The following is a 43870-nucleotide window of genomic DNA, read 5'->3' on the forward strand; positions in this document are numbered from 1 at the left end:
TCCCGCTGGTCGCCGCCGGCGCGGCCCAGCGCGCGCGCGCGGTCGGCCGCCACCCGCTGGCCCGCCGGGCGGTCGCCGACTGACGGCGCCGCCCGGCCCGCCCGCTCAGAGGCGGAGCCCGATCGTCAGCGGCATCATCCCGCCGAAGCCGTTCAGCCGCGGCTGGTCGGTCAGCAGGTAGCGGAACTCGGTGAACAGCCGCACCGGGCCGGCGTCGAACTCGAGCCCCCCGCCGGCGTTCAGCCCGACGTCCACGTCGTTCCGGAAGCGCGACGCCGGCTGCGACCCGCCGCCCGGGGTGAACACCACCTCCGGCCCCGGCGTCCGGGTGCTGAACACCCCGAGCCCGCTGATCAGGTACGGCCGCACCGGCGACGAGCGCAGGAAGCTGTAGGTCCCGCTCACCGCGACGCCGATCAGTCGCGAGCGCCCGGCGACGACCAGGTCGCTCCCCGAGCGGGCCGTCCGGCTCTCCGTCCACGCCACCAGGACCTCGGGGCGGACGCCGAGCCCGGAGCGCGACCGGAAGTCGACCCCGCCCTGGACGAGGAAGCGGTCGCCGTCGCCGCCGAACTCCCGGACGTCCATCCCGCCGCCGAGCGACACGCGGGGACGGTAGTAGTCGCGGTAGTCGTCGCGCATCCGGTCGCGGCGGCGCGCCTCGGCCTCGCGCAGGGCGCGCTCGCGGGCCTGCCGCTGCCGGAGCTCCGCCTGCCGCCGCGCCTCCTCGCGCCGCTGCTCGGCGAGGCGGCGCTGCCGCTCGCGCGTCTCCTCGGCGCGGATGCGGGCCCGCTCGCGCGCCCGGTCCTCCTCGCGCCATCGGTCGCGCGACTGGGCCCCGACGGCGGGGGCGGCGAGCAGGGTGGCAGCCAGCAGCAGCGAGAGGCGGGGCGACGGCACGGACATCGGGCGCTCCGGGACGGGAGTGGCGGGAGGGGACGCTCTCCCATCTGACAGCGCGCCCCCGCCGCGGGGTTTGCCCGATTACTGTTCTCCCCTTCTCCAGCCCACCCCGCCATGGCCGAGCCCACCCACCGCGACTTCCTCGCGATCCCGGACCTCTCGCGCGCGGAGCTCGACGGCGCGCTGGCCCTCGCCGAGCGCATGAAGGCCGGCGACTACGTGGCGAAGCCGCTGAAGGGGAAGACTGTGGCGATGATCTTCATGAAGTCGTCCACGCGCACCCGGGTGTCGTTCGAGGTCGGGACGTACCAGCTGGGCGGGCACGCGCTCTTCCTGTCGCCGCGCGACGTGCAGCTCGGGCGCGGGGAGCCCATCGCCGACACCGCGCGCGTGCTCGCCCGCTACGTCGACGGGATCATGATCCGCACCTACGGCCACCGCGAGGTCGAGGAGCTGGCCCGCCACGCCGACGTGCCGGTGATCAACGGCCTCACCGACCTGCTGCACCCCTGCCAGGTGATGGCCGACGTCATGACGATGCGCCAGCACCTCGGCGGCTACGCGGGCAAGCGCGTGGCGTGGATCGGCGACGGGAACAACATGGCCAACTCGTGGATGAACGCCGCCGCGACGTTCGGGTTCTCGCTCGCGCTGGCCTGCCCCGAGGGGTACGACCCCGACGCCGCGATCCTCGCCCGCGCGCGGGCGGCGGCCGACGTCACGCTCGTGCGCGACCCGGCCGAGGCGGCCGAGGGCGCGCACGTGGTGACCACCGACGTGTGGGCGTCGATGGGGCAGGAGGAGGAGCAGGCCGACCGCGCGCGCGCCTTCGCGCGCTACACGGTGAGCGCCGACCTGATGGCGCGCGCGTCGTCGGACGCGATCTTCCTGCACTGCCTCCCCGCGCACCGCGGCGAGGAAGTGGACGCGGCGGTCATCGACGGCCCGCGGAGCGTGGTGTGGGACGAGGCGGAGAACCGCCTGCACGTGCAGAAGGCGATCATGGCGGCGCTGATCGGCGGCGAGCCGCTGGCCTGAGCGGTGGACGTCCCGGTCGTGGGCGCGCCCGCGCCCGACTTCACCCTCCCGACCGACGCGGGGAAGCCGCTCGCGCTGGCGTCGCTTCGCGGCAAGCCGGTGGTGCTCTACTTCTACCCGAAGGACGACACCGAGACGTGCACCAAGGAGGCGTGCGCGTTCCGCGACGCCTTCCCGCGCTTCCGCCGGCTGAAGGCCGCGGTGCTCGGCGTCAGCCCCGACACCGTGAAGTCGCACGCGCGCTTCCGGAAGAAGTACGCGCTCCCGTTCCCGCTCCTCGCCGACGTCGAGCACGCGGTCGCCGAGGCGTACGGCGTGTGGCGCGAGAAGCAGCTGTTCGGGCACCGCTACATGGGCGTCGAGCGCACGACGTTCGTGATCGACGCCGAGGGGCGGGTCGCACACGTGTTCGAGAAGGTGCGCACCGCCGGGCACGCCGAGGCCGTGGCGAAGGTCGTCGCCGGGCTCGGCTGAGCTCGCGCGCGGGGCCGGGGTGGGCACGGACCCTGCCTCGAGGGGCGCCGGGGCGCCGGGCACGCCGGCGCGCCCGCGAACCGCGAGCGCGAGGGGAGGTGGGGACATGGCCGACAAGTCGCAGGAGAAGAACCTCGACAACGAGGTGCCGCTCGAGAAGAAGCTCGACGACCTCTACAAGCTGATCGACGGCATCGAGGTCGCCCTCTTCACGACGCGGCGGGCCGACGGCCAGCTGGTGACCCGCCCGATGCAGGTGCAGCGGCGCACGGCCGGCACCGACATGTGGTTCGTGACGAACGTGGAGTCGCACAAGCTCGAGGAGCTGGCGACGGACCCGCACGTCAACTGCGGCTTCTACAAGGACCGCACGCGCGAGTGGGTGTCGGTCAGCGGCACCGCGCGCGTGACCCAGGACCGCCGCATCATCCACGAGCTGTACCAGCCGGACTGGCGCGCGTGGTTCGGCGACGAGGGCGGGGAGCGCGACGGCGGACCCGACGACCCGCGCCTCGCGCTGGTCCTCGTCGAGGCGGACTCGGTGATCTACTCCAAGCAGGACCGTCCGACGCCGCTCGTGCTGTTCGAGGTGGCGAAGGCGATGGTCACCGGCAACCCGCCGAAGGTCGCGGACCAGCGCACGCTCGGTGATGCGGAGCTGAAGAAGGCGGGCACGCTCGACACGCCCCGCCCCAGCAACGCCTGATCGCCCGCAGCACCGCGCCGCCCGGTGGACCTCGCGTCTACCGGGCGGCCTGCCGTTCCGGCATATTCCCCGACTCCGTCACCCACCACCCGGAGTCGTTCGCCATGGCCGAAACGGTCGCCGAGCAGGCCCTCAAGCGCACCCCGCTCCACGAGCAGCACCGCGCGCTCGGCGCCAAGCTGGTGCCCTTCGCCGGCTACGAGATGCCGGTCCAGTACCCGGCCGGGATCACCGCGGAGCACAGGGCGGTGCGCGAGGGGTGCGGCGTGTTCGACGTCAGCCACATGGGCGAGTTCGTCGTCCGCGGCCCCGACATGGTGGCGTTCGTCAACCACGTCACGACGAACGACGTCGCGAAGCTCGCGATCGGGCAGGTGCACTACTCGACGATCCTGAACGAGCGCGGTACGATCGAGGACGACTGCCTGGTCTACCGGATGGCCGACCGGATCATGCTCGTCGTGAACGCGTCGAACCGCGAGAAGGACCTCGCGCACGTGCTGCGCTACGCGGGCGGCTTCGACGTCACGGTCGAGGACCGCTCCGACGACTTCGCGCTGCTCGCGGTACAGGGGCCGAAGGCGGAGGCGGTGCTGCAGCCGCTGACGGAGACCGACCTGTCGGCGATCGGCTACTACTGGTTCGCCGAAGGGAGTGTCGCGGGCGTGTCGGGGATCGTCTCGCGCACCGGCTATACCGGCGAGGACGGCTTCGAGCTGTACGTCCCGGCGGCCGACGCGCCGCGCCTGTGGGACGCGCTGCTCGCGACCGGGCAGGTGACGCCGTGCGGGCTCGGGGCGCGCGACACGCTGCGCCTCGAGATGGGGATGGCGCTCTACGGCAACGACATCGACGACACGGTCACGCCGTACGAGGGGAACCTGGCGTGGCTGGTGAAGCTCGCGAAGGGCGACTTCGTCGGGAAGCCGGCGCTGGAGGCGCAGAAGGCCGCCGGGATCCCGCGCCGGCTCGTGGGCTTCACCGTCGCCGAGCGCGCGATTCCGCGCCACGGCTACCCGGTGCTGGTCGACGGCGCGCCGAGCGGCGTGGTGTGCAGCGGCACGATGAGCCCGATGCTCGGCGTCGCGATCGGCACCTGCTACGTGCCGGCATCGCACGCCGCGCCCGGGAGCGCGATCGAGATCGACGTGCGCGGCAAGCGCGTGCCGGCGACGGTCGTGAAGCCGCCGTTCTACAAGGACGCGTCGCACAAGTGAGCCGGCCGGCGCCCGCGGTGCGGATCGCCATCCTGACCGTCTCCGACACCCGCACGCCGGCCGACGACCGCTCGGGAGACGCGATCGCCGAGTGGGCGGCGGCGCGCGGCGACGCGGTGGCGGCGCGCGCGCTGGTGCCCGACGAGACGGTCGCGATCGCGGGGCAGGTGGCCGCCTGGTGCGACGCCGACGCGGCGGACGTCGTGCTCACGACCGGCGGCACCGGGCTGGCGCCGCGCGACGTGACGCCCGAGGCGACGCGCGCGGTGCTGGAGCGCGAGACGAAGGGGATCCCCGAGCGGCTGCGCGCCGCGTCGGCGGCGGCGTTCCCGCGCGCCGCGCTGTCGCGCGGGCTGGCGGGGACGCGCGGGCGCACGCTGGTGGTGAACCTCCCGGGCTCCCCCGGCGGGGTGCGCGACGCGTTGGCCGCGCTGGCGCCGATCGTCGGGCACGCGGTGGACGTGCTGCGCGGCCGGCCGGCGGACCACGGCCGGCCGGCGGGGGCGTCGTGAGCGAGCGCGGGGCGGGGCGGGGGAACGCGGCGCGCGACCGCGCGGACGCGGAGGCGCGGATGCGCGTGCTGCTGACGCTCACCGACCTCGAGCCCGCGGTGCGCCTCAACGCGCTGCTGGAGGCGCAGGGGCTCGAGACGACGCTCGTCTCGCCGGTCGACGACGTGCGCGCGACGCTGCGCCGCGCGCAGCCCGACGTGGTCGTGCTCACCGGCGCGCTGCTCGACGCGCAGCAGCTGGCGCTCGTGCGCCTCCTGCGGTGGGACGGGGTGCCGACGGTCGGGCTGACAGACGTGTCGGACCCGCAGACGACGGCGCGCCTGCGCGAGGCCGGCTACGCCGCGCTCTACCCGAAGCCGATCGTCCCCGAGGAGGTCGCGGCCGGGATCCGCCGCACGCTGGAGCGCCGCCGGCTCTCGCAGGTCACGGGGCTGGTGGGGGAGAGCGAGGCGATCCGCGAGGTGCTGGTGCAGATCGAGCAGATCGCGCCGGTCACCAGCACGGTGCTGATCGAGGGGGAGAGCGGGACGGGGAAGGAGCTGGTCGCGCGCGCGATCCACCGGCTCAGCCCGCGCCGCGGCAAGCCGTTCATCGCGGTGAACGTCGGCGCCCTCCCCGAGACGCTGCTGGAGTCCGAGCTGTTCGGCCACGAGAAGGGCGCCTTCACCGGCGCCGCCGAGCGGCGGCTCGGGCGCTTCGAGCTGGCGGACACGGGGACGATCTTCCTCGACGAGATCGGCGAGATCCCGCCGCACACGCAGGTCAAGCTCCTGCGCGTGCTGGAGGAGCGCGAGGTGACGCGCCTCGGCGGCACGGCGCCGATCGAGGTCGACGTGCGCGTCGTGGCGGCGACGAACCGCCCGCTGCGCGAGCACGTGATCGAGGGGACGTTCCGCTCGGACCTGTACTACCGGCTGAACGTGCTGCGGATCTACCTCCCGCCGCTGCGCGAGCGCCCCGACGACATCCCGCTGCTCGTGCGCCGCTTCGTCGCGGAGTTCTCGGCGCGGCACGAGCGGCCGTTCCACGGGCTGTCGGCGGAGGCGATGCAGCTGCTCGTCGGATACCCATGGCCGGGAAACGTGCGCGAGCTGCGCAACCTGATCGAGAGCATGGTGGTGCTCGCGCCCGGCCGCGAGATCCGCCCCGAGGACCTGCCGGCGCACCTGCGCGACGTCGGCGCCGCGCGGCTGCTGCCGGTCCCCGTCGGCGCGGTGCTGCGCGAGGGGCAGCGGGCCGAGGGGCGCGAGCTGGAGTTCATCGTGCGCAGCCTCGTCGAGCTGAAGCTGCAGGTCGAGGAGCTGCGACGTCGCCTGGACGACGAGCGCGCGGCGCGGGTGGCGGCGCGCGAATCGGCCGACGGGGTGGCGGCGCTGCTCGCCGCCGGCGCGGCGGGCGGGATCGCGGCGCCGGCCGCGCCGGCGCTCGAGCCGCGCGAGGCGGCGCCGCCGCCGAACGTGGTGACGATCAGCCCGGGGATGACGATGGCCGCGATCGAGCGCGCGGCGATCGAGGCGGCGCTGCGCGAGACGGGGGGGAACCGCCGGCGGGCGGCGGAGCTGCTCGGCATCGGCGAGCGCACCCTGTACCGCAAGCTGCACGAGTACGACGGGGGCGCGGCGCCCGCGGACGTCGGGGAGTTCCCCGAGGACTGAGCGCCGCGCAAGACGTCCGTCTGGGGCCTCGCGGACGACGTTGTGACGAAAGCGTGCCCTCGTCGGTCATACTCGGTCGCGCGGGGCCGGCGGAGTGCGAGCGATCGCGTTTCGATCGTCGCCAGACCGTCACGCTGCTGGCCCAAAGTCTTGCGCCGTCGGGTGATCCGGCTCACTCTTCACGCCGCCACCCACCCGGCGTGGCGCGCACCGCCTCCCCCCGCTCGACGCCCGCCCTCCCGACGGCTCCCCGCCGTCGCCCCGCCGTTCCCGCCGTCCTGCCGCCGCGAGGGGCCCCGCCGCCCCCTCCCGTGCCCCCCCGCGCGCCGTCGTCGCCGTGACCCAGCCCTCGCCCGTGTTCGTGCCCCGCGCCGAAGGCGCCGTGGCCACCGCGCCCAGCGCGCGCCTCCCGATGGCCGACGCCGAGGAGCTGCTCGCGAGCCTGCCGGGCGTCATCTCGGTGCGCATCCTCGAGTCGGACGGCGGCGGGATCGGCGACGTGCACGTGCTGACGGCGGCCGACGTGTCGCCGAAGCAGACGGTGCGCAACGTGGAGAGCGCGCTGCTCGCGCAGTTCGGCTGGCGCATCGACCACCGCAAGATCTCGGTCGCGACGACGAGCGACGCCGGGCGCGCCCGCGCCGGGCGCCCGTCCGCCGGGCCGGCGCTGGTGCCGCCGACGCCGCGCGCGATCGAGTCGGTGCGGCGCGTCTACTTCGAGGACGTCGAGGTGCGGCGCTCGTCGCGCGCGCTGTGGTGCCGGGTGATGTTGCGCAAGGGCGCCGAGATCGTCAGTGCCGAGGCGGAGGCGCCGCCCGCGGAGCGGGCGCGCGTCGAGGAGCTCGTGGCGCGGGCGGCCGTGTCGGCGCTGACGCGCGCCGAGGGCGACGCGCTGGATCTGGCGCTGGAGGGCGCGGAGCTGGTGACCGCGTTCGGGCGCGAGTTCGTGTTCGTGGGCGTGGCGGCGCGCCAGGGGCGCGGGGCCACGCTGCTGACCGGCAGCTGCGAGGTGCGCGACGGGCTGGAGGCCGCGGCGGTGCTGGCCGTGCTCGACGCCACCAACCGCTGGATCGCGCGCGGCCGCTGAGTCGTTCCTGCCGACGATTGAGACCGACCTTCTCGCGCGCTTCGCGGCGCGCTTCCGCAGTCCGAACTTCTACTTATTCCCCGTCCCCGGTAGAGCGAAGCTGAGCGGGTGAGGCAGACGGCCTCTCGAGCGGAGCCAACCAAAGTTCAAGCATGTCTGGGCGTCAGGACGAGTCCTGCATGACATTGCTACTAAGGGAGGTGAGTTCGGATGACGATCATTGCCGATCTCGTCGCCGCGATGTTCAGCGGCACTTTGATCTGGTGGTAAGTCGTGCCAGCCCGGGGCGGGGGGCTCTTCTCCATGGAACGGAAGCTGACTGCATTCATCGGGGCGACCATGGCCCTGGCCGTCTGTGCGACGGTCGCAGTCGTCCTGTTGGGAGGGAGCATCAATTCGAAGGGGGTTCAGGCCGTCGTCTGCTTCACGGTCTTTGCCTTCGTCGCGCAGGTGCAGGCGTTCAAGTTGCCGCACAGCGCTGCAGGTTCGATCTCGTTCCTTCCGTTTCTTTCGTCCGCGCTCATCGCCCCGAACTGGGTAACGGTGAGCGCGGCGTTCTGCTCGATGGTGGTTTCGGAAGCCATCCGACGGCCGGCGCTTGAGAAGGCGCTGTTCAACATCGCGCAACTCGTTCTTTCGATCGCTTGCGCGATCATCGCGTTCCGGCTCCTCGGTGCTGATGGCCTCGAGCCGTCCAAGATTCTGCCCGGAGTTCCGTATCTGTCCCTGGTGACGACGTTCTTCGTCGTCAATACGGGGGCGGTGAGCGGTGTGATCGCGCTAAGTCGGGGACAGCGCTTCACGAGTGTGTGGCGCGAACACGCGTTCCGTACGCTGTTGTTCGATGTGATCGCTGTCTTTGTTGTGTACTCCTTCGTCTGGGTCTACCTGCGGGTTGATCTTCCTGGGCTCGTTCTCCTTGCAGTGTTCGTACTCGGGACCCGGCAGCTTTACAGCACCACGCTTGAGTTGGCGCAAGCGAATCAAGACCTTCTACAAGTCATGGTCGCCGCCATCGAAATGCGCGACCCCTACACCTCCGGCCACTCCCAGCGCGTCGCCGAGTACTCCCGCATCATCGCCCGCTCCATCGGCCTCTCCGCCCGCGAGGTCGAGCGCGTCGGCGTCGCGGCCCTCCTGCACGACGTCGGCAAGATCGACCAGCGCTTCGCCGACATCCTCCAGAAGCCCGGCCGCCTCACCGACGAGGAGCGCCTCGTCATCGAGGAGCACCCGGTGCGCAGCGCGGAGCTGGTCGCGATGGTCAGCGGCCTCCAGGACCTGGTCGCGCCGGTCCGCCACCACCACGAGCGCTGGGACGGCGGCGGCTACCCCGACGGGATCGCGGGCGAGAACATCCCGCTCACCGCGCGCATCATCGTCTTCGCGGACACGATCGACGCGATGACGTCCGACCGGCCCTACCGGCCGGCCCTCGGGCCCGAGGACGTGCGCCGCGAGCTGGTGAAGCACCGCGGCAAGCAGTTCGACCCGTACATCTGCGACCGCCTGCTGGCGAGCGACCTCTACGTGCAGATCTTCAAGCGCGAGGCCCCGCAGGTCGAGACGCCCGCGACCGCGGCGCCGGCGACGGTCGCGGCGACGCCGGCCCCCGCGCCCGTCATCGCCGCGTAGCGCTCAGCGGCGCGCGCCGTCGCGCTCGCGCAGGTCGAGCAGCCTCTCGACCGTGACGCCGTCCGCCTCGGCCTGGAAGTTCAGCACGATGCGGTGCCGCAGCACCGGGAGCGCGACCGCGCGCACGTCGTCGAGGTCCGGCATCGCGCGCCCGTCCATCGCCGCGCGCGCCTTGGCGGCCAGCACCAGCGCCTGCGACGCGCGCGGGCCGGCGCCCCAGCCGACGTACTTCTTCACCTGCGCCGACGCCTCCCCCTCGTCCGGGCGCGTGCCGCGCACGAGGTTCACGGCGAACTGCACGATGGTCGGCGGCGCGGGGAGCCGGCGCACGAGGCGCTGCATCGCCCCCAGCCGCTCCGCGGTCAGCACCGGCTCGACGCGCGACGTGTCGATCCCGGTCGTCGCCGCCACGATCCGCTCCTCCTCCTCGCGGCTCGGGTAGCCGACCTTCAGCTCCAGCATGAAGCGGTCGAGCTGCGCCTCGGGGAGCGGGTACGTCCCCTCCTGCTCGATCGGGTTCTGCGTGGCGAGCACGAAGAACGGCTCGGGGAGGCGGTGCGTCGTGCCGGCCGCCGTGACCGCGTGCTCCTGCATCGCCTGCAGCAGCGCGGCCTGCGTCTTCGGCGGGGCGCGGTTGATCTCGTCGGCCAGCACCATGTTGCCGAAGATCGGCCCGTTCACGAAGCGGAACACGCGCCGCCCCGTGGCGTGGTCCTCCTCCAGGATCTCCGTCCCCGTGATGTCGCTCGGCATCAGGTCCGGGGTGAACTGCACGCGCGAGAACTGGAGGTCGAGCGCCTGCGCCACCGTCTGCACGAGCAGCGTCTTCGCGAGCCCCGGGACGCCGACCAGCAGCGCGTGCCCCCCGGCCAGCAGCGCCGTCAGCAGGTGGTCGACCACCTCGTGCTGGCCGACCACGCGCCGCGCGATCTGCGTCGAGAGCGCGCGGCGCGCGCCGGCGAGCTCGCGCAGCAGCGCGACGTCGTCGCCGGCGGGGGCCTGCGGGAGCGGGGGGGAGGCGGAGGACATCGGCGTCGGGGTGGGGGTCCGCGCCGAAGTTAACCAGCGTGCACGGCCGGGGCAGGCGCCGCCCGCGCGCGCCCCGTTCACGCGATGCAAGAACGGCCCGCCGGGGGAGGCGGGCCGTCGAGCGGGCGGCCGGAGGGCGCGTCCGCTCAGTGCGCGGCGACCCGCGCGGGAGCGGCGGCGGCGGGGAGGGTGAAGGCGAGACGCCGCTCGATCGGGTGGCTGTCGCTGCGGAGCTGCGCGACCACCGTGTAGCGCCCGGGCGCCGGCGGGGTCCACCGGCCCTCGTAGACCACGCTGTCGCCGGCCCCCAGCAGGCGGGCCTGCATCCCCTGCGTGAACATCCGTCCGGCGCCCCACCGCCAGACCTCGCGACCGGCCGAGTCCCGGACCGTGAACTCGCGCGTCCGGCCGTCCGGAAAGGTCAGCTCGACGCGGTGCCTCGACGGGTTGGCCACCGCGAGCGCGAACCGCACCCCGCCGACCGCCTCGACCGCCAGCTCCGCGCCGAGCGTGGTGTCGCGGCGCGCCTTGGCCGCGGTGTCGCGCGTGGTCGCGAGCAGGACGGGCGCCGTCGTGTCCACCGGCGCCTCGGCGCGCGGCGTCGCGCCCGTGACGACGCCGACGGTGGCGAGCGCCTCGGCGCGGGTCCGGGAGTGCGGGCCGCACGCCGCGAGGGGGGCGACGGCCAGGCAGAGCAGGGCGTGACGACGATCCATGACGGGCGGCGCGGCGGGGGCGGGAGGCGCCGGAAGGGTGGTCGCGGAGGGGGGCGACCGGGGGGACCTTGCGCGCGGCAACCTACCGAGGTACGGACGAGCCGTCAACCGATTGGTCACGGCGTAAGTGCGGCCCGCGGCGTGACTTGCGACACGCCGCTCCATTCGGGTTTCCTTCGGCTCCGCGGCGCCGGCTCGCTTGCGAAAAATTTCACAAGGGCTAGATTCCCGGCCGCGATGCACCCGCAGGACGTCTCCCCGCCCGACCCCGATCGTGCGGGGGATGCCGCTCCCGCGACCCCGCCGACGCTGCGCGCCGACGGGTGGTCGCGAGGGTCGTCGGATGGGCTCGGCGGGCTGGCTTTCGCCGGACTCGGCTTCCAGTTCGCCGTCGCGCTCGTGGGGTCCTACTACCTCGGGCAGTGGCTCGACCGACGCTTCGGGACGGCGCCGGTCTTTTTGTTGGCCTGCATGCTCCTCGGCGCGGGCGGCTCCTTCTACGTGATGTACACCCAGCTCATGCGCGCACAGCGCCGCGCCGACGACGCGCGGCGGCGGGACGGCCGGTGACCACGGCGCGCGCGATGGGGCTGTTCACGGCGATCACCGTCGCGGTGATCCTCGTGGGCGGGTGGGTGCTGACGCTGGTGTACCCGGGCGCCGACGCCCGGCGCGCCGTGGTCGCCAGCGCGGGCGTCGCGTTCGTGGTGCAGCTGGTCGCCTTCGCCGTCGCGCGGCGCGCGGCGGTGCGCAAGAACCCGGTCGCGGGGTGGGGGCTCGGCGCCCTCCTGCGGATGGGGGTGTTCGCGGTCTACGCGCTGGTGGTCGTGCGGGCCCTCGGGCTCGCGTCGGTGCCGGCGATGATCAGTCTGGCGGTCTTCTTCTTCGTCTCCACGCTCGTCGAACCCCTGCTGCTGAACGTATGAGACTGTTCGGCTCTCTCGCGCTCGCTGCGACGCTGGCCCTCGTGGGCGCGCCGGCGCACGCGCAGGACGCCCACGGCGCCGTCCCCGCGGCGCCGGCCGCCCAGCCGTCGGTGACCGACACCTCCTCGGCGGCCACGGCGAGCGCCGCGGCGGCCGCCGTCGGCACCGCGGAGCAGCGCGGCGAGGCGCAGACCACGGTCGCCGAGGTGGCGGCGCAGGGGCACGCGGCGACGCCGGCGCAGGCCGTCGACATCATCACGCCGCACATCACCGACGCGCCGCACTTCGAGTACCCGTGCCTCAGCGGCGACTACGCGATCCTGACCTGCGAGGGGCACCTGCCCACCGGGTGGATCGTGCCGGTCGGGTCGTACCAGCTCGACCTGTCGCCGACGAAGCACGTGCTGATGATGCTGCTCGCGTCGGCGCTCGCGTGCCTGGTGCTGATCGGCGCGGCCCGCGCGCACAAGCGCCACTCGCACGCCGCCGGGCACCCGAAGGGGTTCGCGGCCGGGATCGAGGCGCTGGTGCTCTACATCCGCGACGAGGTCGCGCTGAAGAACCTCGGGCACCACGGCGAGAAGTACGTGCCGTTCATCCTGACGCTCTTCTTCTTCATCCTCTTCGCGAACCTGCTCGGGCTGATCCCGTACGGCTCGACGGCCACCGGCAACATCTCGGTGACGGCGGCGCTGGCGGTGCTGACGTTCGTCGTCGTCGAGATCGCGGGGATGCGCGCGCAGGGCGCGGGCTACCTGAACACGATCTTCTACTGGAACAAGGACCTGCCGATCTTCATGCGGGTCCCGATGTTCCTGATCATGACGCCGATCGAGATCGTCGGGAAGATCGCCAAGCCGTTCGCGCTCGCCATCCGTCTGTTCGCCAACATGACCGCCGGCCACATCGTCGTGCTGGCGCTCATCGGGCTGATCTTCCTGTTCCGCGGCCCGGCCTCGACGGCGCCCTTCCTCGCCGCCTCGGCGATCATGGTGCTCGAGCTGTTCGTCGCGTTCCTGCAGGCCTTCATCTTCGCGCTGCTCTCGTCGGTCTTCATCGGCCAGATCCGCGAAGCGCACCACTGAGGCGCGCTCCGCGCGCCTCAGTGGTGCATCCGATTGGAAGTCGCGACGCCTGACCGGCGTCGCTCCCGCTCCATCCGCACGACCGAGTTCGTCCCAGTTCCACCGCGCGCGGGTTCGCTCCAGCCCGCGGCGGCACGTACCCGATCGAGTGATCGGGAAGGCCCGCTGGACCTCCGGGTCCGACGGCGGGCGACGCCGGCGCAGCGACACCGCGCGGCGCGGGGCCACGGCACGTCCCATCCATCTCTCCAGACAATGTCGCTCCTTCCCCTGATCCAGGCGGCCGCCGAGACGGCCGCCGACAGCCGCGGTCTCATCTCCATCGGCGCCGGCATCGGCGGCGGCCTCGCCGTCCTCGGCGCGGGCCTCGGCATCGGCAACATCGGCGGCCGCGCCGTCGAGGGCATGGCCCGCCAGCCGGAGGCGGCCGGCCGCATCCAGACCGCCGCGCTGATCCTCGCCGCCCTCATCGAGGGCGTGGCGCTCTTCGGCGCCGTGATCGCGTTCCAGCTCCAGGGCAAGGTCTGAGTCCGTCCGCGCGTGCGGGGCGCCCCAGCGGCGCCCCGCCGCGCTCCCCCTCCCGAGTGACCCTTCGATGCGCACGCTCCTTCGTCCGCTCTCGCGTCCGCTGTCCCTCGTCCTGCTGAGCGCCGCCGCGCGCCCCGCCCTCGCGCAGGAGGCGGAGCACGGCGCCGCGTCCGGCGGCGGCGGGCTGCTCGACCCGCACGCGGGGCTGATGGTCTGGACGCTGCTGATCTTCGCCGTCCTGCTCTTCATCCTCACGAAGTTCGCGTTCAAGCCCCTCACCGCCGCCGTCGAGGCGCGCGAGAAGGCGCTCGAGGACGCGATCGCGGGCGCCCAGCGCGACCGCGAGGAGGCCGCCCGGCTGCTCGCCGAGCAGCGCGCGCAGCTCGAGGGCTCGCGCGGCGAGGCGCAGAAGCTGATCGCCGACGCCCGCGGGGCCGCCGAGAAGATGCGCGCCGACCTGCTCGAGCAGACGCGCCAGCAGCAGGCCGAGCTCCTCGACCGCGCCCGCCGCGACATCGACGCGGAGCGCGAGCGCGCCGTGGCCGACCTGCGCCGCGAGGCGGTGGACCTCGCCCTCGCCGGCGCGTCCAAGGTCATCGAGCGCAACCTCGACGACGCGTCCAACCGCCGCCTGGTCGAGCAGTTCCTGACCACGATCCCGGCGAACGGGGCGCGCCGCTGATGCGCGACGCGACGATCGCCCGCAACTACGCCGACGTGCTGCTGTCGCTCGCCCGCAAGGGCGAGGACCCGCACGGGTGGGGGCGGATGGCGCGCGAGCTCGCCGACGCGGTCGAGCGCGACGTGAAGCTGCGCCGCTTCCTCGAGTCGCCGCGGCTGTCGGCGGAGCGGAAGAGCGAGGTGCTGGCGAAGGCGTTCCAGGACCGCTTCCCGCGCGTGCTGGTGCGCTTCCTCCAGACGCTGGTCGCGAAGGGGCGGCAGATGCTACTGCCGCAGATCGTGACCGAGTACTTCAACCTGCTCGACGAGGCGGAGGGGCGCGTGCACGCGCGCGTCACCGTCGCGCGCGCGCCGAGCGCGGACGAGGAGGCGGCGATCGCGGCGCAGCTCTCGCGCTCCCTCGGCAAGCAGGTGGTGCCGCACGTCGCCGTGAACCCGGCGATCCTCGGCGGCGTCGTCGTGAAGGTCGGCGACACGGTGATGGACGGGTCGGTCCGCCGGCGCCTGTCGCTCCTCCGCACCCGCATGGCCGCGCGCTGACGCGCGCCGACGCGCGTCGCACGCGGCCGTCCAGGCGCCGGGCCCCGTCGGGGCCCGGCGCCTTCGCGTTGCAGGGCGTCGCCGCCGGTGCCGATATTCCCCCCGGAGCGGCGCCGCGACGGCGCCCCCTCCCACTCCAGCCGCACCATGAGCGGACCCTTCGACGTCAGGCGCGTCCCCAAGCCGTGGGGACACGAGATCATCTGGGCGCACACCGACCGCTACGTCGGGAAGATCCTCCACATCAAGGCCGGGCAGCAGCTCTCGGTGCAGTACCACGAGCGCAAGGACGAGACGGTGTACCTGCTCTCGGGGGAGCTGCGCTACTGGGTCGCGCTGGGCGACGCGCCGCTGGAGGACATGCGGCTGCGGGCCGGGGACGCGTTCCGCATCACCCCCGGCACCGTCCACTACATGGAGGCGGTGACCGACTGCGACGTGCTCGAGGCGAGCACGCCGGAGCTGGACGACGTGGTGCGGCTGAAGGACCGCTACGGCCGCGAGGGGACGAGCGCGCCCTGAGCGGGGGCGGGGCGGGGGCGGCGGGGTCACGGATCTTGCACCCGCGCGGGCGCCGGGCGAGTATCCCGCTCGACGCCCCACCCCCACCGACCCCGCCATGAAAGTCATCATCCCGCTGGCCGGCAAGGGCACCCGCCTGCGCCCGCACACGCACGTCACGCCGAAGCCCATGCTGCGCATCGCCGGCAAGCCGGTGATGGACTACGTCATGGACGACGTGAAGCGGCTCGGGGACGTGGAGCAGGTCATCTACGTGACGGGGCACCTGAAGGAGAAGGTCGAGGCGCACGCGCGCGACGACATCGGGCTCCCGGCGGTGTTCGTCGAGCAGGCGGTGCAGGACGGCACGGCGGGCGCCGTCAACCTCGCGCGCCCGTACGTGGACCAGCCGGTCTTCATCATCTTCGTCGACACGATCTTCGACGCCGACCTGTCGGTGGTGAAGGACTCCGACGCCGACGGGATCATCTGGGTCAAGGAGGTCGAGGACTACCAGCGCTTCGGCGTGGTGGTGACCGACGCCGACGGCAACATGACCCGCATCGTCGAGAAGCCGAGCGAGCCGATCTCGAAGCGCGCGAACATCGGCCTGTACTACATCAGGAACTGGCAGCTGCTGTACGAGGCGATCGACCACGTCCTGACGCGCCCGAAGAACAAGGGCGAGTACTACCTCACCGACGCGTTCCAGTACATGATCGACCGCGGCGCGAAGATCCGCGTGATCGACGTCGAGGGGTGGTACGACGCGGGGCAGATCGAGACGCTGCTCGACACCAACCGCGCGATGCTCGACAAGGGGCGCGCCCGGCGTCCGGCGTCGCTCGACGCGTCGGCGACGATCGTCGAGCCGGTCTACATCGAGGAGGGCGTGACGATCCGCGACTCGACGGTCGGCCCGAACGTCTCGATCTCGGCGGGGAGCACGATCGAGGGCTCGACGCTCCGCGACACGATCGTCGGCGCGCAGTCGCGCGTCGTCGACTCGCGGCTGACCGCCTCGCTGATCGGCGACGCGGTGAAGGTGCAGGGGCTGACCGGCTCCGCCACGCTCGGCGACCACTCGGAGGTCCGCGTCGGCGCGTGAGCCGGCGGCACGTCCCAGGGCGGCGCTCCCCACGGAGCGCTGCCCTGTTTTATTGCCGTTCATTCACGCGACGCATGGTGCTTCTGCACCATGACGGAGTCGTCACGTTCGGCTAGGATGCGCGCCCGGAACACGACGCCCGCGCTCGGCGGGCCGGATCCGCGTACCCGTACCGCACGCTCGATGACGACCAGCCGTCGCCGCACCCGCCGCACCCGCGCCTCGCTCGCCACCGCCGCGCTCCTCGCCGCGGTCGCCGCGCCGGCGGGGGCGCAGACCGTCTACTACGGCCAGAACGACCTCGGGACCGCGAACGCCGCGGTCACCACCGCACGCTCCGACTTCCTGGCCGCGCTCACCGGCGTCGGCACCGAGACCTTCGAGGGGATCCCCACCGGGACGGGCGCCCCGCTGGCGCTGACCTTCCCCGGCGCCGGCACGGCCACCGTGACCGGCACGGGGCGCGTCGCGACCGGCAACTCGTCGGGCGCCGCGCCGGTGTCGGGCTCGCGGTACTACCTGGTGACGACGGGGAGCGGGAGCGAGTTCACGATCACCTTCACCGACCCGATCGCGGCGTTCGGCTTCTACGGGCGCGACCTCGGCGACAGCGGCTCGAACCTGCTGCTGCGCCTCACGCGCGTGTCGGGAAGCATCATCGACGTGCAGGTGCCCTACGACTACCGCACCGACCCGCTGGCGAGCGGCAACCTGCTGTTCTTCGGGCTGATCGACGCCGCGAACCCGTTCACCTCCGTGCAGTTCCGCAGCACGGGCTCGGGCGACGTGTTCGGGTTCGACGACATGACCATCGGCACGGCGGGCCAGGTGACGAGCACGGTGCCGGAGCCCTCGACGTACGCGCTGCTGGGGACCGGGCTGGCGGTGCTGGGCGCCGTCGGACGCCGTCGCCGTCGTCCGGCCATGTGATCTCTGTCACACTCTGCGTGGTGCAGCGGCGGGGCGGGCTCCGATCGGAGTCCGCCCCGCCGGCGTTTCCGGCGCGACATGGATGAGGCTGTTGCGGTCGAATATTGCATTCCTGTCATGGTGTGGTACCCTGGATGCGCCGCATGCCGTCCACCCATCCCACGGAGGAATCTCGATGCCGTCCAGGAGAAGCTGGTCCGCGCTCGCATTGCTGCTGGTCGCCCTGGCTCCCGCGCAGGCCCGCGCGCAGTGCCCCGCCGGGTCGTTCTGCTACTTCGGCACCGACGTCGGGGGCACCGACGCGACCCGGGCGCCGAACGTCAACTCCGCGGCGACGCGCGCGAACTTCCTCTCGGCGCTCACCGGCGTCGGCACGGAGAGCTTCGACGGGCTGGCGGACGGCGCGACCAACCCGTCGCTGAGCTTCGCCGGCGCGGGCACCGCGACCCTCGGCGGCGCGGGCGCGGTCGAGACGTTCGCGGGCGCCGGCGCGAACGGCGCGGGGCGCTACCCGACCAGCGGCACGCGGTTCTACGAGGCGACCAGCTCGAACGCCGGCACCACGTTCACGATCAGCTTCTCCGATCCCGTCGCCGCGTTCGGCTTCTACGGGATCGACGTCGGCGACCAGGGCTCGCAGCTCGCGCTCCGCTTCACGCTCGTCGGCGGCACGACCCTCGACTGGGTGCTGCCGTACACGCCGTCGGTCGGCCGCAACTCGGCGCGCGACGGGAGCCTGCTGTACGCGGGCTTCATCAACACGACGAGCTTCACCAGCGTCCAGTTCCGCGGCACCGACGCCGACGACGTCTTCGCGTTCGACGACATGACCATCGGCTCGGCGCAGCAGGTGACGAACCCGCCGGGGAGCACGGTGCCCGAGCCGTCGACCTACGTGCTGCTGGCGTCGGGGCTGGGCATCCTGGGGCTCGTCGGCCGGCGCCGCGCGCTCAGCGCGCGCTCGTGAGCTCGGCCGCGTAGGCCACGATGCCGAGGGCGCGGCCGAGTCCGACCGCGCCCTCGGCGTTCTCGAACCACTCGCCGGGGGTGTGCGCCTCCCCCCCGCGCCCGCCGGCGCCGATCGCGATCGCGGGGACGCCGAGTCCGAGGGGGACGTTCGCGTCGGTGGACGCCGACCCGAGCTCGGGCGCGCGCCCGACGAGGCGCGTCATCGCCAGCGCGCCGGCCACGAGCGGGGCGTCGGCCGCCAGCTCGCCGCCGGGACGGTCGCCGATGACCTCGACCCGCATGGTCAGCGGAGGCGTCCCCTCGGCGCGCGTCGCGTTCTCCTCCAGCGCCGCGGCGTGCACCGCGCGGCGGATCGACTGCTCGTAGCGGTCGAGCATGCGCGTGAAGGTCGAGCGCAGGTCGACCTCGAGCCAGCCGTCGGCGGGGATCGCGTTGACGCAGATGCCGCCGCCGATGCGCCCCACCGACACGGTGACGCGCGGCGCGTCGTCGAGGGGGAGCGCGGCGATCGCGGCGGCGGCGCGCGCCGCGGCGTGCACCGCGTTCGGCACGCCGAACGCCGCCCAGCTGTGCCCCCCGGGGCCGGCGAACGTCGCGCGGAAGCGCCGCGAGCCCACCGCGCGGTGCACGATGCGCTCGTCGCCCGCGCCGTCGAGCGCCACGGCGGCGCGCACCGCGGGCGCGTCGGCGAAGTAGCGCTTCGCGCCGCGCAGGTCGCCGAGCCCCTCCTCGCCGGTCGTCGCCACGAACTCGATCGCGTGGCGCGTGCGCACGTGGTCGCCGTCGAGCACCTCGGCCAGCGCGAGCATCGCCGCGAGCCCGCGTCCGTTGTCGCCGATCCCCGGGCCGACGAGGCGCCGCCCGTCGTGCCGCACGCGCAGCGGCGTGTCGCGCGGGAAGACAGTGTCGAGGTGCGCGCACACCGCCACGCGCGGCGCGCGGTCGTCGCGGGACTCGCCGTCGCGCCGGCCGATCACGTTCCCCGCGGCGTCGACGCGCACGTCGCGGAGGCCGAGGGCCGCGAAGCGGCGCGCGACCCAGGCGCCACGCTCCCCCTCCTCGCCGGTGGGGGAGGGGATCTCCGCCAGCGTCACCTGGTCGCGCACGGTCTCGGCGTCGCGGGCGACGAGGCGCGCCCGGGCGCGCGCGAGCGCGTCGTGGGTGCGGCGGGCCGCGGCGGCGGTGTCGACGGACATGGGAGGGAATTGGGGGCGCGGGGGCGGACACGCAAGGCCCGCGCGCGGCCGCGGCTACATTGCGCGGTGCCCATGACGCCAGCGTCCCCAGCGTCCTCCCCGCCGGCCGCGCCCGCGCCGCGCCCGTGGCTCGGCCGCACCGTCGTCACGCTCGCGCTGGTGAGCCTGCTGACCGACGCGTCGAGCGAGATGATCGCGCCGCTGCTGCCGATCTTCCTCACCGCCTCGCTGGGCGCGTCGGCCGCCGTGGTCGGCGCGATCGAGGGGGCCGCCGAGACGACGGCGGCGCTGCTGAAGCTGGCGAGCGGGTGGTGGTCCGACCGGCTGCCGCGCCGCAAGCCGTTGGTGCTCGCGGGCTACCTGCTGGCGTCGGCGGCGCGCCCGCTGGTGGCCGTCGCGGCGTCGCCGGCGCACGTGCTCGCGGTGCGGCTGACCGACCGCGTGGGGAAGGGGATCGTGCGCGCGCCGCGCGTCGCGCTGCTCGCCGGCGCCGCCCCCGCCGCCGCCCGCGGGCGCGCCTTCGGCTTCCACCGCGCCGCCGACCACCTAGGCGCGGTCATCGGGCCGCTGCTGGCGTGGCTGCTGCTGTCGGCCGCGGCGCTGCCGCTGCGCACCGTGTTCTGGCTGGCCGCGGTGCCGGGCGCGCTGGCGGTGCTCGTGCTGGCGGTCGGCGTGCGGGAGGAGCCGCGTACGCCGGAGCCGGCGGCGCCCGCGTCGGTCGTGGCCGACGCGCCCGCGGGCATGGCCGCGCCGCGCTCGCGCGCGCTGCGCGCGCTGCTCGTGGCGGTGTTCGTGTTCACGCTCGGCAACGCCACCGACGCCTTTCTCGTGCTGCGCGCGACGCAGCTCGGCGTGCCGGTCGCGCTGGTGCCCGCGCTGTGGGCGGCGCTGCACGCGGTGAAGTCGCTCGCCAGCACGCCGGGCGGCGCGCTGTCGGACCGGCTCGGGCGCCGGCCGACGATCGTCGCGGGGTGGGGCGTGTACGCGCTCGTCTACGCGGGCTTCGCGTTCGCGCGCGCGCCGTGGCACGTGTGGGCGCTCATGCTCGCCTACGGCGCGTTCTTCGGGCTCACCGAGGGGGCGGAGAAGGCGCTCGTCGCCGACCTGTCGTCGCACGAGGCGCGCGGCGCGGCGTTCGGGTGGTACCACCTCGTCGTCGGCGTGGCCGCGCTGCCGGCGTCACTCCTGTTCGGCGCGCTGTGGGACGCGCGCGGCGCGCCGACGGCGTTCCTCGCGGGGGCGGGGCTGGCCGCCGCGGCGGCGGCGATCCTGCTGGCCGGGACGCCGCCCGCTCAGCAGCAGCGCGAGCCGGGCTTCTCGTAGCGCGCCTTCAGCCGCTCCTGCTCGAACTCGCGGCGCGTGGGGACGGCGCACTCCGGGTGCCGCTCGCGCAGCTGCCGCACGTACCGGTCGTAGTCCGGCACGCCCAGCACGGCGTACAGGACGCGGCGGACGGCGTCGAGTCGGTCGGCGATGGCTTGCACGAGGGAAGATTCTCTGCCGCGCGCGGCCGCGCGCAAGGCGTCGCCGGGCGCCGGCCGCGGCTCAGACGCGCCGCTCGTCGTCCGGCCCACGGCGCGAGGCGAACGGGGAGCCGCGGGGGACGCCCCGGCCGCGTCCCGCGGGGGTCGGGCGCCCGTCGGGCGGGCCCGCGTCGGCGCCGCAGTCGATGGCGCGGCGCGGCTCGTCGGCGAGGGACGGGTCGGCCGGCGGCGGCTCCTGCTGGCGGCGTTGGCGGGGGTCGTCGAGATGCGGCACGGAAGGCGGGGCGGGGGGCGGGAGCGACGGTCGGACGACGGGGGCTCCACGCCCGGCGGCCGCCATCCCAGTGCACTCCGCGTGCTCGCCCCGTTCACTACGGCCCCTATCTGGCACCACGGCCGCGCCCAGTTTCGCCGCGGGGGGGAGCGTCGTCCACCCCCGCGTACGGCGCGCCGCCGTCGGCCCGCCGACTCACCCTCCGCCCCGTCCCGTGACCTCCGTCCGCCGCTGGTTCGGCGGCGGCGCCGAGCGCCCCGCGCCGAGCCGCCCCGCCCCGCCCGACGTCCCGGCCACGCCGTCCGCGCCGCCCACCGACGACCACGCGGTGGGGCGCATGCTCGACGCCGTCGGCGCGCTGGTCCACCTGGTCGGGAAGTACGCGCTCGACACCGACACGCGCGACGCGTCGGGGGTGCGCCGACAGGCCGACCGCTGGCGGCGCCACCTGACGACGGGGCTCGCCCTGCCGACGGACGACGACGGCGACGCCGAGACCGCGACCGTGCGCGGCGGCGGGCTGGGGGAGCGGGACTGGGAGGGGGCGGTCCGCTTCGCGAGCACCGAGCGCCGCGTGGAGCACGCGTACGCGACGAAGACGCTGGAGGAGCTGCGCGCCACCGTGTGGGCGCTCGTCCACGGGCTGCATGACGCCGTCGGCGCCGAGGCGGCCGCGCACGACCGCTCGCGCGAGGTGGTGGGGCGGCTGCACGCGGCGGTGGCCGAGTCGTCGCCCGAGCAGATGCGCCAGGCCGCGCAGGCCGCGGTCGGCGAGCTGGGGGCGCTGCTGGCGGCGCGGGCGCCCGAGCGCGAGGGGCGCATCGCGGAGCTGGGGCGCGAGGTGGCGGCGCTGGGCGCGGCGCTGGAGGAGGCGCGGCGCGAGGGGATGACCGACGCCCTGACCGGGCTGGGCAACCGCCGCGCCTTCGACGAGTCGCTGGCGCACGCGGTCGCGCTGCACGGGCTGTGGGGGCAGCGGACCTGCCTCCTCCTGCTCGACCTCGACCACCTCAAGGCGCTGAACGACCGCGAGGGGCACGCCGCGGGCGACGCGGCGCTCCAGCGCGTGGCGGGGCAGCTGTCGCGCACCTTCCTCGGCCGCACCGACGTGGTGGCGCGCATCGGCGGCGACGAGTTCGCGGTGCTGCTGCGCGAGACGTCGGTGCAGGACGGCGTGCGGATGGGCGAGCGGCTGGTGGCCGCCCTGGCCGGTGCGACCTCGGTCTCGGTCGGCGTCGCGGCGCTGCGCGCGGGGGAGACCGCGGCGCGGTGGACGGAGCGCGCCGACGCGGCGCTCTACGCGGCGAAGCGCGACGGGCGCGGGCGGGTCTCGACCGGCGGCTGAGCGGGGCGCGGGGCGGCGTCGCGGCCGGACTCAAGTCGCGGCGGTGAGGGGCCGATCATCAGAGAGAGCGCAAGGTGACGGTGCCGTCATGCGGCAGCGCCTGCGCGGCCCGCCACGGGCCGATCGACCTCCCCGGCACGCTCCCCCCGCCCGTGCGAGCCACCCCCCTGCAGTTCGAGGCGGTTCCCGCCCCCGTCGTGCCGCCCGCCGGCCCGCGGGAGGAGGACGTCCTGCTGCTGGCCCGCCACCGCCAGTCGGTGACGATGCGCTGGCTGCTGGCGTCGCTCGGGATCGTGCTCGGGTGCGCCGACGCGCTGTTCGACGTGACGCCCGCGCCGTCGGCGCTGGTGATCGGCGTGCCGCTGGCCGTCGCGGCGCTCAACGCGTGCGCGTCGGCGTGGCAGCACCTGGGGCGCCTCACGCCCACGCAGGCCCGGCTGCTGCTGCTGATCGACCCGGCGGCGCTGACGCTGATGGCCGCCGCGGGCGGGCCGGTGGGGTTCGCGACGCTGCCCTTCTACGTGATGGTCGTCGGCGGCCACGCGCTCGGATTCCCGGAGCTCGCGCGCGTGCAGCTGCTGGTCGTGGTGGTGCTGCACCCGGTGGCGCGGCTGCTGAGCGCGCGGCTGCTGGGCTTCCCGCTGTCGCCGGGCGCGCTGCTGATCGAGGGCGGGTGCCTGGCCGGGGTGGGGTGGCTGGCCACCGTCGCCCCCGCGATCACCACCGCGCGGCTGCGGCGCGCGAGGGCGGCGCTGGCGGCGCTGCAGCGCGGCGACTTCACCGCGCGGCTCCCGGAGCGGGCGAGCGACGACCTCGGGCTCCTGGCGGCGAGCTTCAACCGCACGGCGCACGCGCTCGGCGAGAGCGTCGCGCAGCTGGAGACGGCGATCGCGCAGCACGACGCCGAGGTGGCCGAGCACGAGCGGGCGAAGACGGCGCTGCGCGAGAGCGAGGCGCGGCTCTGGATCGCGCAGAGCGAGGCGCAGGGGACGGCGGCACGCATGCGCGCGGTGGCCAACGCCGCCGCCGGCGTGCTGGCCGCCGACTCGCTGGCCGCGCTGCACGACGTCATGCGCGCGGCGTCACGGCAGGTGATCGCGTTCGACGCGTTCGCGCTCGCGCTGCATGACGGGACCGGGGAGTGGGCCCCGGTCGGCGCGTCGGACCCCGAGCTGCTGACCGAGAGCCTGCAGCGGCTGGTGCTGGAGCGCCGCGCGGCGCTGCGCATGGTGGCGCGCGGGGGGCGCGAGGGGCGGAAGGCCGCGGGGAGCGTGCTGCTGGCGCCGCTCACGACCGCCGAGGGGGTGCTCGGGGTGGTCGCGCTGCGCAGCGAGACGGACGGCGCGTACTCCGAGGCCGACGTCGAGGTCATCGAGGTGCTCGCCAACCTGGCGACGACCGCCGTGCGCAACACGACGCTCGTGCACGAGCTGCGCTGCTCCAAGGAAGCGTTCGCCCACCAGGCGTACCACGACCCGCTCACCGGGCTGGCCAACCGGGCGCGGATGCGCGAGCGGCTCGCCCACGTGCTGTCGCGCCGCGACGTCGGCGGCGTGGCGGTCCTCATGCTCGACCTCGACGGCTTCAAGCGCGTCAACGACTCGCTGGGGCACGCGGCGGGCGACCAGCTGCTGTGCGAGGTGTCCAAGCGGCTGCTGAACGCGACGCGCGGCTGCGACACCGTGGTCCGGCTGGGCGGCGACGAGTTCGCGGTGCTGCTGGAGAACGCGCGCATGGACGCCGACGCGACCACGGTCGCCGAGCGCGTGCTGAGCGCGATGCGCGTCCCGTTCCAGCTGAACGGGGCGGAGGCCGTGGTCGGCACCAGCATCGGGATCGCGCGTCCGGTGGCGGTGGACGCGGCCGACGCGTCGCTCGGCGTGGACGACCGGGCGGACGCGCTGTTGCGCGACGCCGACCTGGCGATGTACCGCGCCAAGGCGCGCGGGAAGGGGCGCTGGGCCGTCTTCGAGCCCGAGATGCACGCCGAGGCGGTGGCGCGGCTGGCGATGGAGGCCGACCTCCGCGCCGCGCTGGAGCGGAGCGAGTTCTCGGTGCTCTTCCAGCCGATCGTCTCGCTCGACGACGGGGAGCCGCTGGGGGTCGAGGCGCTGGTGCGCTGGCAGCACCCGCAGCGCGGCACGATGATGCCGTCCGACTTCGTGCCGGTGGCCGAGGAGACGGGGCTGATCGGCGCGCTGGGCGGGTGGGTGCTGCGGCACGCCAGCGCGCGGGTGGCGGGGTGGAACACGCAGCGCGCGGGGCTCGGGCGCCCGCCGCTCACGCTCACCGTGAACGTGTCGGCGCGGCAGATCTACGAGCCGGGGTTCGTCGACGAGGTGCTCGGCGTGCTGGCGCAGTCCGGGCTGCAGTCGGGGCAGCTGCTGCTCGAGATCACCGAGAGCGTGATGCTCGACCGGCCGGAGCTCGCGCGCGAGCGGTTCGAGGCGCTGCGGCGCGCCGGGGTGCGGCTGGCGGTCGACGACTTCGGCACCGGCTACTCGGCGCTCGGCTACCTGCAGCGCTTCCCGATCGACACGCTCAAGATCGACAAGAGCTTCGTCGACGGGCTGCGGCGCGGCGGGTCGCAGGCGGCGCTGGCCCGGACGATCGTCGCCCTGGGGCGCGCGCTGTCGCTGCGCACGATCGCCGAGGGGATCGAGGACGAGGACCAGCGCGCCGCGCTGCGCGACGCCGGCTGCGTCTACGGGCAGGGGTTCCTGTTCCACGGCCCGCTTCCCGCGGGGGAGGCGGAGGCGCTGCTGCTGGCGCGCCGCGACCGGCCGTCCCGGCGCGCCGGCAACGCGGCCTAGCCGCGCTGCCGGCCGCGCGGCTCAGTCGCCCGCGAGGGCGACCGAGCGGTCGAACGGCACCTCGGTGCTCCGGGCGGGCTTCCCGCGCAGGAGCACGTTGACCCACTCGCGCATCGAGTCGGCGAGGATCACGACGACGGCGATCAGGAAGAAGCCCGCGACCGCGACGTTGATGTGGTCGTTGAAGATCATCGTGCGGGCCGCCTCGATGGTCTTGGCGCCGGCGGGGAGCGTCCCGGCCGCGAGCGCGGCCTCGAAGGCGCGCGCGTGCGACAGGAAGCCGAGGCGCGGGTCCGCCGAGAAGATCTTGGTGAGCGCCGTCGTGAAGGTCACGATCAGGAGCCACACCAGCGGGACCATGGTGACGAAGGCGTAGCGCGCCTTCCCCATCTTGATGATGATCGTCGTGCCGAGGCAGAGGGCGACCGTCGCGAGCAGCTGGTTGGCGATCCCGAAGAGGGGCCAGAGCGAGTTGATGCCGCCGAGCGGGTCGGTGACGCCCTGGTAGAGGAAGTAGCCCCACATCGAGACGAAGATCGCGCTGGACAGGAGCACGGCGGGCGTCCAGGCGACGCGGCCGAACGGCTCCCACACGTGCTTGCCGAGGTCCTGCAGCATGAAGCGGCCGACGCGGGTCCCGGCGTCGAGCGTCGTGAGGATGAACAGCGCCTCGAACATGATGGCGAAGTGGTACCAGAGCGCCATCGCGCCGGTGCCGCCGACCGCCTGGCTGAACAGGTGCGCCATCCCGACGGCGAGCGACGGGGCGCCGCCGGTGCGCGAGAGCAGCGACGTCTCGCCGACCTGCCGCGCCAGCAGCTCCAGCTCGGCCGGCGTGACGGTGAAGCCCCAGGTCGCGATCTTGGCGGCGGCGTCGACCGCGGTGCTGCCGATCACGCCGGCGGGGGCGTTGATGGCGAAGTAGACGCCCGGGGTGAGCACGCAGGCGCCGACGAGCGCCATGACGGCGACCAGCGACTCGGTCAGCATCGCGCCGTAGCCGATGAAGCGCGCGTCGTCCTCGCGCTCGAGCAGCTTGGGCGTGGTGCCCGACGAGATCAGGGCGTGGAAGCCCGAGATCGCGCCGCAGGCGATCGTGATGAAGACGAACGGGAAGAGCTTCCCGGCGAACACCGGCCCGGTGCCGTCGACGAACTGGGTGACGGCGGGCATCGCGAGCGGCGGCAGCACGATGAGGATGCCGGCGGCGAGGGCGACGACGACGCCGATCTTCACGAACGCCGAGAGGTAGTCGCGCGGCGCGAGGAGCAGCCACACCGGGAGCACGGAGGCGGCGAAGCCGTACGCCATGACCAGCCAGGCGAGCGTCACGCGGCTGAGCGTGAACGTCGCGGCGAGGTCGGGCTGCGCGGCGACCCACTGGCCGGCGTAGAGCGCGCCGACGAGCATCACCAGCCCCATCGCCGTCGCCTCGAGGACGCGGCCCGGGCGCACCCAGCGCAGGTAGGCGCCCATCAGCAGCGCGATCGGGATCGTGAGGCCGACCGTCACCGTGCCCCACGGGCTCTCGCCGAGGGCGTTGACGACGACGAGCGCGATCACCGAGATGAGCACGACCATGATGCCGAGCACCGCGACCAGCGCGGTGAAGCCGGCGACGGGGCCGATCTCCTCGCGCGCCATCTGGCCGAGCGACTTGCCGTCGCGGCGGATGCTGGAGGCCAGGATGACGAAGTCCTGCACCGCGCCGCCGAGCGCGACGCCGACGATCAGCCAGAGCGCGCCGGGGAGGTAGCCGAACTGCGCGGCGAGCGTGGGGCCGACGAGCGGGCCGGGGCCGGCGATGGCCGCGAAGTGGTGGCCGAACACCACCCACCGGTTGGTGGGCACGTAGTCCCGCCCGTCGTTGAGGCGCGTGGCGGGCGTGGGCCGCGCGGCGTCGAGGGCGAAGATCTTGGCCGCGATCAGCTTCGCGTAGAAGCGGTAGGCGACCAGGTACGTGCAGACGGCGGCGACGACCAGCCAGGCGGCGTTCACCGACTCGCCGCGCTTGAGCGCGACGACGCCGAAGGCGGCGGCACCGACGAGGGCCACGACGACCCAGACGAGCGCGCGGAGCAGCGTCGGCATGGAGGGGCGCGGGTTGGGGAGGGGGCGCGCCCCGGGGGCGCGCGGAAGCGTGTTAATGGGTGCGGGACCGGCGGGCGTCAACCCCGTCGGCGACCCGCGCGCGCGGCCGCACGACCGCTCCGGATCGCTCTGGAACGCGCGCGCGGCCCCCCATTAGGTTGCGGCGCGGCGCCCCCCGCAGCAGCACGCGGGGCGCGGCGCGCCTCCCCTGTACGTCCACCGCTCGCGGACCGTTCGGAACCTCTGATGCCCACGCCAGTCACCCTCATTCCCGGCGACGGGATCGGCCCCAGCATCGCCGATGCCACCGTCCGGGTCCTCGAAGCCGCCGGGGCGGACATCGCGTGGGACGTGCAGCAGGCGGGGCAGGCCGGCGTCGCGTCGCACGGCGACCCGATCCCGGAGCCCACGCTCGCCTCGATCCGCCGCACGCGGCTGGCGCTGAAGGGCCCCCTCGAGACGCCGGTGGGGAAGGGCTTCCGCTCGGTGAACGTCGCGCTGCGCAAGGAGTTCGACCTCTACGCCAACGTGCGCCCGGCGCGCCAGCTCGTCCCGTCGCCGCGCCACTACGACGACCTCGACCTCGTGCTCGTGCGCGAGAACACCGAGGGGCTCTACATCGGCAAGGAGCAGTACGTCGCGCAGGGGGACGACCCGCAGGCGGCCGCCGAGAGCGTGGCCGTCGTGACGCGCGCGGGCTCGGAGCGGATCATCCGCTACGCGTTCGAGTACGCGGTCGCCCACGGCCGCCGGAAGGTCACGCTGGTCCACAAGGCGAACATCCTCAAGTACTCGTCGGGGCTGTTCCTCGAGGTCGGGCGCGCGATGGCGAAGGAGTACGAGGGGCGCCTCGCGTTCGACGAGCGGATCATCGACGCGATGGCGATGAACCTCGTCATGGACCCGAACCGCTTCGACGTCATCGTGACGACGAACATGTTCGGCGACATCCTCTCCGACCTGATCTCGGGGCTGGTGGGCGGGCTGGGGCTCGCGCCGGGGGCGAACATCGGGAAGGACGCGGCGATCTTCGAGGCGGTGCACGGCACGGCGCCCGACATCGCCGGCAAGGACGTCGCGAACCCGGGGGCGCTGATCCTCGCCGCGGCGATGATGCTCGACCACATGGGGCAGCCGGAGACCGCGCGCCGCGTGCGCGACGCGTTCACCGCGCAGATCCAGGAGGGGCAGGTGCGCACGCGCGACCTCGGCGGCGCCGCCGGGACGGTCGAGTTCACGGACGCGCTGGTCGCCCGCCTGCGGGGCTGATGGGCATGCGGGCTCCGTCCCTGCCCGGCGCCGAGCGCGCGGCGAGCGTCGGAGCGCGCGCATGACCACCGTCCTCCACGTCTCCGACCTGCACTTCGGCCGCCCGGCCGTGCCGGCGCACATCGCGGCGCTCGAGGCGCTGGTGCAGGACCGCCCGTTCGACGTCGTCGCGGTCTCGGGCGACCTGTCGCAGCGCGCGCGCGCCGGCGAGTTCCAGCGCGCGTCGGTGTTCCTGCGCGACGCGGCGCGCGTCAGCCGCACCATCGTCGTCCCGGGGAACCACGACGTCATGTGGTGGCGGGCGCCGCTCGGCCTCGGCGACGAGGGGGCGCTGTACGAGAACTACCGCGCCTACGTCGACCCGGAGATCGAGCCGGTGCTGCGCGTGGACGGGGCGACGTTCGTCGGGCTGAACACGTCGCAGGGCGTGCTGCCGCAGACGCTGACCTGGAACGTCCGCGACATCTCGATCATCGGCCACCTGCGGAAGTCGCAGATCGCGCGCGCCGCGGCGGAGTTCGCGAAGTCGCCGCCCGGCGACGCGAAGGTGATCGTGATGCACCACAACCCCGTGAAGGGGGAGCTGTCGCAGCGCCACGGGCTGAAGGACACGCGCAAGGTGCTCGGCGCCTTCGCCGAGATCGGGGTGGACCTCGTGCTGTGCGGGCACGACCACCAGGAGGCGATCCACTTCGTGGAGCACACGAAGAAGGGGACGGTGATCTCGACCGCCGGCACCGTGTCGAGCCGCTCGCGCGGCGGTCGCCCGTCGTCGGCCAACGCGATCACGCTGTCGCCCGAGCAGATCGACATCACGACGCTGGTCTGGTCGGCCGAGGCGCAGCGGTTCCTCCCGGGGCCCCGGCACTGCTTCGACCGCTGACGGCCTGGGTGCAGCGCATGACCGACGCCCACCGCCGGCGGCGCGCGCCGCTGGTGACCACCGACGTCGCGCCCGCCGACCGCCCCCGCCCCGCCGGCGCCGCCGCGGCGGCGCGGCTGCACGCGGCGCTGGAGCGCCTCGGGCTGCGCGGGATCGAGCGGCTGCGGCTGACCCGCAACCGGACGGTCATGGTCAGCTTCAGCGCCGGGGAGCTACGCGTCCACGAGGGGTACCTCGACGCGCCCCCCGAGGTGCTGCGGGCGATCGTCGGGTTCGTCTGCGGGCGGACGCGGACGGACCGGCGGCGGGCCCGCGAGACCATCCTCGCCCACCAGATCACCCGCCCGGCCGCGGCGCGGCGCCCCGAGCGGGCGCGACCGGAGGACGAGCCGGTGGTGGCGCAGCTCCGCCGGTTCCACGCGCACTACAACCGCGTGTACTTCGGCGGGCGGCTGCGCGGGGTGCCGATCCGGCTGTCGGGGCGCATGCGCACGCGGCTCGGGCACTACACGGCGGCGACGCCGGCCGGCGAGCCGGCGGAGATCGTGATCGGGCGCGAGCACATCCGCCGCCACGGGTGGGAGGAGGCGCTCCACACCCTCCTCCACGAGATGGTGCACCAGTGGCAGGACGAGGGGGGGCACGCGATCGACCACGGCGCGACGTTTCGCAAGAAGGCGCGCGAGGTGGGGATCACGCCGAGCGCCCGGCGCCACGTCCTCCCGCGACGGCAGCGGACGGCGGCCTCGACGGCGATCTGAGCGGCGGCATGTCCGCTCCGGCGCCTGAATGACGTGAAAGGAGGGTCGGGCCCACTCCCACACCCTCCGATCGCGAGGCCGCCGATGCCGCTCGCCCGCCCGCTCGCCGCCGCACTCCTGCTCCAGCTCGCGCTGGCCGCGCCGGCCGCGGCGCAGTCGCAGTACGCCGACGCCGTCATCCGCTACCTCCCGCTGTACTCCGGCGGTCCCGGGCCGACGCTCGGAACGGTGCTCGACCCGACCACGGCGCTGGGTTCGCCCGCGAGCGCCCCGTTCGTGACCCTCGGCCGCGGCGGGCTGATCGAGCTGGCCTTCCTCGACAACGTGCTGACGAACAGCAACAGCGCGGCGCCCGACCTCTGGATCTACGAGATCGGCGCCGACATCGAGGACACCTTCGTGGCGATCCGCCCGACGGCGACGACGGCCCTCCTGCTCGGGGCGACGTACGACGCCAACGGCGACGGCTTCTACGAGATCGGCAAGGTCTTCGGCTCGACCTCGACGATCGACATCGACCAGTTCTTCGCCGGCTTCCTGGCGGGGCAGCTGGAGTTCGACGCGGTGCAGCTGATCGACGACCCGGCCGAGGGCGACCAGACGGGGGCCACCGTGGGCGCGGACATCAACGCCGTCGAGGCGCTGACGTCGCGGGCCACCTCCACGGTGCCGGAGCCCACCACCGTCGCCCTGCTGGGCGGGGGGCTGCTGGCGATGGCGGCGGGCGCCCGGCGCCGGCGGCGTTAGATTTCGGGGTCACCCGACCCCGACCGCCATGGCCACCGAGATCGCCCCCGCCGAGTCCTTCCTCCCGTCGCCCGAGCTGCGGCCGCGCGAGGCGGACCTGTTCAACATCGACGCCGCCCTGACCGAGGAGGAGCGCGCCGTCCGCGACTCCGTCCGCCGCTTCGTGGACGAGGAGGTGCTGCCGATCATCGGCAAGCACTACGTGGACGGCACCTTCCCGAAGCACCTCATCCCGAAGATGGGGGAGCTCGGGGTGTTCGGCGCGAACCTGCCCGAGGAGTACGGCTGCGCGGGGCTGAACAACGTGCAGTACGGGCTAATCATGCAGGAGCTCGAGCGCGGCGATTCCGGCATCCGGTCGTTCGCGTCGGTGCAGGGCGCGCTGGTGATGTACCCGATCTACGCCTTCGGCAGCGAGGAGCAGAAGCGCCACTGGCTGCCGAAGATGGCGACGGGCGAGGTCATCGGGTGCTTCGGCCTGACCGAGCCCGACTACGGATCGAACCCGGCCGGGATGATCACCGTCGCGCGCGAGCAGGCCGACGGGTCGTGGGTGCTGAACGGCGCCAAGATGTGGATCACCAACGGCTCGCAGGCGCACGTCTCGGTGGTGTGGGCCAAGGCGGTGCCGCACGGCCAGACCGAGGTCGGCGACGAGCGGACGATCCGCGGCTTCGTGGTCCCGACCGACACGCCCGGGTTCCGCGCCCGCGACCAGAAGGGGAAGCTGTCGCTGCGCGCCTCGGACACCTCGGAGCTGATCCTCGAAGACGTGCGCCTGCCGGCCGACGCGATCCTGCCGAAGTCGGGCGGGCTCAAGTCGCCGCTGATGTGCCTCACGCAGGCGCGCTACGGGATCTCGTGGGGCGCGCTCGGCGCGGCGATCGCCTGCTACGAGGAGGCGGTGTCGTATTCCAAGAACCGCGTCATGTTCGACAAGCCGATCGGCGCGTTCCAGATCCAGCAGGTGCGGCTGGCCGACATGCTCACCGAGATCGTGAAGGGGCAGCTGGTGTCGCTGCACCTGGGGCGGTGCAAGGACCTCGGCACCTTCACGCCGCAGATGGTGTCGCTGGCCAAGCGGAACAACGTCAATATCGCCACCGACATCGCGCGAGAGGCGCGCCGCCTGCTCGGCGGCAACGGGATCCTGGCCGAGTACGCGTCGATGCGGCACATGGCCAACCTGGAGAGCGTCTACACGTACGAGGGGACGCACGACGTCCACTCGCTGATCCTCGGGCAGGCGATCACCGGGCACTCGGCGTTCAAGTGACGCGGTAGGTGTGGCCGCCGCCCCGCGGGGCGGCCGGGGCGCCGACGAACTCCTGACACGGGAGGACGTCGGCGCCCTTTCGCGTGGGCGGGGCGCGCGTATGCTAGCGGGAGCAGAGGTCCCGCCCACCCGCCACCCCGCTGGAGGTGTCCGATGCACCCCCCGTCCGTGCCCGCCGTGGTCCTGGCCCTCGCGGCGGCCGCGTCCCCGTCCGCCGTCGTCGCTGCGCAGCCCGCGCAGGGCGTCGTGGCCGGCACCGTCGTCGCCGAGGGGTCGCAGCGCCCGCTCGCCGACGCGCAGGTCTCCATCGAGGGGACGACCCTCGGCGCCGCGACCGACGTCAACGGCCGCTTCCGCATCACCGGCGCGACCGGGACCGAGGTGCGCGTCACCGTGCGCCGGATCGGCTACCGGCCGACCACCGTCACGGCGCGCGTCGGCGCGACCGACGTCCGCGTCGTGCTCGGCGAGCGCGCGCTGGAGCTGAGCCAGGTCGTCGTGACCGGCACGGCCGGCGTGCAGGAGCGCCGCGCGATCGGCAACGCCGTCTCGACCGTGAACGTGGCGCAGGTCGCGACCACGCAGCCGGTGCGCAACCTGTCCGACCTGCTCACCGGCCGCGCGTCGGGGGTGAGCGTGATCGGCTCGTCGGGGCAGGTGGGGACCGGGTCGCGCATCCGCGTCCGCGGCGCCTCGTCGCTCTCGCTGTCCAACGACCCGCTGATCTACGTGGACGGGATCCGCGTCGACAACGCGCAGGCGAGCGGCCCCACCAACCAGGCGTTCGGCTCGGCGTCGGTGTCGCGCTGGAACGACTTCGACCCCGACGACATCGAGAGCCTCGAGGTGATCAAGGGGCCGGCGGCGGCGACGCTGTACGGCACCGAGGCGTCGAACGGCGTCATCCAGATCATCACGAAGAAGGGGGCCGCCGGCCGCCCGTCGTGGAACGTCACCGTCCGGCAGGGCGCCAACTGGCTGCCGGGGTGGAAGGACGGCTACTACACCAACTGGGGCGCGGTGCCGCGCGCCGGCTCGACCACGGCGCTCGACACCGTGTCGATCGGGGTGCAGCAGCTCAACGACTCGCTGAACGCGCGCTTCGGCCACGACATCTTCCGCGTCGGCCGGTCGCAGGACTACCAGATCAACGTCGGCGGCGGCTCGCCGGCGCTGCGCTACTACGTCGGCGTGAACCGCGAGGAGGCGCAGGGGGTGGAGCGCGCGAACCGGCTGCAGCGGACGAACTTCCGCGCCAACCTGAATGCCTCGCCGAACCGCAACACGGACGTGGTGGTCGCGACCGGCTACGTGACCGGGCGGACGTACCTGCCGTACGAGTCGGGCGGCGGCGGGGCGACGTGGGCGACCTTCTTCTCGCAGCCGACCTTCCTGTACGCGGGGCGCAACCCGAACAACGCGCAGCTCGGGTTCCGCAGCGGCCCGCCCGACATCTACTACTCGGCGTACAACATCTTCCAGGACGCCGACCGGTTCACCGGCAGCGTGCAGGTGAACAACCGCCCGACGTCGTGGCTCGACCACCGGCTGATCCTCGGGCTGGACCGCCTGGTGGAGGACAACCAGACGCAGGCGCCGCGCAACGAGGCGCTGTTCGCGACGTACGCCGCGTTCTCCGAGGTGGGCGGCACCACGCAGGGGTCGCTGGCCGTCGGGACGCGCAACGTCGGGAACGTGACGGCCGACTACGCGCTCAACGCGAAGTACACGATCGGGCGCGGCTGGAACGGCGTGACGTCGGCCGGCGGGCAGTACTACGGCCGGCGCACGCGCGGACGCGCGATGTCGGCCACCGGCTTCCCGGCGTCCGGTATCCTGTCGCTGGCCGCCGCCTCGGTCCAGCGGCTGGACGGCGACAGCCTGTTCGACAACAACACGCTGGGCGGCTTCGTGCAGCAGCAGCTGGTGTGGAACGACCGCCTGTTCGTCACCGCCGCCGTGCGGCGCGACGACAACTCGGCGTTCGGCACCGACTACCCGGCGGTGACGTACCCGAAGCTCAGCGCCTCGTACGTGGTCAGCGAGGAGCCGGCGCTGAAGATCCCGAGCCTCTTCAGCTCCCTGCGCGTGCGCGGCGCCTACGGCGGGAGCGGGCTGCAGCCGGGCGCGTTCGACGCCATCCGCACCTACGCGGCGTCGGGCGGCTTCCTGACCCCGACGAACGTCGGCAACCCCGACCTCGGGCCGGAGCGGAGCACCGAGCTGGAGCTCGGCCTCGACGCCGGGCTGGGCGACGACCGGTACGGGGTCGAGCTGACGTACTACGCCGGCACGACGAAGGACGCGATCCTCTCGCGGCAGGCCGCGCCGTCGACGGGCTTCCCGAACTTCCAGCTCTTCAACGCCGGGCAGGTGGACCGCCGCGGCTTCGAGTGGCTGCTGCGCGCGCAGCCGATCTCGGGCGCCCGCTTCACGCTCGACCTCGGGCTCAACGGGAGCGTCAACAAGTACGAGATCAAGTCGCTCGGGAACGGGATCAACACCGTGTCGCTGAGCAACAACGTGCAGCACGTGGTCGGCTACGCGCCCGGCGCGTGGTGGGACCGCCGGATCGTGAGCGCGGACTACAACGCCACCACGAAGCGCACGAGCAACCTGCGCTGCGACAACGGGCAGGGGGGGACGGTCGACTGCGCGTCGGCGCCGCGCGTCTTCCTCGGGAACACGGTGCCAACGCGCGAGGGCTCGTTCAACGCGGGCGCCACCTTCCTGCGCGACTTCCGCCTCAACGCCTTCGTCGACTACCGCGGCGGCTACCGGAAGCTGGACGGCAACTTCCGCGTGCGGTGCGGCGCCTTCGTGCTGTGCCGCGAGCTGTACTACCCGGACGAGGTGCAGGACAAGACGCTGCTGGCGGCGGTGCAGGCGGGGACCGCGTACACCTACCACCTGATCGAGAACGCCGACTTCGCGCGCTTCCGCGAGCTGTCGCTCACGTACACGTTCCCGGCCGGGGTGGCGCGGCGCGTCGGCGGGACCTCGGCGGGGGTCACGGTGGCCGGGCGCAACCTGGCGCTGTGGTCCGACTACCCGGGGCTCGAGCCCGAGGCGTCGTTCAACGGCGGCACGCGCGGCGGCGCCTTCGGGCAGTGGGAGCAGAACGTCCTGCCCCAGACGCGCTCCTTCGTCGTGACCTTCAACCTCGGCTTCTGACCATGACGCTCCTCACGCATCCCGCCGTGCGGCGCGTCGCCCGCCCGCTCCTCGCCGCCTGGTGCCTCGCCGCCGCGGCCGGCTGCGGCGACGCGGTGGACCGCCTGCTGACGGCGACCACCCCCAGCCGACTCGGGGAGACGAGCTTCCTCGTCCCGCAGAACGCGCCGCTGATCGTGAACAGCGCCGTCGCCGACTTCGAGTGCGCGTTCGGGTCGTACGTGGTCGCGAGCGGGCTCGCCTCGGGCGAGCTGACCGACGCCTCGCAGACCGCGGCCCGCTGGAACTACGACCGCCGCGACGTGCAGACCAACGACGCGCTGTACGCGACCAGCGCCTGCACGGCGCTCGGCGTGTACACGCCGATCAGCACCGCCCGCTACACGGCCGACCAGGCGCTGGAGCGGCTGAACGCGTGGTCCGACGCGGAAGTCCCGAACCGGCAGCGGCTGCGCGCCACCGCGGCGCTGTACGCGGGCTACTCGTACCTGCTGCTCGCCGAGGGGTTCTGCACGGCGGCGGTGAACCTCGGGCCGGAGCTGCAGACGGCCAACATGCTCGACTCGGCCGAGGCGCGGTTCTCGACGGCGCTCGGGCTGGTCACCGCCGCCGACTCCTCGGTGCGCTACGCGGCGCTGGTCGGCCGCGCGCGGGCGCGCATCGGGAAGGGGGACCGGACGGGCGCGGCGACCGACGCGGCCGCGGTGCCCGTGGGCTTCGTCCTCAACGCCAGCGCGGACAACAACAGCGCGCGGCGCAACAACCGCGTGTTCGAGCAGAACAACGCCTCGACCTCGGGCGTCACGGTCGCGGCGGCGTACCGCGCGCTCACCGTGGCGGGCGCCGCGGATCCGCGGGTGCGCGTGACCAACGCGAACCGGCTCTCCGGCGACCAGGTCAACCCGCTCTTCCAGCAGAACAAGTACGCGTCGCTCACGGCGCCGATCCCGATCGCCTCGGGGGTCGAGGCGCAGCTGATCCTCGCCGAGGCGCAGGGCGGGGCGCAGGGGGTGGCGACGCTGAACGCGCTGCGGGCGCGGAGCGGGGTGGGGCTCCCGGCGCTGACGGCCGCCGAGGCGGCGGCCTTCACGGCGACGCTGTTCGAGGAGCGGCGGCGCGAGCTCTTCCTGCAGGGGAACCGCTACTTCGACGTGCGGCGCGGCAACCTGACGCTCGACCCGGCCAACGGGACGCAGTACCCCAAGGGCGGCTCGTACCAGAACCAGCGCTGCTGGCCGCTGCCGGCGGTGGAGCGGGCGGCCAACCCGAACCTCGGCGGCTGACCTCACGCCTCCGGAAACGACGCGGGCCCCGGCGCAGCTGCGCCGGGGCCCGCGTCGCGTCGCCTCACTGCCCGCCGAAGTGCAGCGCGAACAGGAGCGAGAAGCGGGTGTCCGCGCCGTCGCGGTTGAGCGGCACGGCGAAGGCCGGGCGCACCGTGAAGCGGTCGTTGAAGGTCAGCCCCGCGCCCAGGTCGAGCGCGCCGAACGAGTCCGAATCGGTGTCGTCGACGTCCGAGCCCTCGACCGAGACCGTCGTGCGGGCGTAGATCAGGCGCAGCCCGCCGAAGGGGACGAGGTTCACGGTCGGCGAGAGGCCGATCGGCGCGCCGACCGAGAAGCCGGCGCTGGCGCCGAGGGTGCGCGACTCGTAGTCGGTCCCGCCGAGGCGGAAGTCGGGGCCGAGGGAGTAGCCGAGCGTCGCGATCGGGCAGAACTGCGGGCCGCCGCCCGGGCGGCGGGCGCCGGTGCCGATCGGGACCTGGTAGCCGAGGGTTCCCTGGATCGTGGTCGACGACTCGAAGACGTCGTCGTCGAAGTCGTCCAGGGCGACGCCGACGCCGCCGAAGGCGCCGCCCGGCTCGCCGAACAGGATGTCGGCGCCGAGCGTAGTCACGTCGTCGCCGGTGGCGAGCAGGCCGCCGACGCGGACGGGGTTGCGGTTGAACGAGGCGGCGCCGGTGCACGTCTGGGCCGCGGCGTCGGCGGCGGGGACGGCGAGCGCGGCGAGCGCCAGCAGGGCCGCGGTCAGGCGGGCCCGCGGGTGCGGACGGATCTGGGGCATGGATGGACTCCGAACGTGGGGCGTGGCCGGCCCCCGGAAGCCGTGCGCCGGGGGCCGTCGCCGGCGGGCAGGGGCATACCGTGGGCCGCCGGGCCCCGGCGGGCGTGGCGCAGGTCACCGGGGAGGCGGACGCGTCTTGAACGCCGTTCGGCCGCGGGCGATCTTTCCGCGCGGCAGCATGTGAATTCCTTCACAAGACCGATCAGGGAGGCGTCGCGGTGAAGATCGCCGTGTGCATCAAGCGGGTGCCGGTCATGGAGGTCAAGTTCGCCATCGCCAAGGACGGGGCGAGCGTGGACGAGACCGGCCTGAAGTACGACGTGAACGACTTCGACCTGTGGGCGGTCGAGGCGGCGCTCCAGCTCAACGAGAAGAACGCGCCGGGCGAGGTCACCGTGATCTCGCTGGGGCCCGACGCGGCGTCGGAGCAGATCCGCAAGGCGCTCTCGATGGGCGCCGACAAGGGGGTGCTGCTCAAGGCCGACAAGGTCCCCGGGGACGCGTTCGCGGTCGCCGAGGCGCTGGCGGCGGAGCTGAAGGCCGGGGCGTACGACGTGATCCTCTTCGGCAAGAAGTCGATCGACTTCGACAACTCGGCGACCGGCGCGATGGTCGGCGAGCTGCTCGGCCTCCCCGTGGTCACGGGGGTCTCGAAGCTCGAGATCGCGGGCGGGAAGGGGACGGCGCACCGCGCGGTCGAGGGCGGGGTCGAGGTGCTCGAGTTCCCGCTGCCGGCGATCGTGACGGTGGACGAGGGGCTGAACAAGGAGCGCCTCCCGTCGCTGAAGGGGATCATGGCGGCGAAGAAGAAGCCGCTCGAGACGAAGCCGGCGCAGCTGGGCGGCGCGGGCGTGACGGTCAGCAAGATGGAGCTCCCTCCCGAGCGCGCCGCCGGCCGCATCGTGGGCGAGGGGGCGGCGGCGGTGCCGGAGCTGGTGCGCCTGCTCCAGTCGGAAGCCAAGGTCCTCTGAGCCAGGCGAGGGAACAGACAATGGCGAACGTGTTCGCATACGCGGAGTCGCGCGGCGGCGAGGTGCGCAAGGCGGGGCTCGAGGCCGTCACGGCGGCGCGGCAGCTGGCCGACCAGACGGGCGGCGGCGAGGTGCACGCGCTGCTCGCCGGCGCGCCCGGCGTCGCGGCGCAGGCGGCGCGGCTGGCCGAGGTGGGCGCCGACGTGGTGTACGTCGTCGAGCACGCGGGGCTCGCGCAGTACGACGCCGAGTCGCTGGCGGCGACGGCGGCGGAGCGCATCCGGGCCGGCGGGTACCGCGCGGCCGTGTTCAGCGCGACGACGCAGGGGAAGGACCTGAGCCCGCGCGTGGCGGCGAAGCTCCGCGCCGCGCTGGCGCCCGACGCGGTCGCGATCGGCGTCGAGGGCGACGCGATCGTGGTGCGCCACCCGATGTACACGGGCAAGGTGGTGGGCACGCTGTCGATCGCGGCGTCGCCGGCGCTGCTGTCGGTGCGGCTGGGCGCGGTCGCGCCGGCGCCGAACGCGAAGGCGGGGCGGGTCGAGACGATCCAGCCGGCGGCCGACCCGGGCGCGTCGAAGGTGCGCGTGGTCGAGCTGCGCGAGGGGAGCAAGGGGAAGATCGACCTCGGCGAGGCGCCGGTGATCGTCGCCGGCGGGCGCGGGCTCAAGGCGGCCGACAACTTCAAGCTGGTCGACGAGCTGGCCGACGCGTTCGGCAACGCGGCGACCGGCGCGACGCGCGCCGTCACCGACGAGGGGTGGCGCCCGCACTCGGAGCAGATCGGGCAGACGGGACGCGTGGTGAGCCCCGAGCTCTACGTCGCCGTCGGCATCTCGGGGGCGATCCAGCACCTCGCCGGGATGCGCACCTCGAAGACGATCGTCGCGATCAACAAGGACAAGGAAGCGCCGATCTTCAAGATCGCGGACTACGGGATCGTCGGCGACGTCTTCGACGTCGTGCCGGCGCTCACGCAGGCCGTGCGCGCCGCGAAGGCCGCGCACTAAGTTGGGCGGGCGGCGCGACGCGCCGCCCGCTCCGCTTTCCCCCCACCCGTTCCGAGTGCTGCCGTGACGACCGGGAACGTCGTGTTTCTCGTCATCCTGCTGCTGGCCGCCGCGTTCCTCGCGTACAACGCGCAGCGGCTGTACCGCTACATGACGGTGGTGGGGAAGCCGGAGCACCGCCTCGACGACCCGGCGCGGCGGCTCTGGAACCTGCTGACCATCGGGTTCGCGCAGACGAAGATCCTGCGCGACCCGACGGCCGGCGCGTCGCACGCCGCGGTGTTCTGGGGGTTCCTCGTCGTCACCGTCGGGACGGTCGAGGTGTTCGTGCAGGGCGTCTGGCACGGCTTCAGCTACGCCAACTTCCTGCCGGCGCCGCTGTACGCGCTCTACGCGCTGTCGCAGGAGCTGTTCGCGCTGCTGATCCTGGCCGCCGTCAGCTTCCTGATCTACCGCCGGGTGGTCCTCAAGCCGCGCCGCCTGCAGGGCGACGTGGTGCACGGGACCGAGGCGGTGATGATCCTGGCGACGATCGGGCTGCTGATGGTCACGCTGATCGTGACCGGCGCGATGGAGGCGATCTACGAGCCCGAGGCGCCGGCCGGCTACGGCCGCCTGGTCGGGCACGGGCTGGCGATGGGGCTCTCGGGCGTGGTCTCCGCCGACACGGCCCGCACGCTGCGCGACGTCAGCTGGTGGACGCACGCCGTCGCGGTGCTCGGCTTCATCAACTTCCTGCCGTACTCCAAGCACCTCCACGTGCTGGTGTCGCTCCCCAACGTCTACCTGTCCAACACGAGCGGGCCGGGGACGGTGGGGGCGATGCGCTACATGGACCTGGAGGACGAGAGCGCGGAGCAGTTCGGCGCGAGCGACGTCGAGCACCTGAGCTGGAAGAGCCTCCTCGACGGCTACGCCTGCACCGAGTGCGGGCGCTGCACCGCCGCCTGCCCAGCCAACCTCACGGGGAAGCTGCTGTCGCCGCGCAAGATCGTGGTGAACACGCGCCAGCGCCTGATGGAGAAGGCGCCGCTCGTGGTCGGCGACCCCGAGGAGTTCCGCCGCCCGACGCTGGTCGAGGGGGAGGGCGCCGACGCCGGGAGCCCGACGGTCGCCGCCGCGCTCGAGAACCGCCTGCTCGACAACTACATCACGGAGGAGGAGCTCTGGGCCTGCACGAGCTGCCGCGCGTGCGTGCAGGAGTGCCCGGTCTCGATCGACCAGCTCGACATCATCAACGAGCTGCGGCGCAACCTCGTGCTGATGGAGTCGCGCTTCCCCGAGGAGCTGCAGCCCGCGTTCACCTCGATGGAGCGCAACGGCAGCCCGTGGGCGTTCAGCGCGGCTGCGCGCGAGGAGTGGGCGGAGGGGATGGACATCCCGACGATGGCCGAGGTGTTCGAGCGCGGCGAGCGCCCGGACATCCTGTTCTGGGTCGGGTGCATGGGCTCCTTCGACGACCGCGCGAAGAAGATCACCGTGGCGTTCGCGCGCGTGCTGAAGGCCGCCGGGGTGAACTTCGCCATCCTCGGGCAGGAGGAGACGTGCAACGGGGACCCGGCCCGCCGGATGGGGAACGAGTACCTGTACCAGATGCTCGCGAAGGGCACGATCGAGACGCTCGACCGCTACGAGGTGAAGACGGTCGTCACCTTCTGCCCGCACTGCTTCCACCAGATCGGCAACGAGTTCCCGCAGCTCGGCGGCGACTACGAGGTGATCCACCACACCACGTACATCGAGCGGCTGCTGCAGGACGGGCGCGTCCCCCTCGACACCGAGGAGGGGAAGGCGCTGACGATGGTCTACCACGACTCGTGCTACCTCGGGCGCTACAACGAGGTGTACGACGCGCCGCGCAACGCGCTGCGGCGCGCGCTGCCGGTGGTGAACCTCGTGGAGCCGGCGCGCACCAAGAGCCGCGGCCTCTGCTGCGGCGCCGGCGGCGGGCGCATGTGGATGGAGGAGACCGCCGGCAAGCGCATCAACGTCGAGCGCACGGAGGAGCTGCTGGCGACCGGCGCCGACGCGATCGCGGTGGCGTGCCCGTTCTGCATGACGATGATGACCGACGGCATCACCGCGAAGGGGAGCGAGGTGCCCGTGCTCGACATCTCCGAGGTCATCGCGTCGCGCCTCGCGGCGGGGACGCCCGCGCTCGCCGGCGACTGACGGCACGCATCCTGACCGTGGGACGAGCGGGCGGCGCCGGGGATCGGCGCCGCCCGCTTCACCTTTCGGCGGGAGGCGACGCATGGCGGACGAGCGCGAGCAGGACGGGCTGGGTCGGGACGCCGCGCACGGCGACGACCGGTCGGCGACCTCGGGCGGGTCGTACGGGCGGAATACGGGGCGCTCGGGCGACGACCTGCTCGAGACGGGCGAGCGCGCGCAGGACGACCAGGGCGGACGGCGCCGCGGGCTCGACGGGCGCGGCTTCGACGCCGGCACGGGCTACGGCGGCGGCGGCAACGACAGCGCGTACAGCCGCAAGAGCAGCTACGGCGGCCAGGCCGGGAGCGGCGGCACGTCCGGCGGCGAGGGCGCGGAGGGCGGGCGCAGCATCCCGCGCGGCACCGACGAGCACTCCGACGCCGGAACGGGCGGCCGCGGCACGACCGACGACGACGCGGTCGACCTCGACGTGCGTCCCGAGGTCGGGTGGCGCGACCCCACGCGCTGACGCGCGTCAGCGTCGCCGGAGGCGGTACAGCCGGATCGTCTGGCGCGTGCCGTAGCCGGCGACGTCGCGGGTGGTCGGCTCGCCGACGTCGAGCCCGAGCGAGCGCGCCTGCTCCACGAAGTCCGGGGCGGCGAGCCGCCCGGGGTCGGTGACGTAGGCGACGCCGCCGCGCGCGAGCGTGCGCACGAGCGCCCGCGCGACGAGCGCCGCGTACGGCCGCTCGTACAGCACGTCCGACGCGACCACGCGGTCGAAGTACCCGAGGTCATCGGGCATCGCGCGCCAGTCCACCAGCCGCGTCTCGCACGCGACGCCGGCCGCGCGGCGCACGTTGGCGCGCGTGAACAGGAGCGCGTCGTCGTAGTAGTCGCTGGCCGTGACCGCGAAGCCGGCGCGCGCGGCGGCGGCGGCCACGAGCCCGCTCCCGCACCCCAGCTCCAGCAGGCGGCGCCCGCCGCCGCCCTCGCGCAGCAGGTGCGCCGCCAGCACGCGCGCCGACGGCCACACGTCGGCCCAGTACGGGAGCCGCTCGTCGCGCGCGAACGCGTCCTCGTCGATCAGCGCCTCGGCGCTCGCCGGCCGCACGATGTCGAACGTCTCGTGCGCCCCCTCGTCGCGCAGGTCGATCGTCTCGCGCGCCACCTCGAAGCGCGCCGCGAGGTCGGCGTCGAGCGCCGCCAGCGCCTCGTCGGGCGCGCTCACGGCAGCACCTCGAAGGTCGCCGGGTCGAGCGCGGCGGCGCGCGCGGCGCCGGCGCCGAGCAGCAGCGCGCGCGACGCCGCGCCGGCCGGCAGCGCGTCGACCGACTCGGGGACGACCAGCAGCGCGTCGGCGCGGGCCAGCGACGTGAGGAGCCCCGACCCCTGCGGCCCCGTGAGGCGCGCCAGCGGCGTGGCGTCCGGACCCGCGTCGAGCGTGGCGCGGAAGAAGTGCGCGAGCGGCGCGGCCGCCGCGATCGGCTCGGCGGCGCGCACGCGCACGGCCTGCGGGTAGGGGCGGGCGTCGCCGAGCAGGCGGCGGATCAGCGGGCGCGCGAAGAGCTCGAAGGTCACGACGGTCGAGACGGGGTTGCCGGGGAGGCCGAGCCAGAACGCCTCGCGCCCGCCGCCCGCCGGGAGCGTGCCCGCCGCGAGCGGGCCGCCGGGGCGCATGCGCACGCGCCAGAAGCGGAGCGTGCCGCCGAGCGCGCGTACGGCGTCGCGGGTGTGGTCGCGCTCCCCCACGCTCACGCCGCCGGTGGTGAGCACGAGGTCGCACCCCGCGTCGAGGGCGCGGGCGAGGTGCGCGCGCAGCGCGTCGGGGTCGTCGGGGGCGACGCCGCCGTCCACCGGCTCGCCGCCGGCGTCGTGCACCAGCGCCGCCAGCGTGACGCTGTTGGACGACACGATGCCGCGGCCGGCGCGCACCGCCTCGACGTCGCCGAGCGGCACCAGCTCGTCGCCCGAGGCGACGATCGCGACACGCGGGCGTCGCGCGACGGGCACCGCGACGTGCGCCACCGACGCCAGCAGCGCGAGCGCCCCCGGGCCGAGCGTGGTGCCGGCGGGGACCGCGACGGCGCCCGCGACCACGTCCTCGCCGCGCGGGCG

41 protein-coding genes are annotated in these 43870 nt (G+C 74.0%); 32 read left to right on the forward strand and 9 right to left on the reverse strand.

From position 1 onward, the window contains the following. Window positions 1-105: 105 nt before the first annotated feature. The gene (locus PYV61_RS00640) at window positions 106-906 is read right to left on the reverse strand and encodes a hypothetical protein (RefSeq protein WP_275827229.1); all 801 of its coding nucleotides are present in this window, start codon (window positions 904-906) and stop codon (window positions 106-108) included. Window positions 907-1017: 111 nt separating this feature from the next. Between PYV61_RS00640 and argF the strand changes: the two genes are divergently transcribed. The 8 genes from argF to PYV61_RS00680 all read left to right on the forward strand — a co-directional run bounded on the left by argF (window position 1018) and on the right by PYV61_RS00680 (window position 9227). Next, on the forward strand, window positions 1018-1941 hold the full coding sequence (gene argF, locus PYV61_RS00645; protein WP_275827231.1) for an ornithine carbamoyltransferase: 924 nt from the start codon (window positions 1018-1020) through the stop codon (window positions 1939-1941). Between the two features lie 3 nt (window positions 1942-1944). Beyond that, the gene (bcp, locus tag PYV61_RS00650) at window positions 1945-2415 is read left to right on the forward strand and encodes a thioredoxin-dependent thiol peroxidase (RefSeq protein WP_275827233.1); all 471 of its coding nucleotides are present in this window, start codon (window positions 1945-1947) and stop codon (window positions 2413-2415) included. Window positions 2416-2521: 106 nt separating this feature from the next. Continuing rightward, window positions 2522-3121, forward strand: a complete 600-nt coding sequence (locus PYV61_RS00655; protein ID WP_275827235.1) for a pyridoxamine 5'-phosphate oxidase family protein — start codon at window positions 2522-2524, stop codon at window positions 3119-3121. 104 nt (window positions 3122-3225) lie between these two features. After that, complete coding sequence (gene gcvT, locus PYV61_RS00660) at window positions 3226-4338, forward strand: glycine cleavage system aminomethyltransferase GcvT (RefSeq protein WP_275827237.1); 1113 nt, start codon at window positions 3226-3228, stop codon at window positions 4336-4338. Next, the gene (locus PYV61_RS00665) at window positions 4335-4850 is read left to right on the forward strand and encodes a MogA/MoaB family molybdenum cofactor biosynthesis protein (protein WP_275827239.1); all 516 of its coding nucleotides are present in this window, start codon (window positions 4335-4337) and stop codon (window positions 4848-4850) included. The genes gcvT and PYV61_RS00665 overlap by 4 nt, the downstream gene beginning before the upstream one ends. Then, window positions 4847-6505, forward strand: coding sequence for a sigma-54 dependent transcriptional regulator (locus PYV61_RS00670; RefSeq protein ID WP_275827241.1), 1659 nt, complete (start codon window positions 4847-4849; stop codon window positions 6503-6505). Before PYV61_RS00665 ends, PYV61_RS00670 begins: the two co-directional genes overlap by 4 nt. Before the next feature lie 361 nt (window positions 6506-6866). Further along, complete coding sequence (locus PYV61_RS00675) at window positions 6867-7592, forward strand: hypothetical protein (RefSeq protein ID WP_275827243.1); 726 nt, start codon at window positions 6867-6869, stop codon at window positions 7590-7592. 303 nt (window positions 7593-7895) lie between these two features. Then, entirely contained in the window at window positions 7896-9227 is a 1332-nt protein-coding gene (locus tag PYV61_RS00680) for an HD domain-containing phosphohydrolase (RefSeq protein WP_275827245.1), read from the forward strand. A gap of 3 nt (window positions 9228-9230) precedes the next feature. Here PYV61_RS00680 and PYV61_RS00685 read toward each other — a convergent pair whose 3' ends face one another. Further along, the gene (locus tag PYV61_RS00685; RefSeq protein WP_275827247.1) at window positions 9231-10256 is read right to left on the reverse strand and encodes a MoxR family ATPase; all 1026 of its coding nucleotides are present in this window, start codon (window positions 10254-10256) and stop codon (window positions 9231-9233) included. A 146-nt stretch (window positions 10257-10402) separates the two neighbouring features. Further along, the gene (locus tag PYV61_RS00690; protein ID WP_275827248.1) at window positions 10403-10972 is read right to left on the reverse strand and encodes a BsuPI-related putative proteinase inhibitor; all 570 of its coding nucleotides are present in this window, start codon (window positions 10970-10972) and stop codon (window positions 10403-10405) included. A 237-nt stretch (window positions 10973-11209) separates the two neighbouring features. Here PYV61_RS00690 and PYV61_RS00695 point away from each other — a divergent pair, with 237 nt between their 5' ends. The 10 genes from PYV61_RS00695 (at window position 11210) to PYV61_RS00740 (ending at window position 18238) form a co-directional block, all read left to right on the forward strand. After that, window positions 11210-11542, forward strand: a complete 333-nt coding sequence (locus PYV61_RS00695) for an AtpZ/AtpI family protein (protein ID WP_275827251.1) — start codon at window positions 11210-11212, stop codon at window positions 11540-11542. After that, window positions 11539-11898, forward strand: coding sequence for a hypothetical protein (locus tag PYV61_RS00700; RefSeq protein ID WP_275827253.1), 360 nt, complete (start codon window positions 11539-11541; stop codon window positions 11896-11898). Before PYV61_RS00695 ends, PYV61_RS00700 begins: the two co-directional genes overlap by 4 nt. Continuing rightward, window positions 11895-12983 carry a F0F1 ATP synthase subunit A gene (atpB, locus tag PYV61_RS00705; protein WP_275827255.1) on the forward strand — a complete coding sequence of 363 codons (1089 nt, stop codon included), beginning with the start codon at window positions 11895-11897 and terminating at the stop codon, window positions 12981-12983. The genes PYV61_RS00700 and atpB overlap by 4 nt, the downstream gene beginning before the upstream one ends. A gap of 255 nt (window positions 12984-13238) precedes the next feature. Further along, window positions 13239-13511, forward strand: a complete 273-nt coding sequence (atpE, locus tag PYV61_RS00710; protein WP_275827257.1) for an ATP synthase F0 subunit C — start codon at window positions 13239-13241, stop codon at window positions 13509-13511. A gap of 67 nt (window positions 13512-13578) precedes the next feature. Then, window positions 13579-14193 carry a F0F1 ATP synthase subunit B gene (atpF, locus tag PYV61_RS00715; RefSeq protein WP_275827259.1) on the forward strand — a complete coding sequence of 205 codons (615 nt, stop codon included), beginning with the start codon at window positions 13579-13581 and terminating at the stop codon, window positions 14191-14193. Next, window positions 14193-14732 (forward strand): F0F1 ATP synthase subunit delta, encoded by a 540-nt coding sequence (locus PYV61_RS00720; protein WP_275827261.1) that lies wholly within the window; start codon window positions 14193-14195, stop codon window positions 14730-14732. Before atpF ends, PYV61_RS00720 begins: the two co-directional genes overlap by 1 nt. 147 nt (window positions 14733-14879) lie before the next feature. After that, window positions 14880-15254, forward strand: a complete 375-nt coding sequence (locus tag PYV61_RS00725; protein WP_275827263.1) for a cupin domain-containing protein — start codon at window positions 14880-14882, stop codon at window positions 15252-15254. Between the two features lie 97 nt (window positions 15255-15351). Beyond that, window positions 15352-16341 carry a sugar phosphate nucleotidyltransferase gene (locus PYV61_RS00730; protein WP_275827265.1) on the forward strand — a complete coding sequence of 330 codons (990 nt, stop codon included), beginning with the start codon at window positions 15352-15354 and terminating at the stop codon, window positions 16339-16341. A gap of 183 nt (window positions 16342-16524) precedes the next feature. Beyond that, window positions 16525-17271: a PEP-CTERM sorting domain-containing protein gene (locus PYV61_RS00735; RefSeq protein WP_275827267.1), complete on the forward strand. Its 747-nt coding sequence runs from the start codon at window positions 16525-16527 to the stop codon at window positions 17269-17271. A 175-nt stretch (window positions 17272-17446) separates the two neighbouring features. Continuing rightward, a complete protein-coding gene (locus PYV61_RS00740) occupies window positions 17447-18238 on the forward strand; it encodes a PEP-CTERM sorting domain-containing protein (RefSeq protein WP_275827269.1) in 792 nt (263 codons plus the stop codon). Here PYV61_RS00740 and PYV61_RS00745 read toward each other — a convergent pair. Beyond that, entirely contained in the window at window positions 18222-19436 is a 1215-nt protein-coding gene (locus PYV61_RS00745) for a M20/M25/M40 family metallo-hydrolase (RefSeq protein ID WP_275827271.1), read from the reverse strand. The two genes, PYV61_RS00740 and PYV61_RS00745, sit on opposite strands and share 17 nt — an antisense overlap. A 72-nt stretch (window positions 19437-19508) precedes the next feature. Between PYV61_RS00745 and PYV61_RS00750 the strand changes: the two genes are divergently transcribed. Further along, the gene (locus PYV61_RS00750) at window positions 19509-20759 is read left to right on the forward strand and encodes an MFS transporter (protein WP_275827273.1); all 1251 of its coding nucleotides are present in this window, start codon (window positions 19509-19511) and stop codon (window positions 20757-20759) included. Here the strand turns inward: PYV61_RS00750 and PYV61_RS00755 are convergent. After that, a complete protein-coding gene (locus PYV61_RS00755; RefSeq protein WP_275827275.1) occupies window positions 20729-20920 on the reverse strand; it encodes a YbdD/YjiX family protein in 192 nt (63 codons plus the stop codon). The genes PYV61_RS00750 and PYV61_RS00755 overlap by 31 nt on opposite strands. Before the next feature lie 488 nt (window positions 20921-21408). Between PYV61_RS00755 and PYV61_RS00760 the strand changes: the two genes are divergently transcribed. Beyond that, window positions 21409-22539, forward strand: coding sequence for a GGDEF domain-containing protein (locus PYV61_RS00760; RefSeq protein WP_275827277.1), 1131 nt, complete (start codon window positions 21409-21411; stop codon window positions 22537-22539). 152 nt (window positions 22540-22691) lie between these two features. Then, the gene (locus PYV61_RS00765) at window positions 22692-25352 is read left to right on the forward strand and encodes an EAL domain-containing protein (protein WP_275827279.1); all 2661 of its coding nucleotides are present in this window, start codon (window positions 22692-22694) and stop codon (window positions 25350-25352) included. A 21-nt stretch (window positions 25353-25373) separates the two neighbouring features. Here PYV61_RS00765 and PYV61_RS00770 read toward each other — a convergent pair whose 3' ends face one another. Beyond that, the gene (locus PYV61_RS00770) at window positions 25374-27443 is read right to left on the reverse strand and encodes a carbon starvation CstA family protein (protein ID WP_275827281.1); all 2070 of its coding nucleotides are present in this window, start codon (window positions 27441-27443) and stop codon (window positions 25374-25376) included. Between the two features lie 246 nt (window positions 27444-27689). Between PYV61_RS00770 and PYV61_RS00775 the strand changes: the two genes are divergently transcribed. The 7 genes from PYV61_RS00775 to PYV61_RS00805 all read left to right on the forward strand — a co-directional run bounded on the left by PYV61_RS00775 (window position 27690) and on the right by PYV61_RS00805 (window position 36836). After that, window positions 27690-28712, forward strand: coding sequence for an isocitrate/isopropylmalate family dehydrogenase (locus PYV61_RS00775; protein ID WP_275827283.1), 1023 nt, complete (start codon window positions 27690-27692; stop codon window positions 28710-28712). Window positions 28713-28773: 61 nt separating this feature from the next. Beyond that, window positions 28774-29595 carry a metallophosphoesterase gene (locus PYV61_RS00780; RefSeq protein ID WP_275827285.1) on the forward strand — a complete coding sequence of 274 codons (822 nt, stop codon included), beginning with the start codon at window positions 28774-28776 and terminating at the stop codon, window positions 29593-29595. Between the two features lie 17 nt (window positions 29596-29612). Continuing rightward, window positions 29613-30356 carry a SprT-like domain-containing protein gene (locus PYV61_RS00785; protein WP_275827287.1) on the forward strand — a complete coding sequence of 248 codons (744 nt, stop codon included), beginning with the start codon at window positions 29613-29615 and terminating at the stop codon, window positions 30354-30356. A gap of 84 nt (window positions 30357-30440) precedes the next feature. Beyond that, on the forward strand, window positions 30441-31103 hold the full coding sequence (locus PYV61_RS00790; RefSeq protein ID WP_275827289.1) for a PEP-CTERM sorting domain-containing protein: 663 nt from the start codon (window positions 30441-30443) through the stop codon (window positions 31101-31103). 28 nt (window positions 31104-31131) lie between these two features. After that, window positions 31132-32379, forward strand: coding sequence for an acyl-CoA dehydrogenase family protein (locus PYV61_RS00795; RefSeq protein WP_275827291.1), 1248 nt, complete (start codon window positions 31132-31134; stop codon window positions 32377-32379). A 153-nt stretch (window positions 32380-32532) separates the two neighbouring features. Beyond that, window positions 32533-35553 carry a SusC/RagA family TonB-linked outer membrane protein gene (locus PYV61_RS00800; protein WP_275827293.1) on the forward strand — a complete coding sequence of 1007 codons (3021 nt, stop codon included), beginning with the start codon at window positions 32533-32535 and terminating at the stop codon, window positions 35551-35553. 2 nt (window positions 35554-35555) lie between these two features. After that, on the forward strand, window positions 35556-36836 hold the full coding sequence (locus PYV61_RS00805) for a RagB/SusD family nutrient uptake outer membrane protein (protein WP_275827295.1): 1281 nt from the start codon (window positions 35556-35558) through the stop codon (window positions 36834-36836). A gap of 64 nt (window positions 36837-36900) precedes the next feature. Here PYV61_RS00805 and PYV61_RS00810 read toward each other — a convergent pair whose 3' ends face one another. After that, window positions 36901-37617, reverse strand: a complete 717-nt coding sequence (locus PYV61_RS00810; protein ID WP_275827297.1) for a hypothetical protein — start codon at window positions 37615-37617, stop codon at window positions 36901-36903. Window positions 37618-37835: 218 nt separating this feature from the next. Between PYV61_RS00810 and PYV61_RS00815 the strand changes: the two genes are divergently transcribed. From PYV61_RS00815 to PYV61_RS00830, 4 genes are all read left to right on the forward strand, one after another. After that, on the forward strand, window positions 37836-38588 hold the full coding sequence (locus tag PYV61_RS00815; protein ID WP_275827299.1) for an electron transfer flavoprotein subunit beta/FixA family protein: 753 nt from the start codon (window positions 37836-37838) through the stop codon (window positions 38586-38588). Between the two features lie 29 nt (window positions 38589-38617). Further along, the gene (locus PYV61_RS00820; RefSeq protein WP_275827301.1) at window positions 38618-39598 is read left to right on the forward strand and encodes an electron transfer flavoprotein subunit alpha/FixB family protein; all 981 of its coding nucleotides are present in this window, start codon (window positions 38618-38620) and stop codon (window positions 39596-39598) included. Between the two features lie 63 nt (window positions 39599-39661). After that, window positions 39662-41770, forward strand: a complete 2109-nt coding sequence (locus tag PYV61_RS00825) for a (Fe-S)-binding protein (protein WP_275827303.1) — start codon at window positions 39662-39664, stop codon at window positions 41768-41770. An 82-nt stretch (window positions 41771-41852) separates the two neighbouring features. Beyond that, window positions 41853-42281, forward strand: coding sequence for a hypothetical protein (locus PYV61_RS00830; protein ID WP_275827305.1), 429 nt, complete (start codon window positions 41853-41855; stop codon window positions 42279-42281). A 6-nt stretch (window positions 42282-42287) separates the two neighbouring features. Here PYV61_RS00830 and PYV61_RS00835 read toward each other — a convergent pair whose 3' ends face one another. Together PYV61_RS00835 and PYV61_RS00840 are read right to left on the reverse strand one after the other, a co-directional pair. Continuing rightward, a complete protein-coding gene (locus tag PYV61_RS00835; RefSeq protein WP_275827306.1) occupies window positions 42288-42983 on the reverse strand; it encodes a class I SAM-dependent methyltransferase in 696 nt (231 codons plus the stop codon). Further along, the coding region (locus tag PYV61_RS00840) for a molybdopterin molybdotransferase MoeA (RefSeq protein ID WP_275827308.1) at window positions 42980-43870 on the reverse strand (891 nt) is incomplete at its 5' end. The genes PYV61_RS00835 and PYV61_RS00840, both read right to left, overlap by 4 nt.

The sequence above is a fragment of the Roseisolibacter sp. H3M3-2 genome (assembly GCF_029211165.1).
GTDB lineage: Bacteria > Gemmatimonadota > Gemmatimonadetes > Gemmatimonadales > Gemmatimonadaceae > Roseisolibacter.

What these genes read in the sequence shown, in the direction of transcription:
- PYV61_RS00690 (WP_275827248.1), bottom strand. Translation starts at nt 10,972, where the DNA reads ATGGATCGTCGTCACGCCCTGCTCTGCCTGGCCGTCGCCCCCCTCGCG.
- PYV61_RS00785 (WP_275827287.1), top strand. Translation starts at nt 29,613, where the DNA reads ATGACCGACGCCCACCGCCGGCGGCGCGCGCCGCTGGTGACCACCGAC.
- argF (WP_275827231.1), top strand. Translation starts at nt 1,018, where the DNA reads ATGGCCGAGCCCACCCACCGCGACTTCCTCGCGATCCCGGACCTCTCG.
- PYV61_RS00685 (WP_275827247.1), bottom strand. Translation starts at nt 10,256, where the DNA reads ATGTCCTCCGCCTCCCCCCCGCTCCCGCAGGCCCCCGCCGGCGACGAC.
- PYV61_RS00720 (WP_275827261.1), top strand. Translation starts at nt 14,193, where the DNA reads ATGCGCGACGCGACGATCGCCCGCAACTACGCCGACGTGCTGCTGTCG.
- PYV61_RS00805 (WP_275827295.1), top strand. Translation starts at nt 35,556, where the DNA reads ATGACGCTCCTCACGCATCCCGCCGTGCGGCGCGTCGCCCGCCCGCTC.
- PYV61_RS00640 (WP_275827229.1), bottom strand. Translation starts at nt 906, where the DNA reads ATGTCCGTGCCGTCGCCCCGCCTCTCGCTGCTGCTGGCTGCCACCCTG.
- PYV61_RS00830 (WP_275827305.1), top strand. Translation starts at nt 41,853, where the DNA reads ATGGCGGACGAGCGCGAGCAGGACGGGCTGGGTCGGGACGCCGCGCAC.
- PYV61_RS00810 (WP_275827297.1), bottom strand. Translation starts at nt 37,617, where the DNA reads ATGCCCCAGATCCGTCCGCACCCGCGGGCCCGCCTGACCGCGGCCCTG.
- gcvT (WP_275827237.1), top strand. Translation starts at nt 3,226, where the DNA reads ATGGCCGAAACGGTCGCCGAGCAGGCCCTCAAGCGCACCCCGCTCCAC.
- PYV61_RS00730 (WP_275827265.1), top strand. Translation starts at nt 15,352, where the DNA reads ATGAAAGTCATCATCCCGCTGGCCGGCAAGGGCACCCGCCTGCGCCCG.
- atpB (WP_275827255.1), top strand. Translation starts at nt 11,895, where the DNA reads ATGAGACTGTTCGGCTCTCTCGCGCTCGCTGCGACGCTGGCCCTCGTG.
- PYV61_RS00775 (WP_275827283.1), top strand. Translation starts at nt 27,690, where the DNA reads ATGCCCACGCCAGTCACCCTCATTCCCGGCGACGGGATCGGCCCCAGC.
- atpF (WP_275827259.1), top strand. Translation starts at nt 13,579, where the DNA reads ATGCGCACGCTCCTTCGTCCGCTCTCGCGTCCGCTGTCCCTCGTCCTG.
- PYV61_RS00735 (WP_275827267.1), top strand. Translation starts at nt 16,525, where the DNA reads ATGACGACCAGCCGTCGCCGCACCCGCCGCACCCGCGCCTCGCTCGCC.
- PYV61_RS00655 (WP_275827235.1), top strand. Translation starts at nt 2,522, where the DNA reads ATGGCCGACAAGTCGCAGGAGAAGAACCTCGACAACGAGGTGCCGCTC.
- PYV61_RS00795 (WP_275827291.1), top strand. Translation starts at nt 31,132, where the DNA reads ATGGCCACCGAGATCGCCCCCGCCGAGTCCTTCCTCCCGTCGCCCGAG.
- PYV61_RS00780 (WP_275827285.1), top strand. Translation starts at nt 28,774, where the DNA reads ATGACCACCGTCCTCCACGTCTCCGACCTGCACTTCGGCCGCCCGGCC.
- PYV61_RS00745 (WP_275827271.1), bottom strand. Translation starts at nt 19,436, where the DNA reads ATGTCCGTCGACACCGCCGCCGCGGCCCGCCGCACCCACGACGCGCTC.
- PYV61_RS00680 (WP_275827245.1), top strand. Translation starts at nt 7,896, where the DNA reads ATGGAACGGAAGCTGACTGCATTCATCGGGGCGACCATGGCCCTGGCC.
- PYV61_RS00770 (WP_275827281.1), bottom strand. Translation starts at nt 27,443, where the DNA reads ATGCCGACGCTGCTCCGCGCGCTCGTCTGGGTCGTCGTGGCCCTCGTC.
- PYV61_RS00790 (WP_275827289.1), top strand. Translation starts at nt 30,441, where the DNA reads ATGCCGCTCGCCCGCCCGCTCGCCGCCGCACTCCTGCTCCAGCTCGCG.
- atpE (WP_275827257.1), top strand. Translation starts at nt 13,239, where the DNA reads ATGTCGCTCCTTCCCCTGATCCAGGCGGCCGCCGAGACGGCCGCCGAC.
- PYV61_RS00750 (WP_275827273.1), top strand. Translation starts at nt 19,509, where the DNA reads ATGACGCCAGCGTCCCCAGCGTCCTCCCCGCCGGCCGCGCCCGCGCCG.
- PYV61_RS00800 (WP_275827293.1), top strand. Translation starts at nt 32,533, where the DNA reads ATGCACCCCCCGTCCGTGCCCGCCGTGGTCCTGGCCCTCGCGGCGGCC.
- PYV61_RS00740 (WP_275827269.1), top strand. Translation starts at nt 17,447, where the DNA reads ATGCCGTCCAGGAGAAGCTGGTCCGCGCTCGCATTGCTGCTGGTCGCC.
- PYV61_RS00725 (WP_275827263.1), top strand. Translation starts at nt 14,880, where the DNA reads ATGAGCGGACCCTTCGACGTCAGGCGCGTCCCCAAGCCGTGGGGACAC.
- PYV61_RS00695 (WP_275827251.1), top strand. Translation starts at nt 11,210, where the DNA reads ATGCACCCGCAGGACGTCTCCCCGCCCGACCCCGATCGTGCGGGGGAT.